General features: G+C 68.3%; 54 protein-coding genes and 1 tRNA gene (2 of these 55 only partly in view). 26 read left to right on the top strand and 29 right to left on the bottom strand.

The genetic code is table 11. The annotated features are described in order from the left end of the window. The 5 genes in view from VKV57_14275 to VKV57_14255 are tightly spaced (at most 5 nt apart) and all read right to left on the bottom strand, a layout consistent with a single transcriptional unit that may run on beyond the window. A protein-coding gene (locus VKV57_14275; protein HLW61069.1) for a uroporphyrinogen decarboxylase family protein crosses the window boundary here: on the bottom strand, window positions 1-341 show its beginning. Its footprint begins 640 nt before the window's first position; only the first 341 of its 981 coding nucleotides appear in the window; its start codon is at window positions 339-341; the stop codon falls past the left edge of the window. Continuing rightward, a complete protein-coding gene (locus VKV57_14270) occupies window positions 338-1,456 on the bottom strand; it encodes a threonine/serine dehydratase (GenBank protein ID HLW61068.1) in 1,119 nt (372 codons plus the stop codon). The genes VKV57_14275 and VKV57_14270 overlap by 4 nt, the downstream gene beginning before the upstream one ends. Next, a complete protein-coding gene (locus VKV57_14265; protein ID HLW61067.1) occupies window positions 1,449-2,327 on the bottom strand; it encodes a DUF1028 domain-containing protein in 879 nt (292 codons plus the stop codon). The genes VKV57_14270 and VKV57_14265 overlap by 8 nt, the downstream gene beginning before the upstream one ends. Window positions 2,328-2,332: 5 nt before the next feature. After that, entirely contained in the window at window positions 2,333-3,619 is a 1,287-nt protein-coding gene (locus VKV57_14260; protein HLW61066.1) for a divalent metal cation transporter, read from the bottom strand. Beyond that, a complete protein-coding gene (locus VKV57_14255) occupies window positions 3,616-4,899 on the bottom strand; it encodes a CBS domain-containing protein (protein HLW61065.1) in 1,284 nt (427 codons plus the stop codon). The genes VKV57_14260 and VKV57_14255 overlap by 4 nt, the downstream gene beginning before the upstream one ends. A gap of 184 nt (window positions 4,900-5,083) precedes the next feature. On the opposite strand from VKV57_14255, the gene VKV57_14250 reads away from it, so the two are divergent. Beyond that, entirely contained in the window at window positions 5,084-5,947 is an 864-nt protein-coding gene (locus tag VKV57_14250; protein HLW61064.1) for an inositol monophosphatase family protein, read from the top strand. A 40-nt stretch (window positions 5,948-5,987) separates the two neighbouring features. Here the strand turns inward: VKV57_14250 and VKV57_14245 are convergent, their stop codons facing one another. Further along, window positions 5,988-7,088: a Xaa-Pro peptidase family protein gene (locus VKV57_14245; GenBank protein HLW61063.1), complete on the bottom strand. Its 1,101-nt coding sequence runs from the start codon at window positions 7,086-7,088 to the stop codon at window positions 5,988-5,990. Window positions 7,089-7,256: 168 nt separating this feature from the next. Between VKV57_14245 and nth the strand changes: the two genes are divergently transcribed. Continuing rightward, entirely contained in the window at window positions 7,257-8,054 is a 798-nt protein-coding gene (gene nth, locus VKV57_14240; protein ID HLW61062.1) for an endonuclease III, read from the top strand. Next, on the top strand, window positions 8,051-8,821 hold the full coding sequence (locus tag VKV57_14235; protein ID HLW61061.1) for an enoyl-ACP reductase: 771 nt from the start codon (window positions 8,051-8,053) through the stop codon (window positions 8,819-8,821). The genes nth and VKV57_14235 overlap by 4 nt, the downstream gene beginning before the upstream one ends. A gap of 3 nt (window positions 8,822-8,824) precedes the next feature. Here VKV57_14235 and VKV57_14230 read toward each other — a convergent pair whose 3' ends face one another. After that, on the bottom strand, window positions 8,825-9,514 hold the full coding sequence (locus VKV57_14230; GenBank protein ID HLW61060.1) for an A/G-specific adenine glycosylase: 690 nt from the start codon (window positions 9,512-9,514) through the stop codon (window positions 8,825-8,827). Next, window positions 9,511-10,692, bottom strand: coding sequence for a sialidase family protein (locus VKV57_14225; protein HLW61059.1), 1,182 nt, complete (start codon window positions 10,690-10,692; stop codon window positions 9,511-9,513). The genes VKV57_14230 and VKV57_14225 overlap by 4 nt, the downstream gene beginning before the upstream one ends. Before the next feature lie 148 nt (window positions 10,693-10,840). Between VKV57_14225 and ggt the strand changes: the two genes are divergently transcribed. The 3 genes from ggt (at window position 10,841) to VKV57_14210 (ending at window position 13,756) form a co-directional block, all read left to right on the top strand. Continuing rightward, window positions 10,841-12,469: a gamma-glutamyltransferase gene (ggt, locus tag VKV57_14220; protein ID HLW61058.1), complete on the top strand. Its 1,629-nt coding sequence runs from the start codon at window positions 10,841-10,843 to the stop codon at window positions 12,467-12,469. 19 nt (window positions 12,470-12,488) lie between these two features. After that, complete coding sequence (locus VKV57_14215; GenBank protein HLW61057.1) at window positions 12,489-13,094, top strand: nucleoside-diphosphate kinase; 606 nt, start codon at window positions 12,489-12,491, stop codon at window positions 13,092-13,094. Between the two features lie 104 nt (window positions 13,095-13,198). Further along, window positions 13,199-13,756, top strand: a complete 558-nt coding sequence (locus tag VKV57_14210; protein ID HLW61056.1) for a hypothetical protein — start codon at window positions 13,199-13,201, stop codon at window positions 13,754-13,756. Window positions 13,757-13,815: 59 nt separating this feature from the next. Here VKV57_14210 and VKV57_14205 read toward each other — a convergent pair whose 3' ends face one another. Then, window positions 13,816-15,105 carry a M28 family metallopeptidase gene (locus VKV57_14205; protein ID HLW61055.1) on the bottom strand — a complete coding sequence of 430 codons (1,290 nt, stop codon included), beginning with the start codon at window positions 15,103-15,105 and terminating at the stop codon, window positions 13,816-13,818. Between the two features lie 96 nt (window positions 15,106-15,201). Further along, the gene (locus VKV57_14200; protein HLW61054.1) at window positions 15,202-15,912 is read right to left on the bottom strand and encodes an SDR family oxidoreductase; all 711 of its coding nucleotides are present in this window, start codon (window positions 15,910-15,912) and stop codon (window positions 15,202-15,204) included. Between the two features lie 90 nt (window positions 15,913-16,002). Here VKV57_14200 and VKV57_14195 point away from each other — a divergent pair, with 90 nt between their 5' ends. The 5 genes from VKV57_14195 (at window position 16,003) to VKV57_14175 (ending at window position 21,092) form a co-directional block, all read left to right on the top strand. Continuing rightward, complete coding sequence (locus tag VKV57_14195; protein ID HLW61053.1) at window positions 16,003-17,244, top strand: MFS transporter; 1,242 nt, start codon at window positions 16,003-16,005, stop codon at window positions 17,242-17,244. A gap of 22 nt (window positions 17,245-17,266) precedes the next feature. After that, window positions 17,267-18,208: a dienelactone hydrolase family protein gene (locus VKV57_14190; protein HLW61052.1), complete on the top strand. Its 942-nt coding sequence runs from the start codon at window positions 17,267-17,269 to the stop codon at window positions 18,206-18,208. Between the two features lie 97 nt (window positions 18,209-18,305). Then, window positions 18,306-19,463: a mandelate racemase/muconate lactonizing enzyme family protein gene (locus VKV57_14185; protein HLW61051.1), complete on the top strand. Its 1,158-nt coding sequence runs from the start codon at window positions 18,306-18,308 to the stop codon at window positions 19,461-19,463. Between the two features lie 7 nt (window positions 19,464-19,470). After that, complete coding sequence (locus VKV57_14180; GenBank protein ID HLW61050.1) at window positions 19,471-20,115, top strand: bifunctional 4-hydroxy-2-oxoglutarate aldolase/2-dehydro-3-deoxy-phosphogluconate aldolase; 645 nt, start codon at window positions 19,471-19,473, stop codon at window positions 20,113-20,115. A gap of 23 nt (window positions 20,116-20,138) precedes the next feature. Continuing rightward, window positions 20,139-21,092 (top strand): sugar kinase, encoded by a 954-nt coding sequence (locus VKV57_14175; protein ID HLW61049.1) that lies wholly within the window; start codon window positions 20,139-20,141, stop codon window positions 21,090-21,092. A gap of 7 nt (window positions 21,093-21,099) precedes the next feature. Here the strand turns inward: VKV57_14175 and VKV57_14170 are convergent, their stop codons facing one another. After that, window positions 21,100-21,750: a hypothetical protein gene (locus VKV57_14170; protein ID HLW61048.1), complete on the bottom strand. Its 651-nt coding sequence runs from the start codon at window positions 21,748-21,750 to the stop codon at window positions 21,100-21,102. A gap of 223 nt (window positions 21,751-21,973) precedes the next feature. On the opposite strand from VKV57_14170, the gene VKV57_14165 reads away from it, so the two are divergent. Next, entirely contained in the window at window positions 21,974-23,851 is a 1,878-nt protein-coding gene (locus VKV57_14165; GenBank protein HLW61047.1) for a heme o synthase, read from the top strand. Between the two features lie 73 nt (window positions 23,852-23,924). On the opposite strand, the gene VKV57_14160 is transcribed toward VKV57_14165, so the two are convergent. Beyond that, the gene (locus VKV57_14160) at window positions 23,925-25,151 is read right to left on the bottom strand and encodes an NAD(P)/FAD-dependent oxidoreductase (protein HLW61046.1); all 1,227 of its coding nucleotides are present in this window, start codon (window positions 25,149-25,151) and stop codon (window positions 23,925-23,927) included. A 139-nt stretch (window positions 25,152-25,290) separates the two neighbouring features. Then, a complete protein-coding gene (locus tag VKV57_14155) occupies window positions 25,291-25,506 on the bottom strand; it encodes a hypothetical protein (GenBank protein HLW61045.1) in 216 nt (71 codons plus the stop codon). A gap of 500 nt (window positions 25,507-26,006) precedes the next feature. On the opposite strand from VKV57_14155, the gene VKV57_14150 reads away from it, so the two are divergent. Beyond that, window positions 26,007-27,263, top strand: coding sequence for a DEAD/DEAH box helicase (locus tag VKV57_14150; GenBank protein HLW61044.1), 1,257 nt, complete (start codon window positions 26,007-26,009; stop codon window positions 27,261-27,263). A gap of 828 nt (window positions 27,264-28,091) precedes the next feature. On the opposite strand, the gene VKV57_14145 is transcribed toward VKV57_14150, so the two are convergent. Then, complete coding sequence (locus tag VKV57_14145; protein HLW61043.1) at window positions 28,092-28,388, bottom strand: hypothetical protein; 297 nt, start codon at window positions 28,386-28,388, stop codon at window positions 28,092-28,094. A gap of 696 nt (window positions 28,389-29,084) precedes the next feature. Between VKV57_14145 and VKV57_14140 the strand changes: the two genes are divergently transcribed. Continuing rightward, the gene (locus VKV57_14140) at window positions 29,085-29,444 is read left to right on the top strand and encodes a hypothetical protein (protein HLW61042.1); all 360 of its coding nucleotides are present in this window, start codon (window positions 29,085-29,087) and stop codon (window positions 29,442-29,444) included. 139 nt (window positions 29,445-29,583) lie between these two features. Here the strand turns inward: VKV57_14140 and VKV57_14135 are convergent, their stop codons facing one another. The 4 genes from VKV57_14135 to VKV57_14120 all read right to left on the bottom strand — a co-directional run bounded on the left by VKV57_14135 (window position 29,584) and on the right by VKV57_14120 (window position 32,003). Then, entirely contained in the window at window positions 29,584-29,907 is a 324-nt protein-coding gene (locus VKV57_14135; GenBank protein HLW61041.1) for a hypothetical protein, read from the bottom strand. Between the two features lie 130 nt (window positions 29,908-30,037). After that, on the bottom strand, window positions 30,038-30,289 hold the full coding sequence (locus VKV57_14130; GenBank protein ID HLW61040.1) for a hypothetical protein: 252 nt from the start codon (window positions 30,287-30,289) through the stop codon (window positions 30,038-30,040). Between the two features lie 114 nt (window positions 30,290-30,403). After that, window positions 30,404-31,063: a peroxiredoxin gene (locus VKV57_14125; GenBank protein ID HLW61039.1), complete on the bottom strand. Its 660-nt coding sequence runs from the start codon at window positions 31,061-31,063 to the stop codon at window positions 30,404-30,406. 865 nt (window positions 31,064-31,928) lie between these two features. After that, window positions 31,929-32,003 (bottom strand) — tRNA-Asn (locus tag VKV57_14120). Window positions 32,004-32,106: 103 nt separating this feature from the next. On the opposite strand from VKV57_14120, the gene VKV57_14115 reads away from it, so the two are divergent. From VKV57_14115 to VKV57_14075, 9 genes are all read left to right on the top strand, one after another. Next, window positions 32,107-33,294: an MFS transporter gene (locus tag VKV57_14115; GenBank protein ID HLW61038.1), complete on the top strand. Its 1,188-nt coding sequence runs from the start codon at window positions 32,107-32,109 to the stop codon at window positions 33,292-33,294. Window positions 33,295-33,299: 5 nt separating this feature from the next. After that, window positions 33,300-34,568, top strand: a complete 1,269-nt coding sequence (locus tag VKV57_14110; GenBank protein HLW61037.1) for an MgtC/SapB family protein — start codon at window positions 33,300-33,302, stop codon at window positions 34,566-34,568. Window positions 34,569-34,631: 63 nt separating this feature from the next. Next, the gene (locus VKV57_14105; protein HLW61036.1) at window positions 34,632-35,711 is read left to right on the top strand and encodes an AI-2E family transporter; all 1,080 of its coding nucleotides are present in this window, start codon (window positions 34,632-34,634) and stop codon (window positions 35,709-35,711) included. A gap of 80 nt (window positions 35,712-35,791) precedes the next feature. After that, a complete protein-coding gene (locus VKV57_14100; protein HLW61035.1) occupies window positions 35,792-36,547 on the top strand; it encodes an ABC transporter ATP-binding protein in 756 nt (251 codons plus the stop codon). Further along, window positions 36,548-37,240, top strand: a complete 693-nt coding sequence (locus VKV57_14095) for an ABC transporter ATP-binding protein (GenBank protein HLW61034.1) — start codon at window positions 36,548-36,550, stop codon at window positions 37,238-37,240. A 50-nt stretch (window positions 37,241-37,290) separates the two neighbouring features. After that, window positions 37,291-38,544 carry an ABC transporter substrate-binding protein gene (locus VKV57_14090; GenBank protein ID HLW61033.1) on the top strand — a complete coding sequence of 418 codons (1,254 nt, stop codon included), beginning with the start codon at window positions 37,291-37,293 and terminating at the stop codon, window positions 38,542-38,544. 77 nt (window positions 38,545-38,621) lie between these two features. Continuing rightward, window positions 38,622-39,491: a branched-chain amino acid ABC transporter permease gene (locus tag VKV57_14085; protein HLW61032.1), complete on the top strand. Its 870-nt coding sequence runs from the start codon at window positions 38,622-38,624 to the stop codon at window positions 39,489-39,491. Between the two features lies 1 nt (window position 39,492). After that, complete coding sequence (locus tag VKV57_14080) at window positions 39,493-40,467, top strand: branched-chain amino acid ABC transporter permease (GenBank protein HLW61031.1); 975 nt, start codon at window positions 39,493-39,495, stop codon at window positions 40,465-40,467. Between the two features lie 126 nt (window positions 40,468-40,593). Further along, the gene (locus tag VKV57_14075; protein HLW61030.1) at window positions 40,594-42,363 is read left to right on the top strand and encodes a M28 family metallopeptidase; all 1,770 of its coding nucleotides are present in this window, start codon (window positions 40,594-40,596) and stop codon (window positions 42,361-42,363) included. A gap of 46 nt (window positions 42,364-42,409) precedes the next feature. Here VKV57_14075 and VKV57_14070 read toward each other — a convergent pair whose 3' ends face one another. Both VKV57_14070 and guaB read right to left on the bottom strand, forming a co-directional pair. Beyond that, window positions 42,410-43,594: an MFS transporter gene (locus tag VKV57_14070; GenBank protein HLW61029.1), complete on the bottom strand. Its 1,185-nt coding sequence runs from the start codon at window positions 43,592-43,594 to the stop codon at window positions 42,410-42,412. An 81-nt stretch (window positions 43,595-43,675) separates the two neighbouring features. Next, entirely contained in the window at window positions 43,676-45,112 is a 1,437-nt protein-coding gene (gene guaB, locus VKV57_14065; GenBank protein HLW61028.1) for an IMP dehydrogenase, read from the bottom strand. Window positions 45,113-45,152: 40 nt separating this feature from the next. Here guaB and VKV57_14060 point away from each other — a divergent pair, with 40 nt between their 5' ends. Beyond that, the gene (locus VKV57_14060; protein ID HLW61027.1) at window positions 45,153-46,499 is read left to right on the top strand and encodes an MFS transporter; all 1,347 of its coding nucleotides are present in this window, start codon (window positions 45,153-45,155) and stop codon (window positions 46,497-46,499) included. A 22-nt stretch (window positions 46,500-46,521) separates the two neighbouring features. On the opposite strand, the gene VKV57_14055 is transcribed toward VKV57_14060, so the two are convergent. The 9 genes from VKV57_14055 to pyrB form a co-directional block, all read right to left on the bottom strand. Then, window positions 46,522-47,277, bottom strand: coding sequence for an MBL fold metallo-hydrolase (locus tag VKV57_14055; protein ID HLW61026.1), 756 nt, complete (start codon window positions 47,275-47,277; stop codon window positions 46,522-46,524). A gap of 67 nt (window positions 47,278-47,344) precedes the next feature. Then, window positions 47,345-48,898 (bottom strand): L-glutamate gamma-semialdehyde dehydrogenase, encoded by a 1,554-nt coding sequence (pruA, locus tag VKV57_14050; protein ID HLW61025.1) that lies wholly within the window; start codon window positions 48,896-48,898, stop codon window positions 47,345-47,347. Window positions 48,899-48,958: 60 nt separating this feature from the next. Then, window positions 48,959-50,140, bottom strand: coding sequence for a pyridoxal phosphate-dependent aminotransferase (locus tag VKV57_14045; GenBank protein ID HLW61024.1), 1,182 nt, complete (start codon window positions 50,138-50,140; stop codon window positions 48,959-48,961). Between the two features lie 118 nt (window positions 50,141-50,258). Continuing rightward, the gene (locus VKV57_14040; protein HLW61023.1) at window positions 50,259-51,191 is read right to left on the bottom strand and encodes a branched-chain amino acid ABC transporter permease; all 933 of its coding nucleotides are present in this window, start codon (window positions 51,189-51,191) and stop codon (window positions 50,259-50,261) included. A 96-nt stretch (window positions 51,192-51,287) separates the two neighbouring features. Beyond that, entirely contained in the window at window positions 51,288-52,178 is an 891-nt protein-coding gene (locus VKV57_14035) for a branched-chain amino acid ABC transporter permease (protein ID HLW61022.1), read from the bottom strand. A gap of 10 nt (window positions 52,179-52,188) precedes the next feature. Next, the gene (locus VKV57_14030) at window positions 52,189-53,433 is read right to left on the bottom strand and encodes an ABC transporter substrate-binding protein (protein HLW61021.1); all 1,245 of its coding nucleotides are present in this window, start codon (window positions 53,431-53,433) and stop codon (window positions 52,189-52,191) included. Between the two features lie 58 nt (window positions 53,434-53,491). Beyond that, entirely contained in the window at window positions 53,492-54,223 is a 732-nt protein-coding gene (locus VKV57_14025) for an ATP-binding cassette domain-containing protein (GenBank protein HLW61020.1), read from the bottom strand. A 15-nt stretch (window positions 54,224-54,238) separates the two neighbouring features. Next, window positions 54,239-55,000, bottom strand: coding sequence for an ABC transporter ATP-binding protein (locus VKV57_14020; GenBank protein HLW61019.1), 762 nt, complete (start codon window positions 54,998-55,000; stop codon window positions 54,239-54,241). Between the two features lie 192 nt (window positions 55,001-55,192). After that, the gene (gene pyrB / locus VKV57_14015) at window positions 55,193-56,212 is read right to left on the bottom strand and encodes an aspartate carbamoyltransferase (GenBank protein HLW61018.1); all 1,020 of its coding nucleotides are present in this window, start codon (window positions 56,210-56,212) and stop codon (window positions 55,193-55,195) included. A 124-nt stretch (window positions 56,213-56,336) separates the two neighbouring features. Between pyrB and VKV57_14010 the strand changes: the two genes are divergently transcribed. Together VKV57_14010 and VKV57_14005 are read left to right on the top strand one after the other, a co-directional pair. Continuing rightward, complete coding sequence (locus VKV57_14010; GenBank protein HLW61017.1) at window positions 56,337-56,726, top strand: nuclear transport factor 2 family protein; 390 nt, start codon at window positions 56,337-56,339, stop codon at window positions 56,724-56,726. Between the two features lie 44 nt (window positions 56,727-56,770). Further along, window positions 56,771-57,145: the start of an amidohydrolase family protein gene (locus VKV57_14005; GenBank protein ID HLW61016.1), read on the top strand. It continues 645 nt past the right edge of the window; only the first 375 of its 1,020 coding nucleotides appear in the window; its start codon is at window positions 56,771-56,773; its stop codon lies beyond the right edge, outside the window.

The raw sequence follows: 57,145 nt of genomic DNA, 5'->3' as shown, positions 1-57,145 counted from the left end.
CGGATCGCCTGCGCCTCGCGGCCGTAGGCGCCCTGGCTCACGTCAAGTCGGCGCAGCCGCTCCCAATCCGTGGCCTTCTTGATCGGGCGGTCCCCGTACGTGCGGACCCCCTCCCGGTTCGGCTTGTAGCCGGCGCGGAGCCCCCAGTCGTCGCCGTAGTACCCGCTCGCCGGGGTCACCTTGAGGATGTCGACGTCGTACTGTTTGTAAAACGCGAGGTGGGCCTGCGCCAGCTTCTCGGCCCGTTGGTCATCGCCGGGGAAATGACGCCACAGCGCGATGGGAATCCGTTCCGGCCGTTCACCGCGCACGGCGGATTCGACAATCTCGCGGTGGTTCATCGATCCGTCCTCCCAGCGGACGCCGGTCCCGGGACCCGCGTCGTCCGAAGTCGATCGTCCGGTGTCGACGGCGCATCGCCCCCCGGGCCGTCGGGGGTCGCGCGGCGCAGCCGCGCGGCGACGCGCCGGACACGGTCGGCATCGTACACTCCGCTCAGCGTCTCGAGGGGAATGTTCCCGCCGCTCAAGATGAGCACGACCGTCTTCCCCTGGAGGCGGACCCCCAGCCGGAGGGCGGCGGCCAGGCTGGCCGCGCCGGCCCCCTCGGCGGTCTGGCGCGCGGCCTCCGCCAGGAGGAGAATCGCATCCATCATCTCGTCGTCACTGACGAGCACGATGTCGTCCAGATGGCGTCGCAGGATCGTGATCGGCAAGGCGAACGGCACCCGGGTGGCGATCCCCTCGGCGAAGGTCTCCATGCGATCCAGGGAGACCATTCCCCCTTCTTTGAGGGACCGGTAGACGGGGTTGGCCAGTTCGGCCTGCACGCCGATCACCTCCACCTTCGGGCTGATCGCCTTCGCGGTAATGCAGTGGCCGCACGCGCCGCTCCCGGCGCCGATCGGAACCAGGATCGCGTCAACCTCGGGGAGCTCCTCCATCACCTCGAGGCTGGCGGTCCCCACCCCGGCGATGAGCAGCGGCTCGTTCGCGGAATGGACGTACCGGGACCCCTCGGCCTGCGCCGTCCGCTCCACCCACTCGCGTGCCTCGTCGAAGTCCCGCCCCTCGAGGACCACCCGCGCGCCCAGCGCGCGCATCGCGGCGATCTTGAGGGGGTTGCTCTCCAGAGGCGCGCCGATGGTGACCGGGATCCCCAGCATCCGTCCGGCGTAGGCGATCGACTGCCCGTGGTTCCCCGTGCTGGCGGTGATCACCCCCCGCCGGCGCTCCTCCGGCCCGAAGCTGCTCAGGAGGTTGATCCCGCCCCGCACCTTGAACGCGCCCGTCGGCAGGACGTTCTCGCACTTCACGTAGACCCGCGCGCCGAGCAGCCGATCGAGCGCGGGCGCGTGCAGGAGGGGCGTCCGAGGCAGGTGGGGCGCCAGGATCCGGCGCGCCCGAACGACGTCGTGCAGCGTGGGGATCGGTCCGGCCCAGCGGTCGTCAGGCATCGCCGTACCGGCCCCGCATAAAGGTCAGCACCTCGCGGTCCACAAACTCATCCTCCCGGTAGCGCGCTTCGAAGTTTTCCATGTGACAGAACTGCTTGAACGCGGCGCGGGTCGCCGCGTCGTACTCGGCGGAGATCGGACCGTGATAGTAGCCCTGCTTCGTCAAGATCTCCTGCATCTCCCGCACGACGTTGCCGGCCGCGCGCGTCAACTGGGCGGTGGCGGGCGAGAAGAACACCCGGTGGAGGGCGAGCAGGCGGTCGAGCTCGTCGATCGGCGACGCGTGGTCGTCGACCCGCAGGTCGACCGCCCGATCGGTCGACCCCCCGTACCCGCCTCCTTCGCGCACGACCAGCAGCGCCGCCGACTGCTGACCGCGGCTGTCGCCGCCCGCCTGCTGCCCGGCCCGCAGCGCGGCGACGAGCCGATGGGACAACGGGCCGCGCGACCCGAGAAACGAGTCCTCCATGGCGAGGATAACCGCCTCCCCGGCCAGGATGTTCCCCTGGCAAGTGTAGTTGACGCCGCTGCGGTGGCCGGCCCAACGGAAGCAGCGGGGACCGGTCCAGGCCGCCGACCCACCTTGGGCGTCCACCACGCCCAGTTGACGGTGATCCCGACCTTCGTCCGCGGCGACGAGGCGGTCGACCACATCCGCAGCGGAGAGGCCGTCGCGGAGCCACCTTAGGGCCGCCGGGCCGTACGCCACGTTGGCCCAGGCCTGGGTGGCCACGCCCCCCACCCCCGCCTGCGCCCAGGGGACCACGGCGCCGACGGCGAGGAATCGGCTCTGCACCGCGATCCCCCACTCGTCGACCGCGGGATCGCGCGCCACGATGCTGAACGTCGCTACCAGCCGGTCCGGTCGCATCCGCCTTACCCGGGTGCGGGGCCGCCGATCGGGAAGATCTGGGTGATGACCAAGGCCAGCGTCAGCGCGATCATGACGACGACGGTGATCCAGGCAATGACGTTGAACAGGCGCGAGTTCGTGAACTTCCCCATCAGCCGCTTCCGGTTCACCAGCAGCAGCATGAAGATGAGGATGAACGGCAGCAGCACCCCGTTCGCCACCTGTGAGAGGAAGAGAATCGCGAGCAGGGGCGCGTTCGGCAGCAGCACGACGATGCACGCGCCGACGATCAGCGCGGCGTAGAGGCCGTAGAAGACGGGGGCCTCCCGGGCCGTGCGGTCGACCCCGGCCTCGAAGCCGAGCGCCTCGCAGACGTAGTAGGAGGTGGCGAGCGGCAGGACGCTGGCCGAGAAGAGCGACGCGTTGATCAGCCCGAAGGCAAACAGATCGGACGCGTACCGCCCCGCCAGCGGGCCGAGCGCCCGCGCGGCGTCCCCCACCGTCTCCACATGCAGGTGGTGCGCGAAGATCGTGGCACCGCACGCCACGATGATGAACCAGGCCACCACGTCCGTCATGATCGACCCGATCAGCACGTCGGCCCGGGTATAGCCGTACTCCTTGACGGTGATCCGCTTCTCCACCACGGCCGACTGGAGGTAGAACTGCATCCAGGGCGCGATCGTCGTGCCCACGACGCCGACCAGCAGGATGATGTAGTCGGTCCGGATTTGGAACGACGGGACGACCGTGGCCCGAAGCACCTGCCCCCAGTCGGGATGCGCCAGCACCCCGGAGACGATATACGAGATGTAGAACGCGCTGGCGATGAGAAACACCCGCTCAACCGAGCGGAACGTCCCCTTCAGCACGAGCCACCACACCGCCAGGGCGCCAATGGGGACCAGGATGTACTTGGACACGCCGAAGATCTCCCCGCCCGCGGCCAGCCCCGAAAACTCCGCCATCGTGTTCCCGAAGTCGGCAAGGAGCAAGGCCAGCATGACGAGGGTAGTTATCCGCACCCCGTACCGCTCGCGGATCAGGTCCGCCAGGCCGTGTCCGGTCACGGCCCCGAGCCGCGCCGCCATCTCCTGGACGACGTAGAGCGCGATGGTGATCGGGATCATGGTCCAGAGCATGGCGTAGCCGAACCCCGCCCCGGCGAGCGAGTAGGTGGTGATCCCCCCGGCATCGTTGTCGACGTTTTGGGTGATGATGCCGGGCCCCATGATGGCGAAAAAGATCATGAGCCGGCTGATCGCCGCACTCTGGGTGGCGCGGCGGAGGAGCGGCGGCGTAAAGCTCATCGGACCCCCGGCCCCTCCCTGGCCGCCTTGCGGCGGAGCAGGTCGAACCCGCCCCCGAGCTTCCGGGGACCGTACTTTTCCAGCAAGATGTCGATGAGGTGGTCGATCGTGACGATGCCGATGAGCCGGCCGTCCTCCTCGACCACGGGCACCGCCAGCAGGTCGTACTTCACCAGAGCCCCCGCGACGTCCTCGACGCTGGCGTCGACGCGGACGTAGATCACGTCCGCCCGCATCAACTGGGAGATGGGCGTGCCCGACGCCGCGGTGACCAAGCTGCGGATCGAGAGGACGCCGGCGAGGCGCCCGCCGTCGTCGACGACGTAGAGGTAGTAGATCGTTTCAGAGTCCGGCTTGGTTTCCCGCAGCCGCGCGATGACCTGGTCCACCGTCATCGACACGGACAGGGCGATGAACTCGGTCGTCATCTTGCCCGCGGCGGTCTCGGGCTCGTACTGGAGCAGCCGGGTGACCTCCTCGGCCTTATCGTCCTCCATGCGGGCGATCAGGTCTTCGGCCTGGGCCTCGGGGAGCTCCCCGAGGACGTCCGCCGCCTCATCGGGCTTCATCTCCTCGAGGATATCGGCGGCCCGCTCACTCGGCAGTTCCTGGATGACCGTCGTTTGCACGTCCGGCTCGGCTTCCTCGAGCACGTCGGCGGCGTGCTCGTCGGCGAGCGCGGTCATCACTTCGACCCGCTCGTCCCGATCGAGATCCTCGAGCAGATCCGCCAGGTCCGCCGGGTGGATATTCTTGAGCTTCTCCCGCGAGATGCTCAATCGCAGGGGGGTCATCGTCCCGCCGAGCACGGCGACGAGGTTCCAAGGGATGATCCGGTTCTGCAACGGCCGCCCCACCCGCTCAAACGCGCGGCAGACGACCGGCTCGAGCCCCAGCCGCCGGAGGAGCGAGCGCGTGCCGACATCCGCCCCGGCCACGCGCACCTCGTTGCCGACCTGCCGCAACTCGAGGTCGTTGACCCGGACGACCTTGATGTCGTCGGTGTCGACCACCTGCGTGTCGAGGATATCTTCGCGAAGGAGAATCTCGTCGGGCTGCAGCGGCCGGGGGGCGAGTCGGCGGCGCTCCACGCGGAGCCGGATGCCGCCGGGCGAAAACTCGGCGACCGCATCCCACGGGATGACGGCGACGCGGCTGCGGTCGCCGTTCAGCAGGACCCCCGAGATCCGCGGGAACTTCTCGGTCCCATGATAAATCACCAGGTCGGAGACGGTGTCGAACGCCTCTCCGGCCGCGTCGTAGACCGGCTTACCGATCATCCCGCTGAGGTACAGCGTGGCGGAATCCCTCCAATATCACGGCGATTCGCCATTCTGATCTAAATTTACCCTCTTGCCGCCGTTCCACTGGTCGGTGTACCATTCCGGTTCTCCGCACGCTCTCCTGCACCCTGGGGCGGGCAGCGCGCAGCGGGTCGCCTGCCGCTCGACACCGCGGGCGCCGATGCGTATAGTGGCCTTTGGTATGCACGCCCTCTCACCGTTCAGCGTCGCCGCGCTGCGTGCCGCCCGTGCGGCCGGGGAAATTCACCGCGCCTCTTTCCGGCGGGGGATCCGGGTCGACTTCAAGGGTCGAAACGATCCGGTCACCGAGGCGGACCGTGCGTCCGAGGCGGCGATCGTCGAGATGCTCAGATCGACGTTCCCAGACCACGCCTTTCTCGGAGAAGAGGGCGGTCCCCAGGGGAAGGGCGAGTACACCTGGTTGATCGATCCGCTCGACGGGACGTTCAATTTCGCCCGTGCGATCCCGTGGTTCGCGGTGAGCATCGCGCTCGAGCGGAACGGCCGGCCGATCGCCGGGGTGATCCTAAACACCATCTTCGGCGAAGTCTACGCGGCGGAGGCGGATCGCGGCGCCTTCGCCGCCGAACTGGCCGACCTCCCCGCCGACCCCGGAGGGTGGGGAGACCTGTCGCACTGGCGGCGGCTCAGGGTCCCGGGGACGACCCGCCTCGATCAGGCCGTGCTCTCGACTGGTTTCCCGCACGACGTCGCCGAGACGCGGATCAACCTCGACCATTTCACCAACCTCGTGCTCGGCGCCGGAAAGATCCGCAACATGGGATCGGCCGCCTTGAGCCTCGCCGCGATCGCGCTCGGCCAGTTCGAAGGCTATTGGGAAATCGGCCCGCACGCCTGGGACTTCGCCGCGGGCGCGCTGCTCGTCGAGGAAGCCGGAGGCCGGGTGACCGATCTGCGCGGCCGGCGGCTGGACCTGCACGGCCGGCAGATCCTCGCCACGAACGGCGGGATCCACGACGCGGTTGTCGCCGTTCTCGCCAAGGGGCGGAGCGGGCTCGACTAGCTCAGGCGCCGCTCCCGCGCCTCGGCCGGGGGGAGGATCCTCACCCGGCGGGAACTTGGTGCACGTCCCGGGGGAGCAGGCTGATCCGGTGCGCGCCATCCCGGGCGATGTACACGATCTCTTCCAGGCGCACGCCGAACTCCCCGGGAATGTAGATCCCCGGCTCAACCGAGAACACCATGCCCTCCGCAATCGGCTGCGCGTTCAGGTGCGTGACGCTCGGCAGTTCGTGGCCGGTGAGGCCCAGCCCGTGCCCGATGCGGTGGATGAAGTACTCACCGAACCCCGCGCGGGCGATTTCGCCCCTCCCTGCCAGGTCCACGTCCTTGAGAAGGGCGCCGGGCCGCGCGGCCGCCATGCCCGCCACGACCGCCGCCTCGACCGCTCGGTGCGCCTCAAGATACCGCGGCGGGGGCGTGCCCAGGAACGCCGCCCGGGTCAGGTCGGACGCGTAGCCGTCGAGGCGGCCCCCCAGGTCGAGTGTCACCGCGTCGCCGGGACGCAGCGCACGGCTGCCGGAGTGGTGATGTGGAAACGCGCCGTTCGGACCGGACGCCACTTGGGCAAAGAGCACTTCCTCCGATCCGGACCGGCGAAACGATGCCGCCGCGGCCTCGGAGATTTCCCGCTCGGTAGCGCCGACCCGGCAGGCCCCCCACGCGTCGCGCATCGCCTGATCGGCGTGCAGGCCGCTCCGTTTGATCAGCTCGATCTCCTCGGCCGACTTTCGCATACGCAGCGGGGCGAGGACCAGCGACCCAAGGGCGAGCCCGGCATCGGGGTAGGCGGCCCGCAGCGTCAGGACGAAGTCCGCGCGCATCGTGTCGGACACGGCGATCCGACTCGGCGTCCGCCCACCGAGGGCACGCCGGGCCGCGGCCAGCGCCGCGGCGGGGCCGTCGGCGTCGCTGTACGCGAAGCTCGGCAGCGTCACGTGCTGCGCGGCCTCGGTGGCGTTGAGGGACGGGACGACAAACGCGCTCCCCACGGAGTCCACCAGCAGGTAGCACGGGCGCTCGTCGGGGTGCGGCACGTATCCCAACAGATAGCGCATGTCGTCGTTTGGCGCCAGGGCAAGCAGGTCGATCTGCTGCTCGCCCATCAACCGCCGCGCCGACTGCACCCGCGCTGCGTAATCCATTGCGTCACCTCCCCAGTCCCCCTCGGCTATTCTCGCCCGCGCCCCCGTCTCCTGGAGACGCACCGCCGACATCGCCCCATCGCGCCTCGGGCGTCGCGCAGATCCTCCTTACGCTTCGCCGCGCATCCCAAATTGACACTCACAGACGCCCACGATAGAGTGAAGCACGTGGGGGGCGCGGGCGCACGACTGGGAACGACTGCCGGGCGGACCGGCGCCGGCCTGCCCCGCGAGACCCCGGCCGCGCGCACGCGCCGCGCCGGGGCGATCGTGCGACGGCTCGCCCTCCGATACCCGCGCGCCGCCATCCCGCTCCGGCACTCCTCCCCGTTCGAGCTGTTGGTCGCCACCATCCTCTCCGCGCAGTGCACCGACGCGGTGGTCAATGCGGTGACGGAGGCGCTTTTCCAGCGCTACCGCACCCCCGCCGACTTCGCCGGCGCCCAGCGGGAGGCGCTTGAACGGGCGATCCACAGCACCGGGTTCTTCCGCGCGAAAGCGCGAGCCATCCAGAGCACCGCCCGACTGCTCCTCGAGCGCCACAACGGAGAGGTCCCGCGGACGATGGAGGCCCTGGTCCGCTTGGACGGCGTGGGACGGAAGACGGCAAACGTCGTGCTCAGCGTCTTCGGGGTCCCCGGCATCGTCGTCGACACGCACGTCCGGCGCCTCTCGCGCCGGCTGGCCCTCACCGCGCACAACGATCCGGACAAGATAGAGCAGGATCTCATGGCCGTGATTCCCCGGGGGGCGTGGAGCCAGTTCTCGCTCAGGCTCATCTACTTCGGTCGCGAGATTTGCGACGCGCGCCGGCCCCTGTGCGCCTCGTGCCCGCTCCGCGACCTGTGTCCGTCCGCGAAGTACGGGGGATTCCCCCCGTGGATGGCGTCCGGCGGGAAAGGTACCGGCCGGGCCGCCGGGGGACGGGGAGTCCGGTCCAAGACGCCAGGGAGGCGCACGCGATGAGTGGACTGCTCGCCGGCAAGACCGCGCTGGTCATGGGGGTGGCCAACCGATGGAGCATCGCCTGGGCCATCGCCCAGGCGTTTGCACGCGAGGGCGCCCGCCTCGTCTTCACCTTCCAGGGCGAACGGCAGGAAAAGGACGTGCGCGAGCTCTCCAGCGCCCTCGCCGACCCGGTGATCCTTCCCTGCGACGTCACCCGGGACGAGGACCTCGCGAAGCTGGCGGGGTCGATTCAGGCTCAGGTCGGGAGTCTGGACGCCCTCGTCCACAGCATCGCATTCGCCAACCGGGAGGACCTGGCGGGGGCCTACGTCGATACCTCGCGAGCGGGATTCGCCCTGGCCCTGGAGGTCAGCGCGTTTTCCCTCGCCGCGACGGCCCGCCACCTCCTCCCCGTGCTGCGGCCCGGGGCGGGCATCGTGACTCTGACCTACCTGGGGTCGGACCGGGTGATGCCCAACTACAACGTGATGGGGGTGGCCAAGGCCGCGCTCGAGGCGTCCGTCCGGTATCTGGCCAGCGACCTCGGCCCGCGCGGAATTCGAGTCAACGCCATCTCCGCGGGCCCGATCAAGACCACCTCGGCGCGGGCGATCCAGGGGTTCAGCCGGATCCTCGGCATCATGGAAGAGCGCTCCCCGCTCCGCCGGAACACCGACCCCGCGGAGGTCGCGGATGCCGCGGCGTTCCTGGTGAGCCCGCTCGCCCGAGGCGTCACGGGCGCGGTGCTCTTCGTTGACAACGGCTTCCACGTCATGGGACTGTGAGCCTCAGCCCGCACCGGCGGGCTCATCCCCGGTGAGGGGGAACGAGGCGCAGAGCCGGGAGAGCGGGCAGGCCGGGCAGCGGGGCCGGCGGGCGCGGCAGACGGTCGCCCCGAAATCCATCAGGGCTTGATTGAAATGGTACACCTGCCCGTGCGGCAGGAGGGCTTCCGACAACCCCCAGAGCAACCGGTCCGGCGCCGCCGCCCGATCCCCCAGGAACACCCGCCGCAGCACGCGCCGCACGTTTGTGTCCAGGATGGGCGCGTCCTGGCGGTACGCGAAGCTGAGCACCGCGCCGGCGGTATAGGGGCCGATTCCCTTCAACGCAAGCAGCTCCTCGCGGGTGCGAGGGATTTTGCCATGGTGGCGCCGGAGGGCCGCGCGCGCGATGTCGCGTAGCCGGACCGGCCGGATATTATAGCCGAGCGGATACCACGCCTCCCGCACCTCCCGGTTGCCGGCCTCGGCAAGCGACTCCAGCGACGGGTACCGCATCAGCCACTCCCGGTATTTGGGGACGACACGATCCACTTGAGTCTGCTGAAGCATGATTTCGGAGACGAGGATGTGGTAGGGATCGCGGGTGCGCCGCCAGGGCAGATCGCGGTGGTGCCGGCGGTACCAGCCCAGGAGCCGGCGCTGAAACGCCCGGCGCCGAGCCGCCGGCACGCTGGGCGGTTCGGCGCGTTTCACCTGGCGCCGAGCCGCGCGTAGCGGACCTGCGACCGCCCCTGGGCGGTGTGGGTCCACACGACATCGACGCCCTGGTCCGAGGCCAGCACGCTCGGAAAACTGTTGCCCCCGTCCACCGCCGCCCGCGCCGCCGGCTCCCACCGCGCGTCGAAGCGCCGCACGAGAATCTGCCCGTCGTCGCGATCCCAGGCGACCCAGATCGCTCCCGACGGGGCGACGCTGACCGAGGGGTGGTGCGCCGGGAGCCGACTGTCCGAGAGGGCCGCGGGAGCCTCCCACCGACCCCCGACGCGCCGCGTGAAGCGGATCGTCGACGCGAGGCCGTCGTGCTGCTCCCAGGCGAGCACGGCCTGCCCTTTCGCGTCAACGGCGATGTCAGGGTTGAAGGCGTCCGAGCGGGTGGCCAGTACGGTCTCCGGCTCGCCCCAAACGGCCGTGCGCTCCGCGTAGCGGACCTGGTAGACTCGGCCGTCGGACTGGTACCAGGCGGCGCGAAGCCGGCCGGTCCGATCGGCGGCGAGCGCCGGGTTCACCGAATCGGGGAGGCCGGCGGAGATCAACCGCGGCGGCGACCACGCCCGGCCGTCAAACCCCGTGTAGAAGATTTCGTAAATCGATCCGTGCCGGGTCGAGGCGGGCGTCGAGCTTCCGCGGATCCCGTACCAGACGACCTGGGGCCGGCCCTGGCCGTCGAGCGCGAGCGAAGGGAACCCCGCGTACCCGGGGGCGGGGGAAATCCGCGCCTGCGGCGCGACCCACCCGCCCTGCCAGACGCGGTAGTAGATCTTGCCGACTCCGTCGTCGTAGCGGGTCCAGATCACGTGCAGCCGCCCGGCCCGGTCGAGCCCCAGCGCGGGGAGCCGCGACGGCACCGCCCCTCCGCTCGCCCGCGCCAGGAGCGACCAGCGCCTCCCCCCGTCGTGCGAAACCGCCAGCACGACCTGGGCGGTGCCCCCCGCGTTCTCGGCGTAGGCGACCACCAGCCCGACCGCGGGGTCGCGCACCATCTTCACCTCGTTGTTGGACGAGGTGGCGTCCTCGGTCACCCCCTCGGCGACGACCACGGCGGAGGGGACGCCGGACGCCGCCTCCGCCGACCGCGGCTGCCAGGAGACGTGGCCGAACGCGGGCAGCAGAGCGGAGACGCACAGGATGGAGAGACGGGCAAGCGATCGCACGGCGTGAGGATTGGCGATTGCCGGAATCCATCCCTGCTCCCGTCGTGTGGACGACTCGCCGCCGGACGTTCCCGTTTCTTCCCATTCCGCCGCGGATCAGTATAATAAACGGAGTGGGCGCGCGGATCCCAATGCTGGAGGTCTCTTCATGACGCACCGCACGCAGGGACGGAGCGTCGTCCTGGCCCAGCGCGGCTTGGTGGGCACCGACCACCCCCTCGCGTCGGCCGCCGGGCTGCGCGTGCTCGAGGAAGGCGGCAACGCGATCGACGCCGCCGTGTGCGCCGCGGCCGTCCTCGGCGTGGTCATGCCGATGATGACCGGCATCGGGGGCGACACCTTCCTCCTGTACTACGAGGCGGCTCTGAGCCGGGTGGTCGCCCTGAACGGCAGCGGCGCGGCACCCCAAGGGGCGACGCCGGAATTCTTCGCGGGGCGCGGATACGACACGATGCCGCTTCGCGGGATGCTGGCCCCCTCGGTTCCGGGGGCGATCGACGCGATGGCCACCGCGCTCGCGCAGTGGGGGAGCGGCCGCTTTACGCTGGCACGGCTGCTGGAGCCGGCGATCCACTACGCCGCGTCCGGCTTCCCGATCAGCGAAAAAGTGGCGGCGTGGTTCGGGGAGGTTGCCCCCGTCCTCTCCCGCTATCCCTCCTCCGCGCAGATCTACCTTCCCCACGGCCGTCCGCCCCGTGCCGGAGAGGTCTTCGTTCAGCTCGACCTGGCCGGGTCGCTCCGCGCGATCGCCGAGCAGGGGGCGCGGACGTTCTACGAGGGACCGCTGGCCGAGGCCGTCGCAACCTACGCGCGTGCGCACGGCGGGCTGCTCGGAGCCGCGGACCTGGCCGCACACCACAGCGAGGTGTGCGCACCGGTGACGACCGTCCATCGAGACCTGGTGATCCACAGCACCCCTCCACCCTCCCAGGGTTTCGTGCTCCTCGAGATGCTGAACCTCCTCGAAGAAGATAGCCTGGGCGAGCTGCCGTGGGGGTCGGCCGAGGCGGTCCACCTCGCGGTCGAGGCGAAGAAGCTGGCCTTTGCCGACCGCCTCGCGTACGTGGGGGATCCTCGGTTCGTGTCCAACCCGCTCGACCGCCTGCTGAGTAAGGCGTACGCCCGCGAGCGCCGACGGGCGATCGACCCTCGGCGGGCCCAGGCGGTGGTCGCCGCGGGCGTGCTCCAAGAACGGGTCGGCGAGACGACGGCGTTCGTGGTCGCGGACCGGGATGGGAACGTCGTGAGCTACATCACGAGTCTGTCCGCCGCCTTCGGGTGCGGGGAGGTCGTGGAGGGCACGGGCATCCTCTTGAACAACCGCGGCGGGCGAGGGTTCAGCCTCGAACCCGGTCACCCCAACCGCATCGCGCCGGGCAAGCGGACGATGCACACGCTCATGGCGTTCCTGGCGACCCGGCAGGGACGCCCGCATCTCGCCTGGGCGACCCGGGGGGGAGACGCGCAGGCCCCGTGGGACTTTCAGGTCTTCAGCAACATCGTGCATCACCAGATGAATGTCCAGGAGGCTGTGGAGCAACCGCGCTGGTTCAGCTTCCCGGCCACGGATCCGGCCACCATCCGGTCGCCGTTCGAGTTGCGGATGGAAGGCGGATTCCCACCCGCGACCTACGAGCAGCTGGGCACACTGGGCCACCGCGTGGTCGTCCCCAGGCCCTCGAGCGGAGGGGTCCAGGTGATCCTCGTGAATCCGGACGACCACGTTTACGCGGGTGGATCCGATCCCAGACCCGACGGGTGCGCGATCGGATACTAGAGCGAAGGACAGTGGGGGGATGGGAGTGGCAGACGTCCGTCATGAGCGCACGTTGATCCTGATCAAACCCGACGGGGTCCAGCGCGCATTATCCGGGACCATCCTGGCCCGGCTGGAGCGGGTCGGGCTGAAGATCGTGGGGCTGAAGATGGTGCGGGCGACTCGGGAGGTGCTGGAGCGGCACTATCCCGATGACGACGCGTGGATCCGCGTGATCGGCGGCAAGACGCTCGAGGCGTTCGAGAGCTATGGACTCGACGTCCGGGTAATGATGGGGACGGATGACGCCGGGGAAATCGGGCGCCAGGTCCGCCAGTGGCTGATCGACTTCATGCAGACCACGCCGGTGATCGCCGCGGTCCTGGAAGGCGTGCACGCGGTCAGCGTCACCCGAAAGATCGTCGGGAAGACCCTACCGGTCTTCGCCGAACCGGGCACGATCCGCGGCGACTTCTCGATCGACGCGCCGACGGTCGCCAATGCCGGCCGCCGACCGGTCCGCAACCTGATCCACGCCTCGGGGACCGTGGACGAGGCGGCCCACGAGGTGCCGCTGTGGTTCACGGCTGACGAGGTGCACACGTACCGCCGGAACGATGAGGGTGCGATGTTCGGCGACGGTTAGACTCGGCGTCCGTGGGGCATCATCCGAAGGGAACTTTTCCCCAACCGGGTCCGTCGAGGTCACGTGGGACCCACGATGACGGTCCCACGACGGGAGATGACGCGATGCAGACTCAACGAACGCACGCCGGAAGCTCGCTGGCCATCGCCGCGGCGATGGCGCTGACAGTCAGCCTCAGCGGTGCGCCGGCGGCGGCCGCGACGATGGTGTGGGTTCCGGCGGGGACTCCGATCGGACTGCAGTTCGTCACCGGGGTCGATTCCCGGAAGACGACCGCGGGCAACCGGGTGCACTTCAAGGTGACGGGCAACGTGATCGTGAACCGGCACGTGATCCTCCGGGCGGGCGCGCCGGCGTCGGGAACCGTCACCCAGGTCGGCAAACCGGGCGTCTTCGGCAAGAGCGCGAAGGTGGTCGTCGGATTCATCTCCGCGACCGGGGTGGACGGCAAACCGATCAAGCTCACCGACGTGGTGGTCTCGAAGGACATGATTAACAAGAGCCGTGCGGGGGCGGCCGGTGCCACCGTCGCCGGCGCGATCGTCCTCGGCCCGGTGGGACTGCTGGCCGGGGCGCTGGTGAGAGGGAACGACGTCGAGGTTCCGGCCGGCACCTTTGTCACCGACACCACGAAAGTGGGGGCCAACGTCAAGGCGTCCTAGATCGCGTCCGAAAACGCTGGTGTCCCCGCGGTGATCGTGCGGCCGGTGATCTGCGTTCCTTACCGCCCGGCGCCGGCGACGTCCAGCACCACCGCCGTCGCCAGCCGGGCGGACACCGCCAGCAGATTCGGGTCCACCCGATCCACCGTATCCTTCGGGGTGTCGTAGTACGGATCATCGGGCCGCAAGATGAAGACGGTGGGGACGCCCACCGCCTCGAAGCTCTGGTGGTCGCTGCCGCCGGAGGGCTGGACGGTCACCTTGATACCGAGGCGCTCGGCGACCGCGGCCGCGGTGTGGACGAGCTCGTCGCTGCCCTTGTCCCTGGCCAGTTGCAGTTTCTCGCCCACCCCTTCCATGTCGAGATCCACCATGCCGACCACGGGATCGGCGCCCATGTGGTGGACGTAGTACTCGGAGCCATAGAGCCCGTACTCCTCTTCGCCGAAGAACACGAACCGGACGGTCAGCGCCAGCGGCACGCCGCGGAGCACCTCCGCCACCTCGAGGGCGGTGGCGACGCCGGAGGTGTTGTCGTTGGCCCCCGGGGCCCCCTCCACCGTGTCGCGGTGCGCCCCCACCACCACGACGCGGTGCGCGTCCCGGGTGCCGGGCTTGGTGGCGATGATGTTCCACGTGGTGCGCTGCTCGTCGACGGTCTGCACGTTAAGGTGCACGGTCAGGGGGCCCGCGCGAACGAGGGTGAGCAGGCGTTCACCGTCGACACCGGACAAGCTGACCGCGGGGATCTTCGCGCCCCGGCCGACGACACCGCGCAGGTCGCCCGCCTGAGCATTATAAATGATGGCGGCCAGCGCTCCGGCATCGCCCGCGTTCTTGACCTTCTCGGCAAACGTCATCCCGCCGCGCAGGATCAGCGCGATCTTCCCCACGGGTGGCTTCGCGCGAACGTCGTCGAGTCCCCCCAGCCCGATGTCGACCACCTGCGCGGTGATCCCCCCATCGACCGTCGAGGGCGAATACACCATGACGTTTGGATGGAGCACCACGGCGGGGGCCGACGGCACACTCAATGCGATCGCGCGCACCCCGAAGAACGGAAACTGAAACGGCTGCCACTCCACCCCGTACCCATCCTTTTCCAGCTGACCGGCGATGTACGCCCCGGCCGGCCGGTCCTGGCGGCTCCCGGCCACGTGGGGGCCGATCTTCTGGGACAGCTCCAGGACGTGCCCGTACGCCCGCGGGCCCGACACCTGCGACAGGACTTCCTCGACCGCCGCCGGCGTCGGAACCGCCCCCGGCGAGGCGAGCGGGAGGGCGAGCACCGCGGCCAGCGCGCCCGCCGCCGCTCGCCCGAAGCCGATCCGTGAACACCTGCGCATCATGCTCCGCACCCCGCGGATGGTGTGTCTTGGGGCCCGACGCCGCAGCACGCCCCCACAGGGATTAGTGCCCCCGCCGGGGCGTACGCAGCCGAGGCTTCATGCTTTGGGAACCGCCAACGGCGTGACGAACGCCTCTCGGATCCAGACGTTCGGCCCGGTGGCGAGGACCACCCGGACGACCCGGGCGACGTCATCCGGATCCAGCGCCCAACTCCGGCGCGCGGCGCTTTCGGAGAAGTCGGTGCGCACCGCGCCCGGCTCGACCACGCTCACCTTCACCCCGGTGCCTCGGACCTCCAGCCCCACCGCTTCGGTGAACCCGACGACCCCATACTTCGATGCGCAATAGGCCGCGTTCCCCGGCGAGCCGGCGCGTCCGGCGCCCGAGGCGATGTTCACGATGTGCCCGCGCCGCTGCGCCAGCATTGGCGGGAGCGCGGCGCGGGTGAAGAGGAACACCCCCGTCAGGTTGACATCGAGCAGCCGGCGCCATTCCGCCGCCGGCATTTCGTGGGTGGCTCCGCGCCACCCTACCCCGGCATTGTTCACGACGGCATCGAGGCGACCTCCCCACTCCCGCGCCCGAGCCACCGCCGCGGCGGCGGTGGCTTCATCGGTGACGTCGCCCGGGACCGCCGTGGCCCGCGGCTCTCCGATCGCTTCTACCGCGCGCACCAGGTCGTCGTTCGTTCGCGCCACCAGCACCACCCGCGCGCCGGCCTCCGCCAGATCGGCGGCCACCGCCCGCCCGATCCCACGGCCCGCGCCCGTCACGATGATCACCTGCCCAGAGAGCTCCGCGGCCATCCTCCGCCTCCTCCGATCCCACCCGCCGGCGCGTGCACCGGCGATGCGCGCAGTCAAGGTCCCGTCCCGTGCACCGTCGAATCGGTTCCCGTGAACCGCCGCATCCTCGCCGCCCTCAGCTACGGGCACTTCGCTACCGATCTGTCGCAGGGCGCGATCCCGGCACTCCTCCCGGTCTTCAAGGCCTTGTTCCACCTCTCCTACGCGGGGGTGGGCTTCATCGTGCTGATGGCCAACATCAGCTCCTCGGTGATCCAGCCGGCGTTCGGCGTGCTGAGCGACCGGATCGGGATGCGGTGGCTGATGCCGGTCGGCGCGCTCCTGGCGGGCGTGGGGATGACCCTCGCCGTCCTATCGCCCCACTATGCCCTCACGATCTTCCTGATCTTAATCTCGGGCCTGGGGGTCGCCGCGTTCCACCCGGAGGGGTACCGATACGCCGGGCTGGCCGCGGGTCAGCGGCGCGCCACGGGCATGTCCTATTTCTCCGTGGGGGGGAACATCGGCTATGGCTTCGGACCGGCTGCGGCGAGCCTCGCGCTCGGAAGCGCGGGGGTCCACGGGATAGGCTATCTCCTCATCTTCAGTATCCCCGCGGCGATCCTGCTGTGGCAGGTCATCAGCCCGCGCCAGCGTCAGAACCTGGAAGCGGAGTGGGCAACCCCGGCGGGACCCCCTGCCCATGGGACGGCGGCGAACCCGCGTATGCGCCGCGGCGCGACGGGGGTGCTCATCCTGCTCATCGTGTTCGTCATCCTCCGATCCTGGGTTTCCGTGGGAACGGCCAGCTTCATTCCCCTCTACTTTACGGACATTCGCCACCTGGACCCGCGGTACGGCGGCGCGCTCGTGAGCCTGTTCCTCGGCGCGGGGGCGATCGGAACGCTGATCGGCGGCATCGCCGCGGACCGGTGGGGCCGTCGGGCCGCGCTCATCTTCTCGATGACGATCCTCCCCCCCCTGCTGCTGATGCTGACGCGCACGAGCGGAATACTAACGCTGCTTGCCGCGACGATTTCCGGCATGGCGGTGGTGAGCACGTTCGCGGTGGTGATGGTCATGGCGCAGGAACTGGTCCCCGACCGAATCGGCATGATCTCCGGGCTGATCATCGGGTTCGCCGTCGGAATGGGCGGGGTGGGGGTTGCGGTCCTGGGGGCCGTCGCCGACCGCTGGGGCCTGAGGACGGCGATGGACCTGACCGCGCTGATCCCGACCGCGGCGCTGGCCATCGCGCTTGTGCTGCCGTCCGACCCCCGGGCCTGGGATCCCCCCGATCCGCTCATCGAGCAGGAACCTCAGGCGGCAGGAGAAACGTTGGATCATAGATAACGCGAGGCGGGGGAGTCGTGACATGAGACCAGTGGGCGATCCACGGCATCGGCTTGGACGCAGGCAGCTCCTTCGGATGCTCCTGCGCGGGGGGGAGCGAATCGGCCTCACCGCCGCCTTCCTCTACGGAGGGCAGGCGCTCGGAGGGGGCATCGGGATGTTGCCCGGGCCGGCGCAGGCGGCGACCGCTCAACCGGCGACCCCGCCGAGACCGGGCGACCCCCCCGACAAGGAGGCCGCCTCGGGCGTCACGGTCAAACCGGATGACCCCGCCATCACCGCCGGCATGGTGCAGTATCCGGGCGTCACCGGCACGCTGCTGGGGTACCTATCCGGCCCTCGGGCCGAGGACGTCTATCCGGGCCTTCTGGTGATCCACGACAGCCAGGGGCTGACCGAGCACTTCAAGGACATCACCCGCCGACTCGCCAAAGCCGGGTACGTGGCACTGGCCCCGGACATGACCTCGCGAAGCGGGGGGGTGGAGAAGCTCGGCGATCCCGCGAAGATTACCGCAGCCCTTCAGGCCATGGGGCCGCCACAGATCCTCCAGGACCTCAACTCCGCCGTGCGGTACCTGGAGACGCGGCCGTCGGTGGCGAAGTCCCGGGTCGGCGCGATGGGCGTGGGGATCGGGGGCAATCTCATCTGGCTGCTCCTGACCTCAAACCCGGACGTGCGATCCGCGGTCGCCATCTCGGGTGCCGTCCCCTCGCCCCGCGTGGTGTCGACGCTGAGCGCGGGGGTGCTGGAAATCTACGGCGAGGACGAGCGGCGCGACGAAGAGGGCATCACGCAGTTCGACACCGCAATGAAGAAGGCCGGGCTGCCGTTCATCGTCAAGCTGGAGCCGAAGGCCGGCGCCAACTTCTTCGACGACACGAACCTCCGCTACGTGCCGGCCGCGGCGAAGGACGCGTGGGGAATGACCCTCGACTGGTTCTCCAAGCATCTGGCCGGATGAGCCGTGCGATGATCGAACAGACAACCCGCCTGGGCAACGCCGCCCGGCACGCCCCACGGTCACGCGGCCGCGCAGGGATCGGCGCGGGTCGCCGCCGGTGAGGATCGCGGAGGTCAGAGTCTACACCATGGGCTCGGCGTGGCGGAATTTCGTATTCGCCCGGATACGCACCGACGACGGCCTCGAAGGGATCGGGGAGGCGCGGCCGGTCAACCGCGAGGAGCCCGTCGCCGCGTACCTCGAGGCGATCGCGCACCGGTACGTCCTGGGGAGCGATCCGTTCAACATCGAGGCCCTGGTGGCGCGGATCACTCGGGACGACTTCGAACTCCCCGGCGCGACCGAGATGACGGCCATCGCGATCGTGGAAATGGCCTGCTGGGACATCGTCGGCAAAGCCCTCGACCAACCCGTCTACCGGCTTCTGGGCGGGGCGTGCCGCCCCCGGATCAAGGCCTATGCCAACGGGTGGTATACCGGGGAACGCACCCCGGAGGCGTTCGCGCAGGCGGCCCGCAAGGTGGTGGCGAGGGGGTACCGCGCCCTCAAATTTGACCCCTTCGGCGCCGGCGTCGCCGAACTCGAACGCGCCGAGCACGCGCGGAGCGTCGAGATGGTGGAGGCCGTTCGGGATGCGGTCGGGCCCGACGTGGAGATCCTTATCGAGATGCACGGGCGATTCACCGCCGCCCAGGCGATCGGCCTCGCCCGCGACCTGGAGCGGGTTGCGCCGAGCTGGATCGAGGAGCCGGTCCCGCCCGACCAACTCGGGGCGCTCGTCCAGGTGGCACGCAGCACCAGGATCCCGGTCGCCACGGGCGAACGGCTGCATCTCCGGACGCAGTTCCGGGATCTGTTCGCGTCGGGGGCGGCGCAGATCTGTCAGGCCGACATCACCCACTGCGGGGGGCTGCTCGAGACGAAGAAAATCGCAGCGATGGCGGAGACGCACGGGCTGTTGGTGGCCCCCCACAACGTCAGCGCCTCCGTGGGAACCGCGGCGGCGCTGCACATCGCGGCCTCAACCCCCAACTTCAAGATCCAGGAATACTTCAACGACTTCGCCGAGCCATTTGTCGAGCAGGCGGCGCCGGGGGTCCCCAAGGTGGAGGATGGTTACTTCCCGCTCCCCCAGGGACCCGGGCTCGGTGTGACCTTTAATGAAGACGTCGTGACGGCCCACCCGTACCGGCGCCAGCACTTCAATCTCTTCGCCGAGGACTGGCACCGCCGCCAGGCCAGAACGGTCCCGTGAGGCCGCCGTGACGACCGCCACCGGAACGGCCGAGGTGCTCCAGGCGATCCTTCGCGCGCGGGTCGTCCCCATCATCCGCACCGCGTCTGCGGAGTGGGCCGCGGAGGCCGCGGAGGTGCTGGCCGGCTCCGGCCTCCCGGTGATCGAGGTCACCTTTACGGTCCCGGATGCGCCCGCGGTCATCCGGGGGCTGCGGGCAAAGTTTCCCCAGGTGCTCGTGGGCGCGGGAACGGTCACCCATGGCGAGACGGCCGAGCAGGCGGTCGCTGCGGGGGCGCAGTTCCTGCTGAGCCCGTCCCTCTCTCCGGAAATGGGGGCGGTGGCGCGGCGGCGCGGCGTGCTGGCGGTCCCGGGCGCGTTCACCCCCAGCGAGGTCGTCCAGGCGCTCGACTCCGGCGCCGAGCTGGTCAAGATCTTCCCGGCGGAGACCGGCGGCCCGCGCCACATCCGGGCGATTCTGGCCCCTCTCCCCCAGGCGCGCCTCCTGCCCACCGGAGGGGTGACCCCCGAGAACGTCGGCGAGTGGTTCAAAGCGGGCGCCGCCGCCTTGGGGATCGGCTCGGCGCTGGTGGGTCCCGGGAACGCCCGGGTGGACACCCGCGCCCTCCGCGCCCGGATCGAGATCCTTCGCCGGTCGCTCGCCGCCCTCTGAGTCCGCCCTTCGGAGACGCGGCCATGGCCACGGTCGTCGGCATCGGAGAAACGTTGATCCGGCTCACTCCCAGGGGGAACGACACCCTGGAGGGAGCCGCGTCGCTTGCCGTCCACGTCGGCGGCGCGGAGGCCAACGTGTGTGCCGGCCTCGCCCACCTGGGTGTCTCCACCGCGTGGATCTCTCAGCTGCCGGCGAACCCTCTGGGGCGGCGGGTCGCGACCGCCATCCGCGGGTTTGGGGTCGACGTCAGCGGGGTGTTGTGGGCGCTCGAAGGCCGCGTCGGGTTGATGCTGGTGCAGCCCGGGGCCGCCCCTCGGGCAGGGGAAGTCCACTACTACCGCCATGACTCCGCGTTCGCCTCGATCGATCCGGACGCGGTGGCGTGGGCGCTGCTCGACGGAGCGCGGATGGTTCACCTCACGGGGATCACCCCGGCGCTCGGCCCGAACGCCGCCCGCCTCGTCGAGCGGGCGCTCGCCGAGGCCAGGAGCCGCCACATCGGGGTCTCCTTCGACGCCAACTACCGGGCGACGCTCTGGGACCCTGCGGCCGCGTGCCGCCGGCTGGAACCGCTTCTGCACGGTCTCGACATCGTGCTCCTGAGCCACCGAGACGCCGGCACGGTCTTCGGCGAGCGGGGGGGCCCCGACGCGGCGGTGCGCAGGCTGCGGGCGCGCTTCGGGTGCCGAGCGTTGGTGCTCACGCTCGCGGGCGACGGCGCCCTGGCCGAGGACGACACGGGCACGTACCGGCAACCCGCCTACCCCACAGAAATCGTCGATCGGATCGGACGGGGCGATGCGTTCGCCGCGGGGTTCCTCTACGGCTACCTGGCGACCGGATGCGCCGAGGGGCTGCGGTACGGCGCGGCGATGGCCGCCCTCAAGCAGACCTATCCCGGCGATGTGTGCCTGGCCACGCTCGACGAAGTCGACGCGGTCCTGCGCGGCGAGTCCGGGACATTCAGACGATAATTTGGGCTTACTGCGCGAAGCGAAAGTTGCTGTAGAAGATTTCCAGGTTGGCGTCGAACCGAGGAGCGTAGAGGTATTGGTAGGTCAGCACCCACGCGCCGTTGACGCGCCCGTACCGTTGTTCGGAATCGACGCTGCCCCAGGTGAAGATCACGGTCCCCTCGGACACCAGCCCCCGGTCGTAGTCAACCCAGCCGTTCAACCCCGTCGGGTTGTTCTTCGGGTTTCGCGCCCGCCCTTGCAGCAGGAAGAAATGGTCGGTGCCGACCAGTTTCTCCCCCAGGACCTGGAAGGTGAATCGCGAGAAAAAGTTCTGCAGCGGCTCGCTGGCTTCGAAGAGACGGCCGAGCACATACCTGTCAACGGCCCAGCACACCAGCCCCGCGGTGTGCCGACCGATCTTGACCGTCTGGCGGCCGCCGACGAGCTCCATGGTTCCGCTGAACTCGCAGTCCGGAGGATCGCTGAGGGGCTTCTTGATCCGCAGTTTGAAGAGCACGTCCGCCGACGCGAGATCTGGGGTATCCGCGTTCGCCCTCAGCACCCGGAGGAGAATCTCCTGGGCGGACGGCGTCCCGGTCGCGGAAATCGGGATCAATGACAACCCGAGCCCGATCGCCGCGGCGGCAAGCACACGGCCCAACCGTTCCACGCTCATCTCCCGCCCCTGAATTGTCGAACCCGCCCCTCACAAGAAGTATTCCCCAGAATTCCGCCGGAAGATGCGCTCCACCCTTCTGGGGCGTTGCCGCCGCCCGGAACAGGAGGGATGCACGAGACGCGTCGAATAGGCCAGAGGACCCGGGCAGGGAGTACCAGGCCCTGTGCCGGGCTACGAATCTGTGCGTCGCCCAACACGCCAGCCTATCCGAGGAGGCGGGATGATCCGAACGACCGGCGCCGCGATGCGGGCCTACCGGACGCTCGCCGTGGCGACCGCGGTCGCTGCGTACTTGCTGATCCTGCTCGGGGGGCTGGTTCGGATCTCAGGATCCGGGCTGGCGTGTCCGGATTGGCCGACGTGTCACGGACGCCTCATCCCGCCGCTGCAGGGACCGGTACTCATCGAGTATTCGCACCGGTTGGTGGCGGCGCTGGTCAGCGTGCTCGTCGTGGCGACGGTGCTCGCGGCATATCGGGTTCGCCGGGCCGTCCCCGGGGCCGCCTCCACGGCCCTGTGGATGCTGGCCATCGTCGTCGTCCAAATCATCCTTGGTGCGCTGACCGTCAAGCTGGCCCTCACCCCCGCGCTCGTCGTGATGCACCTCGGCGTGGCGACGCTCTTCCTGGCCGGCCTGGTGATCCAGGCGGCGGGAGCCGTGCGGGGGACGGCCGGTGCCCCTCCCCCGCCGGGCTCGTTCCACCGTCTTGTCCAGGCCGCGGTGGCGGCGACGTATGTGATGATCCTGATCGGCGGGTATGTCGCCGCGAGCGGCGCCGGGCTCGCGTGCCCCGACCTACCGCTGTGCCGCGGGCCGGTCCTCCTGCCCGCCGACCCGGGAACCCACATCCACATGCTGCACCGCGCATGGGCCCTGCTCGTGCTGGGGCTCGTCCTGGCCACCGCCGCGTCGGCCTCGCGGGTGGGCGGACGCGCGATCGCGGCCGCGGCGCACCTCGCCGCGGCGCTCGTGGTGATCCAAGTTGGCCTGGGCATCCTGAACATCGTCACGGGGCTCACCCCGGTCGTCCGCGGCGCGCACCTCGGGACGGCGGCGCTCCTGTTCGGCACGCTCGTGGTCCTGAGCACGCTGGGGAAGCCGTCCCCGGCCCCGGCACCAAGCGGCGCCCTCGACCGACCCGGGCGCAAAGCGATGCCCACGATCGCCGGGGGATCTATCGATGAATCGACCGGCGCGATCGGTTGGGAGACCACAGCGCCGGCGGGGACGCTGCGGGTAATCCGGGACTACGCGGCGCTGATGAAGCCGCGGATCATCATGCTGCTGCTCATCACTACGGCGACGTCGATGGTGGTGGCCGCACCGCACCACGTCGGGCTCGGCGTCGTGCTGCTCACGCTGTTCGGCGGGACGCTCGCGGCCGGGTCCGCCAATGCCTTCAACATGTACGTCGATCGCGACATCGATGCGCTGATGCAGCGAACGTGCCTGCGCCCCGTTCCCGCGGGGCGGCTGCGCCCACCGCAGGCGCTGGGATTTGGAGTCGCCACCGGACTCCTCTCCATCGTCGTGATGGCCTGGGGAGTCAATCCGCTGAGCGCCGTCCTGTCAACGATGGGGATCCTTTTCTATGTCGGCGTTTACACGCTTTGGCTCAAACGAACGACCCCGCAGAACATCGTCATCGGCGGCGCCGCGGGCGCCGTCCCTCCTCTGGTCGGCTGGGCGGCCGCCACCGGGCACGTGGGACTGCCGGCGGTGGTCCTGTTTGCCATCGTGTTCCTCTGGACACCGCCGCACTTCTGGGCGCTGGCGCTGGGAAAAACGGATGACTACCGGGCGGCAGGCGTTCCGATGCTGCCGGTGGTGCGTGGCGAAGGAGTGACCCGCAGGCAGATTCTCCTCTACTCGATCGTCCTGTCGGCGGCGACCCTGCTCCTGTATTATCCCCTGCACGCGCTGGGCGGTCTCTACCTCACCGCGGCGCTCGGGCTCAACGCGGTCTTCGTCGCTCTGGCGGTTCTCGTCGCGCTCGGCCGGGTGCCCCGCGCCGCGCCCGCGCTGTTCGGCTACTCGATCGTGTATCTCGCGCTGCTGTTCGGCGCCATGGTCGTCGATCGCTTGATGCTCGGCTGATTGACCTCGCGAGAGGATTTCACCGATCCGGCGAACGGTCCCACCGGCACCGTCGCGTGCGTCGGGGGCGGCTTCACGATCTGGCGAGCGCGAAGGCCTTCCTGAGCACGGCCTTGACGGTCAGCGTCTCCGAGGTCCGGCGGTTGCCCAACACGATGTCGATCAGCAACGTCTTGAGATCGTCGCGTCGCGCGGCGAGGCGCACCAGCCGGTTCAGCAGCAGAGGGTGCAGCGCAGCGTCGCGCAGGCGCCCGCAGAACACAAACAAACGCTCGAACCGCGCGCGTAGAATCCGCTCGTACTCCTCGAGACCCCCGGGCGACACTCCGCCGGCGCCCAGCATCCTCCCGATCTGCTCCGCCGCGATCTGGGCCGACTCGAGGGCGTAATCGATGCCCTCGCCCGTCAGCGGATTGACGAGCCCCGCCGCCTCGCCCACCAACAGGACGCCGTCGCCAAACACGGGCGATCGGGGAAAGTCGACCCGGAGGGGATATCCGCGAGTTGGGCCCGCCTGGCGGGCGCCGCCGAGCAGGGAGGCCATCAGCCGACTCCGCACAAAGCGGTCGAACGCCGCCCGCGGATTGGGCGGAAGGCGCGAAAATCTTCGGGACGACGGGAAAAATCCCGCCCCGAGGTTGACCGTGGTGGGCGACACCGGGAACACCCACCCGTACCCGGGGAGAGGCACACCATCAAACCGGATGTGGACGCGGTCGGCCAGGCCGGTGACCCCCTCGAAGTAGGCGCGGGCGGCCAGCATCATCGGCGGCGGCCGCCTGAGGATCCCCAGCCGCATCAGCAGCGGGGCCGAGGCGCCCGTCGCGATCACCGCGCAGCGGGCGCTGAAGCGGACCCGTCGCGTGCCCTGCTCGCCGAGAACGATCACCCCGTGAGCTGTCCGCTCGACTCCGGTGACGAGCACGCCCCCCTCAAACCGTGCCCCGCTTCGGCGCGCGCGCTCCCGAATCGCATCGTCGAGGATCACCCGGGGGACCACCAGCATTGGACCCGGCACGCCCGGGAGCGGCGGGATCGTGGCTCCGGTTGAGGATCCGTCGGGGGAGACGATCTCCACCCCGGTGATGCGTTTCCCCGCCCGAAGCAGGTCGGGGAGGAGGTCCATATCGTGCAACACCCCCATCGCCCGAGGCGTGAGGCCGTCCCCGCAGGTCTTGTCGCGCGGGAAACCGGACCGGTCGACGAAGAGGACATCCAGCCCCAGCTTCGCCAAATAGTGCGCCGTCGCCGACCCGCCCGGGCCGGCCCCCACCACCACGACGTCCCGTCCACGGCTCATCGACGGCGGTGTTTCGCCGCAGACGCGCGGCGACCCTATCGGCGCGAGGTCGAGAGCGGCACGCATGCACCGGAGGGGGTCGACAAAACCGCGTCAGCCGTCCGGCGGAAGTGCCCGGACGGCTGACGCAACCTGTTGCCTAACGCTCGCGATTATCTTCGCGAGAGACGGCGTAGACCGACTGGGGGGCGGCGACGCCCGCAACCACGGCCGACCCGGAGTCGATGGGATTCACGACCACCTCGCTCTGCCGGAACTGGATCGGTGTGTGGTCCGTGTTTTCATCCGCCAGCGCCGCGGAAGCGGTCAACGCCAAGCTTGCGCCCAACACTGCCACTGCTAACACATGCCGCATCGTCTTCCCTCCTTCTTGCGATTTTTGGGTGGAGCCAAAATCGTACTGCTCTGTCCCAGCTGTTATGAACTCTTCTGGGGGAGCGCGCATTCCCGCAAAGCCACATCGTCACGAAGTTGTTACACCGAAGCACATTCCGCGGGAATCACATCGGACCAAAAAAGATACTGAGGCTCGGATATCCTCAACAGACTTGCGCCCCTCAGCGCAGAACGACCAACGTCCCTCCGCGTGCAAAAATCCGGTGATGCCCCCCAACCAGCCGCGCTCAATGCCGCCGGCGGTCGGTCCATCGAGATCCTGTCCTGGCCCTCACCCTCGTCGGACAGGTTGCGCTCGCTCCCGGCCCCGTCGGGAACCCCACACCTCTTGCGCTTGCGTCGGGCTCGGCGAATTTGACGTCGCGCAGGGAAACTGGTATACTTTCTATTGTCGTCATATATGCGTTCTGAGAGGGATGCCGCGACGGCGTCCCTCCTTGTGTGTCGCAGGCCTTCTTCATGGGGAGCAGGTTCCGGCGAGACACGCGCAGATGCCGGCACCGAATCCCGCGGCCATTGCCGCACCCGGCGAACAGCCGGAGCATGAAGGAGGCGATTGGTATTCTTACAGCCCCTGTAGAGGCAACACCTAAGCTAGCCCCCGCGACGTTTGGGGGAATCTCGCTCCGCCCGGAGATCCTGCGCGCCATTCACCGGTTGGGCTGGGACGAGCCAACCCCGATCCAGCGGCAGAGCATTCCGATCATGGGCAGCGGAAAGGACATGATCGGACAGGCGGAAACCGGATCGGGAAAGACCGGCGCGTACGGCATCCCGATCATCGAGCGGCTCGACCCCGGCTCCAGAACCCTTCAAGCGCTGATCCTCGTCCCCACCCGTGAACTTGCGGTTCAAGTTGCGGAAGACCTCCAGGTCCTGGCACGCGAGCGGCAGCTCCGCGTGGTCGCGTTGTTCGGCGGGCACTCCATCGTCCGGCAAATAGACGCGCTCCGCCGGCACCCCCACATTGCGGTGGCGACCCCCGGGCGCCTGCTGGATCACCTCCAGCGAGGGACGGTTCGACTGGGATCGGTCACCGTGGCTGTGCTCGACGAGGCTGACCGAATGCTGGACATGGGCTTCCTCCCGGATGTATCGAAGATCCTCTCGCAGACCCCGGCATCCCGCCAGACGGCACTGTTCTCCGCCACCATCCCGCCGGAGATTCGCACGATCGCCGAACAGCGCATGCGCACCCCCACCTGGGTGCGGCTTGCGGCGGCGCTTCCGACCGTGGACTCGATCGAACAATTTTATCTGGAGGTCGCGGAGCAGGATAAGGTCAAAGCCCTGCGGCGCCTTCTGCGGAACGACGATATATCCTCGGGGTTGGTCTTCCGCCGGACCCGGTTCCGGGTCGACCGGCTGGCTCGGACGCTCGGGCAGGATGGATCGATCGGCGTGATCCACGGGGGGCTCCGGGAGGGAGCTCGCCTTCAAGCGCTCCGGGCGTTCGCCGAGAAGCGGACGCGGTTGTTGATCGCTACGAACGTCGCCTCCCGCGGCTTGGATCTGTCGGCGATCTCCCACGTGATCAACTTCGACATCCCGGAAGATGTCGAAACGTACATCCACCGGGTTGGGCGCACCGCTCGCGCCGGGCGCGCCGGGACGGCGATCACCTTCGTGAGCCAGTACGACATCGAGATGTTCGATCAACTGCGCAAAAGGTTCGGGGAAACGCTCAAGCGGCATCCGTTGAACGTCTACGCCTGACGCCCCGGCGGGCGCCGGGAGCCTCTCGCTGCTCGATCAGGTCGCGCTGCATCGGGTCCGGCGGTGCTGGCCGGGAACGGACCCCGCACCCCGACTGGCGGTGCGCGACTGCGGTCTCGTGTGTACTATGCCGCCGATCGCCTCGGGCGTCACCTGGAGATTGACAGGACCTCGACTCAAGCGAGAGACGGCTCAAGTGGTTTACTTATCATGAGGGGAAATCTCTCGGCGCTGGAGTCCGGACCGCACCTATCACGACACGGCGGGCTTTGACTGCCTCACCTCTAGCCACGCCTTGACCGCCTGAAGGCTTAAGCCCTGCTCTTTCACGAGCCGGTGTATCTCCCGGACCAACTGCACATCCCGGCTGGAGTAGAACCGGTGCCCTCCCTTCGTCCTCGCGGGGCGCAGTAGGTCGTACTCATCTTCCCAACTGCGAATTCGCCCCGCCGGGATGCCGGTGAGAGCCGAGACAGTGCGTATCCGGTAGATTGGCACATCGTCTGCTGGGTGCATGCAACAGCCCTCGCTGCGGACTTGACTTCGCCCTCCAGTGAGACCCTCATCAAAGATTGATGCCCAGCACGAGGGATGCTTAGTCACCATTAGGCCACCGGGGGAGCCGCCAGGACTGGATCTCGACCAGACGGTTTGACGAAGCCGATCAGAACGAGAAAGGGCGCCCGGCGTTCCTTCGTCGCATCCAGAGGAACACTGGGTCCAAATCTCTGAGGAAATCTAGGATCCCTTGCGGATTTCGGAGGCCCGAACGAGATTCCATTGTCGAGGAACAATCCCGCCCGCTTCCTAATTTCTATCGGCGCACCGTCACGGCATCAGGCTCGGAACGTCATAGAGGCGTTTCACGTTCTCGGTCGTGATGAGCCTGACCACCTCAGGCGGAAGCGCATCAACGAGGCGGCGTGCCGCGGCGATGCGCCGCGGGGCTTCATCGAAAAACTGATCGCTCCCGATGACAAACCGATCGGGGAAGTCCTGCAGCAATGCCGCCCAGCCCGGCTTGAGGTCCCCGCTCGGCGCAAACGGCGACGTGTCCGGCGCGCCGCCCTTATCAACTTTCAGGCTCATGTAGAGATTGGGATGTCGGCTCAGTAGTGAACGCATGAGGGGCACGGTCCGGTAGCCGGACAGGTCCCAGCCGGCGTGCAGCCAGATTACACGCGTCTTGGGTTGTGCTCCAGCAGTCGCTCCAGGGCCGAAATGTTTCGTGGACGGCCGGCGGGTTCGGCGGTCCCATCAACGCGGGATTGGGGAAGGGCAGGTCACGTGGTACCGCCTCCATGTGGAGCTCGATCGGCACGTCGGCGCGCGCCGCGATGTCGGCCAGCGCGAGGAACAGCGGGTGATCGGCAGGCGCGCTTTCATAGGGATGCGACCCGATGCGGGACGAGAAGTGCTCCGCGGCCAGTTCGCCGAATCCCGCGGCTCCGCCCCGGAGGATCGCCTCTGCGGCTTGCTCAAAACGGCGAAGCACATCGGGGGTAACCTGGTCCGACGGTGTTTATTGAATGATCGGATTGAGAGAATCTCCTCCCGCGGTGAAGGCGAAGCGCGTCGGCCGCGGCAGCCCCAAGGCTCTTGCCGCGACGCAAGTTTCTCACGATGTGGGTGTGGGCGTCCACGAACGGCGCTGCGCTCGCCGCCTGGGCGATCCCGACGGTCGGGACGGGAAGGCAGGGCGCCAAGCACAACAGAACAATGGGCAGCAGGAGGATCCGCGCCTGGGTCACGCCAATGACGTTCTCGGTTCCCCCCAGGGTCCTCTGGGAAACTGAGGTGATGCGAGGGGGCGATGAGAAGATGGGCGGCAGACGGGCCACGTTCGCGATTACTCTAGTCGTGCTGGTCGCGATCCCCGCGTCCGCATTAGAGACGCATCCGGGCTCCTGTATTGCGATTTACAATCAAACGAGATCCACCATCCAGGTGCGCGTGATCAAACCGGAGGGCTATTCGGACGTGGTCTGGAAGATCGCGCCTAGTAATTCTTCCTCGCTGGGCGTGACCCTGAAGACATTGGGTGGACCCATCGCATCACCCAACGGCGATTGGGATATCAGCGCGGATCCGCCTGGTAAAGAAGGTTGGCACTATGTTCCAACGAAAGCGGATTCGTGCATCGGCACATGGTATGTCTCCGTAGGCGCCCCTGCAAGATAAGGCATCGCGGTTCAGAATGAATTCTTACCATGACGCGCTTTTTCCCTCATGCAGCGCGCCCCTGGTATGGTACGCTCGGCCTATAATGAAGGGCACGGATCCGGGGTCTTCGGGTTGACGGGGATCCAGCCGTTCTCGGTCATGCCGCTCGCCGCAACCACGCCGGGAGCGCGGTGCTTCGGAATCCCGCAGAATAGATCGTAGGGCATCTCACTCGCATCGTCAAGAACGGCGACGCGCCGCGCCGAGTCGAGCGCGCGCACGAGACGCTTGGGACGAAGGCGATACCGCGCTCGGCGAACGCGGTGGGCAACGCCTGCGAGGTTGCGGGCGACCGGGGGATCGGGACGCCGAGCGGCATGACGAGGCTGATCTCGCCGGCATCGCGCACGCTGCGCGTGGTGAGGTAGTGATCCAGCAACAACGCGGCTTCGCTCGACGCCGGCGGGCACTTGAACGGCACCGAGGCGACACCGACAATCGCGTGGCCCCTCGAGAAGGTCGGAAGGACCTCGCGCAGGCGAGCGGCACCGGCGACAGAGTAGAACTCGTTCCCGCTTTCGGCGAGCCCCGGTGTGGCATTCAGATCGTAATCAGCGCCGCGCTTCGGGGTCGATCACGATGATCGTTTCCCGACGGAAGCGCACGCCAGGCTTCACGATGTGACGGTACGTGAGGCGCGCGGTGTCGAGTCTTTGACGACCGAACATCACGTCGAGTTTCGAATAGCCGAACACAAAGGAGTCGTTCTTGTCGATCAGGGTAAGGTCGAGGTGATCGCCGAGCGCCTCGGACAGCATCGTGCTGAGCTCGAGTCCGCCGAACCCTGCGCCGAGAACGCCCACACGCAGATTCATGGCCTACGGCTCAAACCGCGAGGTGCGGCGCAATCCAGATGGGCGTGTTGCATGATGCGCCTTGCCTGCACCTGAAATCCATTCAGACTCCGCCCATACCCATCATCGCGGCTGCGGCACGATCCGGATGTAGGGCCGCGGTGCCTTCCAGCCGCCCGGGTACGTCTTCTTGGCTTCCTCGTCGGATACCGACCCAGCGATGATCACGTCGTCGCCGCGCTTCCAGTTTACCGGCGTCGAGACCTTGTGCTTCGCCGTCAGCTGCAGCGAGTCGATGACACGCAACACCTCGTCGAAGTTGCGCCCCGTCGTCATGGGGTACGCGATGGTGAGCTTGATCTTCTTGTCGGGACCGATGACGAAGATGGTGCGGACGGTCTGGTTGTCCGCCGGCGTACGCCCCTTTGCGGTGCCGGTCGTGGCGGCCGGCAGCATCCCGTACAGCTTGGCGACCTTGAGCTCCGTGTCGCCGATCATCGGGTAGTTGGGCGCCGCCCCCTGCGTCTCTTTGATGTCGTTCGCCCACCGGGCGTGATCGTCGACTGGGTCGACGCTGAGCCCGATGATCTTGGTGTTGCGCCGGTCGAACTCGGGCTTGAGCTTGGCCATGTAACCGAGCTCGGTCGTGCAGACCGGCGTGAAGTCCTTCGGGTGCGAGAACAACACCGCCCATGAGTCGCCAATCCACTCGTGGAAACGGATTTGGCCTTCGGTCGTATCCGCCACAAAATCCGGTGCCACGTCACCCAGTTGAAGCGCCATCGCACACCTCCCTTGTGCCATTTGTCGGACCCTGGCCGTCGCTTGCCGTTGCGCAATTGAATCTGTACGTCGTGGTTTCCTCCTTGGTAGCCTGGCCATGCTCGACGACACCACCGGCCGATGCCACGGGGTATCCTAATTGCCGCGGGCAGGCCGAGTGACATCCTCCGGCGCTCCCCTAACCACGTCGTGAAGTCGACGACAGGATCGGGAAAACCGAAGATTTGCGTCCCAGCACTGCGCCCCTCCTGTCAAGGTACGCGGGGAGTAAAACTCGCGCGGTCGACTGTAAGTGATTCATCCACTCCCCGCTCGGCCAGACAGAGCAGTGGGTCGCGGACGTGGAGGGCCGGAAGTAGATCCCGAGCGACGATGAGCGGGATGCTGTCCTGAAAGCGACTGGTATCAGGTTGATTGACTGGCGTGTATCGTACCTGCACATGGAGTGGGCGAGGGCAGAGCCGCCTAAGCGATAGAGGGCGCGATCGCAGTTGGACTAGAGCACACGCCCCTATGCTAGACCTTCGCTGAGACCGATCTACGTGGGTGGGGGAGACGTCTTTTTGGAGAGCCGACGTCAGATCCCGGATGAGAGTTTGACTGTTGGGGACGAACCCCGCGTTCTTCGAGAAAACGCGGATTTGGTCGCTCCTCCGGTACCCGGAAGTCCAACCGATAGAAGTCTGCCTGTGCAGCCTCAACCCACTGTTGCCGCCGGTCCAGGGCCACGGAAGCAGCATATTGGTCCAGAAGCAACAGGATGGGGGAGTAATCGACGTACGAAAGTTTGTTGGGCACGACCGCTCCTCGTCTGGGGGCCTCTCTGCGAGCAGCAAGCGGAAGGACCTTCGCGGAACGTCTTGATTGGCTCCTCGGGTAGGACTCGAACCTACAACCCTCCGGTTAACAGCCGGATGCTCTACCATTGAGCTACCGAGGAACGCCTTTTCTGATTCTACGGATGGCTCTCACCCCTGTCAAGCGATCCTTGACAATCCCGACACCCCGTGCGGATAATGAATCCGTTTCGGAAGGAGGTCTCCATGCCCCCAGTTGGTCGTCGCGGCCTAATGGTGCTCTTTCTGGCCATTTTCATCGTCATGATGGGCTTTGGAATCGTCCTTCCGGTTCTGCAGTTTTACGCCCGGGAGGTGGGGGCGACCCCGTTACAGATCGGCCTCCTCGCCACCTCGTATGCCTTTATGCAGTTTCTCTTCGCCCCGGCATGGGGTGCCCTGAGCGACCGGGTCGGCCGCAAGCCGATCTTCTCCCTGGGACTCGTTGGCTACGCGGTCTCGTTCATCATCTTCGGCCTCTCCCACCAGGTCTGGGAGTTGTTTCTTGCCCGGATCCTGGGGGGAATTCTCAGCGCCGCTACCCTGCCCACAGCCATGGCCTACATCGGTGACACGACCCCGGAGGAGCGCCGCGGCGGGAGCATGGGGATGATGGGCGCGGCGATGGGACTTGGGTTTACGATCGGCCCGGGAATCGGGGGTCTTCTCGGCCACCACAACCTTGCCCTCCCCTTCTTCGTCGGCGCGGGCCTCGCGTTGCTCACTCTGGCGCTCAGTTGGGGCGCGCTGCCTGAGCCGGTACGGCGCGACACCCCCGCCGACCGCCCGTCCCGGATGGGAGCGATTCGGCTCGCGTTGAGCGGGCCGTTGGCGCTCTTCTACCTCATCACCTTCGCGGGGGCATTCGCCCTGGCCGGACTCGAGGCCACCTATGCGCTATTTGCCCAGGACCGCCTGCACCTCACCGCGGCGAGCGGGGCCGGCGCGATCGGCATCGTGTTCGTGGTCGTCGGGCTGGTGCAGGCGGTAATCCTCGGCGGCTTGATCGGGCGCCTCATCGATCGGTGGGGCGAGAACCGACTGGTCCGAGGAGGACTACTCCTCGCCGCGGTTGGGTACCTCCTCATCATGAGCACCCACAACCTGGTGACGCTCGCGCTGTACGCGGCGATCGCCGGGGCCGGCCATTCGCTGATGCGCCCCTCGATTGCCGCGCTGATCTCGAAGCGGACGCGGGCCGGACAGGGGCTCTCCGTGGGCATCATGGACTCGTTCGACAGCCTCGGACGGATCATCGGCCCGGCGTGGGGCGGGGCCGTCTACCACGTCGGCGCGCATACGCTCCCGTACCTGAGCGCCGCGCTGGTCTTGTTGGTGACCGCTGGGGTGTCGTTCCTGGCGGCCGGGCGCGGACTCCCCGTTCAGGCGCACTGAGCCGGATGCCGACCTCCTTCAATCACGTAAACGTTGAGTTCCTGCTCTTCATGGAGCGGGTGGCCATCTCGTTGGGAATCGGGATGATGATCGGGCTTGAGCGCGAGTGGGCCCACAAGGATATCGGGGTCCGCACCTTCTCCATCGTGTCCTTGGCCTTCACGCTGGCGTGGGGGGTCTCACCGACGGCGAGCTACATCTTGATGATCGGGATCTTTCCCCTGATCACGCTGGTGAACTGGCGCAGCTTCGTCCGGGATCGCTCGCTCGAAATGACCACCTCGGTGGCCCTGCTTGCCACGGGGATCCTCGGGATCCTCGTCGGCGAGGGCCAGCTGCTGGTGGCGACGGCGTGCGGCGTGGTCATGACGGCGCTGCTGGCGTGGAAGTCCGAGGTGGTCAGGTTCGCCGGAAAGGTAACCATCGACGAGATTCGGGGCGCCATCATCCTCGGATTGATGGCGGTGGTCGTGTATCAACTGCTCCCGGCCGGCCCGATCGACCCCTGGCGCCTGATCGACCTGCGGGCGGCCTGGACCGTCGTGCTGGTGATCTCAGCGATCGCCTTCGCCAACTACATCCTGCTGCGGATTTACGGCACGCGTGGGATCCGGTGGACGGGGCTCCTCGGAGGCCTCGTCAACAGCACCGCCACCGTGGCCGAGCTGGCCAGCCGGGCACGGACCGACCCGGCGCGGCTGTCGCCCTTCGCCCTCATGGGGATGCTCACCGCGAACAGCGCGATGCTCATCCGCAATGGCCTGATCCTCGGCATCTTCGCCAGCCAGGCCCTGGCCTACGGATGGATCTCCGTGGTGCTGATGCTGCTGACGAGCCTGGCGGCCAGCAGCCACATCAACCTCAAAGATGCTGAGACCGCGCCGCTTCATATCAAATCGCCGATCTCGATCCGCTACGCGCTGACGTTCGGCGCACTGTTTGTGATAATCACGCTGGCCGGCGAACTGGCGAACCGGGCCTTCCCCCAGACCGGCTTCCTGATCGTCTCCGTGCTGGGGGGCCTGGTGAGCAGCGCGTCGACGTCCGCGGCCGCCGGCATTCTGGCAGCCAAGGGGACGCTCCCGCCGGAGCTGGCGGGGTACGGCGTAGTGCTCACGTCCATGGCGAGCTTGGCGTTTCACATTCCAATGGCCCAGATAGCCGGCCGCGACCGCTCGATCACCCGCCGGCTGGCCCGGCTCTCGGTGCTGATCCTCGCGGCGGGGCTGGTTGGGCTCGCGGCCCAGGTGCTCCTCCTGCCACATCACGTCTAAGGCGACGGCTCGTTCGTCCGAGAGATATCACCGCCCGTTGACGATGCTCACAGGGGTGACGCGGTGACGCAGAGGGAACTGGTCGGCCGGACCGTCACGGTTCTCGCGTTGATCATCGTCGCCTGGTTCCTCGTCTGGGTCATCAGCCAAATCACCGAGGTCCTCGTCGTCTTGCTCATCTCGGCGATCCTTGCTGCCGGGTTCGGGCCGCTGGTGAGCCTGGTGGAACGCTGGCGAATCCCGGGCGGAGTGCGCCTCTCGCGCGGCGTGGCCATCTTCGTCCTGTACCTGGCGATGTTCGCGGCGATCTTGATGATCCTGGCGATCATCCTCATCCCCGCGGTGAACGAGACGAGCCGGTTCGTCCAGCAACTGCCGCAGTTCACGGCGCGCAGCGAGCGCTGGCTGGCCGACGTTCGGAGCCGCTGGCCGTGGGTACCAGATCTAACCGGCGAGATCAACCGCCTCCCCTCGCACGTTGCCGGCCTGACGAAGTTCGGCCCGGAGGCCGCGGGGGTGGCGTTCCGGCTCCTCGGGGGCTTCGCCGCGGTGATCACGGTGCTAGTCTTCACCTTCTATATGCTGCTGGAAGGCGTGTCAATCAAGCGCGGGTTCCTCGCCCTCTTTCCCCCAAGCGAACGGCCCCGGGTGGATCGGGTGCTTGCCCGCATCGGCAAGAAATTCGGCGGGTGGCTGCGGGCGCAACTCCTGCTGTCGTTCTCGGTCGCCGCCCCGGTCGTGATCGGCCTTTCCCTCCTCAGGATGCCGTACCCGCTGCTCCTCGGCATCGTCGCCGGGATCGGCGAGTTGATCCCGATGGTCGGTCCGACCCTGGGCGCCGTCGTGGCCATTCTGATCGCGCTGTCGCAGCAACCCTGGCAGCTGATCGGCGTGGTCATCTTCTACGTGGTCATCCTCAATGTCGAGCCCCACATCCTCGTTCCGAATATCATGGGGCACGTCGTCGGGCTCTCCCCCATCCTCACCCTCGTCGCCCTGTTGACCGGGATCAAACTGTTGGGAATCCTCGGCGGCCTCCTGGCCGTACCGGTGGCGGCGGCGCTGCAGGTCATCGTCGCCGAAACCGTGATGGAAATCCTTCCCGACGCTGCCCCCGCCCCCGACGACCCGCCCGGCCCGTAAGGACGGGAGGGCCTCCCGCCGGCTGAAGGGATTGCCGCGGACGACTGCTAATTCTCCGTGCACGGGTTTGGGATCCGTCCATGGCGACCGCTGCGGCGATCCTGGAAACCAAGAATCTCACGATGGATTTTCGGGGGTTCCGCGCCCTGGACGGCCTCGATCTGCGGGTCCAGGAAGGGACGATCCACGCCGTCATCGGCCCCAACGGCGCCGGCAAAACCACCCTCTTCAACCTGCTCAGCGGCCTGCTCGTCCCGACCCGAGGCCAGATCCTGTTCGCGGGCCAGGAGATCACCGGGGCCCCTCCGTATCGGATCGCCCGCCTCGGCGTCGCCCGGTCGTTCCAGATCTCGAGCGTCTTCCCGCACCTCACCCTCCTCGACAACGTCCGGCTGGCCCTCCAGGCCGGCACCTCGCTCGGGTACGCGTTCTGGAGGTCTGACCGGATCCTCGACCAGTTTTCCGATGAAGCCAGGGAGATCCTCGGGTCGGTCGGCCTCGCCGAACTCGCGACCCGCCAGGTCCTCGCCCTTTCCTACGGCCAGAAACGGGTCCTGGAAATCGGCTTGACTTTGGCCCTCCGCCCCAAGCTCCTTCTCCTCGACGAGCCCACGGCCGGCCTGAGCCTTGAGGATGTCTCGCGGGTGGTGGATCCGATCCGCCGGATCGCCAAGGACCGCACGGTCGTGCTGGTCGAGCACAACATGGGGGTCGTCGCCGCCGTGTCCCAGCGCATCACGGTCCTGCAGCACGGCCGAGTGCTGGCCGAAGGGACGTACGAGGAGCTGAGGACCAACCGGCACGTGATCGAAGCCTACCTGGGGGGCGCGGCGTAGATGCTCGCCGTGGAAGGCCTCCAGGCCTGGTACGGGGAGAGCCAAGTCCTCCAGGGCGTCGACCTGGAGGTCCGGGACGGCGAGGTCGCCACGCTGGTGGGCCGCAACGGCATGGGGAAGACCACGACGCTTAAGTGTGTGATGGGAATTCATCGGCAGAAGCGCGGCCGGATCATGCTGGACGGGCACGACATCAGTCACCTCCCGCCCCAACAGATCGCACGGTTGGGAATCGGATGGGTGCAGGACGATCGCGGTATCTACAGCACGCTCTCTGTGATGGAGAACCTCCTCCTCCCTCCGATCGTCTCAGCGGCCTCGTGGAGCTTGGACAAGATTTTCTCGGTCTTTCCGCTCCTGAAGGCGCGGGCGGCCTACGCCGGCACAAAGCTCTCCGGGGGCGAGCAACAGATGCTCGCCATCGCACGGGTCCTGCGGATGGGCGCACGGATCCTCCTGCTGGACGAGCCCACCGAGGGATTGGCTCCGCTTTTGGTGGAGCGAGTCGGCGAGGTCCTCAAGGAGATCAAGGCAAACGGCCTGACCATCCTGCTGGTCGAGCAAAACCTCCGCTTCGCGACGACCGTGGCCGATTCGCACCACTTGATCGTCAACGGCAGAACGGTGAGGAACCTCTCCAACCAGGAAGTGGTGCGGCAAGAGCGAGAACTACTCGAATACCTCGGCGTGTGAGCGCCGAGCGCGGCAGTAGGGGGGGCGCGCCCCCAAACGGAGGTGGGAGAATGAAACGGTGGGGAGCGGTGGTCTGCGCACTCGCGATCGGCCTCGGGCTGTCGGGCTGGCAGCCGGCGGCCGGCCAGGGGGCGGTCCAGTTGACGCACGGCAAGATTGTGCTGGCGGTCATCAACGACCAGTCGGGGGTCTACGCGGATATCTCCGGCAAGAACGGCGTCGAGGCGGTCAAGATGGCCACCGAAGACTACGTGAAAAAGTACGGGCAGAACGCGATCGGCGGCGCGATCGAGGTGCTGTCCGCGGACCATCAGAATAAACCCGACGTGGGCGCTTCCAAGGCGGCGGAGTTCTACGACCGCGACAACGCCAACGCGGTGATCGACGTGCCGACCTCCTCGGTCGGCATCGCCATCGCCCACGTCGCGGCGCAGAAGCACCGGCTGTTCTTCGGGATCGGCCCGGCGACGACGGCGCTCTCGAACGAAGACTGCAACAAGTACACCTTCCACTACGGGTACGACACCTACATGCTGGCGAACGGCACCGCGAACCCGGTCACCCAGAAAATCGGGAAGCAGTGGTATATCCTCTACCCCAACTACGCCTTCGGTCAGGATATGAACAAGTCGTTCACCGCCGCGATCCAAAAGGCGGGCGGCAAGGTCATGCTCAGCGATCCCACCCCCTTCCCGAACGAGACGGAGGATTTCTCCACCTTCCTGATCAAGGCACGAACGTTGGCGCCACAGCTCCAGGTGATCGGTGCGATGCAGGCCGGCCAGGATCTCGTCAACCTGGTCAAGCAGTATAACGAGTTCGGGCTCAGCAAGCAGGGGATTCACCTGGCGATCGGCCTGCTCTTCGACTCCGATATCACCTCGCTCACCCCGGCGGCGCTCCAGGGGACCCTGTACACGACTGCGTGGGCCTGGAACATGGATCCGCAGGCGCGAACCTGGGCCGACGAGTTCTTCGCCCGGACGAAGGTCCGTCCGACCTTTGCGATGGCGGGGGATTACTCCGCCACCTGGCAGTACCTGGAAGCGGTTCGGCGGGCCGGTACCGATGACCCGGACAAGGTCGTCGCCAAGCTGGAAGGGTACAAGTTCAACGATTTCTTTGCCCGCCACGCCGAGATCCGCAAGCAGGATCACGTCTTGCTCCACGATGTGTACCTGGCGCAGGTCAGGGCCCCGAGCGAGATCAAGGAACCCGGGGACTACGCAAAGATCGTCCAGACGATTCCAGCGGGTCAAGCGTTCCAGCCGCTGAGCCAGAACCACTGCAACATGGCGCGATGAGCGGTCGCGCGCGCTGAGGGGCGCGGGGGAGGGCGCCAGCACGGCGCCTTCCCCCCACCCCACGAACCGGGGATCCGATGGGAACGGTCCTCGTCCAGGTCTTCAACGGGCTGATCAACGGCGCGTTCTACGCGCTGTTGAGCCTAGGGCTCGCGGTCATTTTCGGCATGCTCCGCGTCGTCAACTTCATGCACGGCGCGCTTTACATGCTCGGGGCATTCGGGGCCTACCTGCTGGGGGTCCAGCTGGGGGTTTCGTTTTGGTGGGCCCTGATTATCTCCCCCATCGCCGTCGCCGCGGTGGGGTACGTGCTCGAGCGCACCCTGCTCCGGCGGCTGTACGACCTCGACCTGCTCTACAACCTGCTGCTCACCTTCGGGCTGACCCTCGCCATCCAGGACGCGATGCGGCTGCGCTTCGGGGTGCAGGGAGTCCCCTACGGCATCCCCGATCAGCTGGGAGGGGTGGTCTTGATCGGCTTCATGTTCTTCCCGATCTACCGCCTGTTCGTCCTGGGGTTCTCGATCGCGATCTGCCTGGGCACGTGGTGGCTGATCGAGCGCACCCGCGTCGGGATGATCATCCGGGCGTCGACGGAGAACCCTATTCTTACTCGGGCGCTCGGGGTCGATGTCGACCGCTGGATCCCGCTGGTCTTCGCCTTCGGGGTGGCGCTGGCCGGGCTAGCCGGTGTGCTGGCCGCCCCGATGCGGAACATCTCCCCCCTGATGGGGGCGGATCTGATCATCACCACGTTTGCGATCGTGGTGATCGGCGGGATGGGCTCGATCCTCGGATCGGTGGTCACGGGGTTCCTGGTGGGGGTCATCTCCGCCCTGGGCGCTGTGTACTACCCGCCGGCTGCCAACTTGCTCGTCTTCGTCCTGATGGCGTTCGTCCTGCTGCTGCGACCCTCCGGCCTGTTCGGCAGCCTGGAGGCCGGGTAAGATGATCCGCAAGATCGGCTGGGCGCTGGTGCTGGCGGTGGGGTTCCTATTGCCGATGCGGGTTTACCCGGTGCTGGCCACCGACATCCTGGCGTGGGCGCTGTTCGCCGCGTCCTTCGACATCCTCACCGGTTATACGGGCCTGCTGTCGTTCGGGCACGCCGCCTACTTCGGCGTGGGGGCGTACACGGCGGGGATCCTCGCACTGCGCGCGGGCATACCCTACCCGCTGAACGCCCTGGCCGGAGCGCTCGCCGGGGGAGCGCTGGGGCTCCCGTTGATGGCGCTGGCGATCCGGCGCCGGGGGATCTATTTCGCGATGATCACGCTGGCGTTCGGCCAGATGGTGTTTTACGTCGTCAACGAGTGGCGCTCGCTGACGGGCGGCGAAAACGGCGTGCAGGGAATCCCGAGGATCGGGATCGGGGGGCTGCCCATCGCGTCGTCCACCGCCTACTACTACGCGGCCCTTCCCCTCGCGGCGCTCGGCCTGCTGCTCTGCTGGCGGATCGTCCGTTCGCCGTTCGGCCGCGTCCTCGTCGCCATCCGCGAAAACGACGTGCGGACGCAGACGCTCGGGTACGCGGTGAGCCGCTTCAAATTGCTGGCCGCGGTGCTCTCCTGCACGCTCTCCGGCTTGGCCGGCGGGATCTGGGTGATCAACCACGGGTTTGTCGCGCTGGACGCCGTGCATTGGTCAACATCGGGTACCGTCGTCGTGATGGTCCTCCTCGGCGGCATGGCGACCCGGCTCGGCCCGCTCGTGGGCGCAGCGCTGGTGCTGCTGCTGCGGGACTTCCTCTCGACCTGGACCGATGCCTGGGGAGTGGTGACCGGTGCCATCTTCATCGTGGTCATCCTCATCTTTCGCCAGGGGATCGTGGGCACGATCGAACGCCTCCTGCAATCCCGGAGCGTGGCGACGCCCGGACCGGCTCCCTCGATCGAGGAGGCCGCCTCCACCCACGGGAGCTAGCGCGGTGCCCCGCAGGCCTTCGGCGGGGGCGCGGCGGCCACCGCTCTCGCCCGGCCCGGCGCCAGGAGCGATCGCCGTCGGGTGAGAATGGATCGAGGGTCCGCATTTCGCACCAGGAGGGGAGCCATGCCGAGAGATCCCGAGCAGTCGATCAAAGACGCGGTATCCGCATCGAAGCTGATGACCTACACCCGTGAGATCTCCCGGTGGATCCGACTTTCCGGAAGCGACGAAGAACGTCTCGCCTTCGACTATCTCGAGGCGACCCTCAAAAGCTTCGGGCTGGCGGTCCACCGGTTTCAGCACGATGCGCTCGTGTCGTGGCCGGGGAACGCCTCAGTGGAGATCGCCGCCCCGGCCCCCCGGCGGGTGGATTGCATCACCCACGCCTTCTCAGCCTCTACCCCCTCAGGCGGCCTCGAGGGGGCGGTGGTGGACGCCGGCGGCGCCATCGGCCCTCAGGTTCGGGGCAAGATCGTCCTTATCGACGGCCTGGCGATGCCCGTGCGGGCCCGCGCCGCGGAGCAGGCCGGGGCGATCGGGGTGATCTTCATCAATCCCCCCGAGCTGCACGAGATGATCATCTCGACCGTCTGGGGCTCCCCCACCCCCGAGAACGTCGGGGCGCTGCCAAAAATCGTCGCCGTCTCGGTGCGCAGGGAGGACGGGGACGCCCTGCGCACCCAAGCCCGCGCCGGGGATCTTCGCGTCCGCCTGCACGCGGCGGTTGACACCCGCTGGCGGAAGACGCCGCTGCTCGTCGCCGATCTCCCGGGGCAGGAAGAGGCCGATCGCTTCGTCCTGTTCAGCGGCCACGTTGACTCCTGGCATTACGGGGCGATGGACAACGGAAGCGCCAACGCGGTGATGGTGGAGATGGCGCGGATCTTCAGCAAAAAGCAGAAGCGGCTTCGGCGGGGCATCCGGTTCGCCTTCTGGTCCGGCCACTCGCACGGCCGGTACTCGGGGTCGACCTGGTACGCGGACAACCACTGGGAGGACCTCTACCGCCACGCCGTGCTGCATCTCAACGTGGATTCCGCCGGGGGCAAGGGCGCGACGGTGCTCAGCGAGGCGCAGACCATGGCTGAGACGTGGGCGCTCGCCGCCCGGTGCGTCAAGCAGGTCAGCGGCCAGGATTTGCAGCGGCGGCGGATCAGCCGGATGGGGGATCAGTCGTTCTGGGGGATCGGCCTGCCGTCAATGTTCGTCGACATCTCCGCTCAGCCCCCGAAAGAGTCCGAAACCGGCGCCGCGCTCGCCACGCTCACGGGAGGCGCATCGCACCACGGCGGGCTGGGATGGTGGTGGCATACCACCGAAGATACGATGGACAAGATCGACAAGGCCAACCTCGAGCGCGACGCGCAGGTCTACGCGCTGGCCCTGTGGGCGTGGTGCACCGCGCCGGTTCTCCCGCTCAACTACGAGGACACCGCGGTCGAGCTTCGGGACACCCTGCGCGGGATCCAGGAGGCGGCCGGCGACGCGTTCGACATGAAACCTCCCCTGGAAGCCCTGGATCGCTTCACCGCGGCGGCGGCGCGATTGCAGGCCGCCGCGGCCCGCATCGGGGGGGAGCTTCGGGGGCGGGGATCGCGGAAACAGCGCGACGCCGCCGCGGCCGTGAACGCCGCGCTTGTCCGGATCGGCCGTGCCCTGATCCCGATCAATTATACAGCCGCCGGGCCGTTCGACCATGACCCGGCGGTCCCGGTCGCGCCGATCCCGGTCCTGCAACCGGCGGAGCAGCTGCGCAAGCTCCCGCAGGGGACCGATCCCCATCTGACGCTGCTGACCCGGCTGACCCGGGACCGCAATCGGGTGACCCTTGCGATCAACACCGCCACCGACGCGGCCGAACGGGCACTGGAGAAAGTCGACGAACGGGCATAGCGCCTTCGCTTCGAACTGCGGGAAGCGGTAGCGGGAGCCGGATTCGTTAAGACCCCGGCTCCCGCTGCAGGCGCAGAACCGGCGAGGACGTCTCCCGAGGGATCAACCGCCAGAAGACCGCACACCCGGCGAGGGCGAGCAGGGCGTAGGCGATCCCGACGGCGCGAAACCCCGAGAGCTCGAGCAGCACCCCTCCCAGGATCGCCCCGGCCATCCCTCCCGTGGTGATGGTGAGGCCTCGGGCGGCCATCATTGTGCCCGGGGCGGCCGGCAGCAGCGAGAGCGCGATCGTGCCCGAGGTCGGAAAGCGGATGCTGTTGGTAAAGTAGTACGGGAGGATCAGCATCAGGCTGCCGAGCGGAGAGAGGCGCAGGCCGAGCGCCGGCACGATCAGCACCGCGGCCAGCAGCGTGCTCGCGAGGAGCACCGGACGCCGTCCCCACCGATTCCCCACCCATCCGGACGACATCGTGCCCACCACGCTCGAGAGCGCTGCGGCGGACACCACGAGGCCGATCCTCCCCGGCGCGAGCCCGTAGGTGAGCGCGAAGAACGCCCCGACGTACACGAGAAACCCCGACCAGGCGGTGGTGGAGAGCAGCTCCCCCAGCACCCAGCCTCTCGCCGTCGGCTGAGCCAGCAGCACCCGCCACCCGGCCACGTGGTGCACGAGCGACGCGGAATGGTGGCGGGGGGCGGGGAGGCCGATCAGGACGCTGAGAAACGCCGCCGCGGCGAGCCCACCACCGGCGACAAGATAGCTGGCGCGCCACCCCCATCCATCCGCGATCCACCCGATGAGCGGCAGCCCGATGATCCACGCGATCGGATAGCCGGTCGTGATCCACCCCATCGCCACCCCTCGCGTCGGTTCGTCGAAGTAGTCCCCCGCCGACGCGGTTCCGGCGAGCCCGACGATCGCGGACCCGATCCCGGCAAGAGCCTGGAGGATCAGCCACAGGACAAACGTGTGCGTCAACCCCATCCCAACGTGCGCGAGCCCCAACGCGCCGACGCCGAAAAGCAGCTGGCGGCGCCGCGGGATCCGATCGGCCAGAAACGTGGCCGCGAACGCGGCCAGGGCCCCGGCAGCGCTGAGCACCGTCCGACCCTGGCCCGCCACCCCCACGGGGACGTGAAAGGTGCGGGCCACCTCAACGAGGATCGGGTTGATGAAGGAGTTCGTCAGGGAGTAAGCGACCGCGGTGAGGATCAGGATGGGAACAATCACGTCGGGGATGATATCGCCCGGTGGGGGGCGATCCTCCCGGCGCGCCGAACCGGCGGCGCGGACCCGGACAGCCGGGCGCGGTCAGGACAGGGAGTCGACGTCGTGGGGCATGCCCTCGCGCACCCCCGCCTCGGTCACCCGGATGAAGCGAGCGTTGGCGCGCAGTTCGCCAAGCGTCGTCGCGCCGCAGTAGCTCATGCCGGAGCGGAGGCCGCCGACGAGCTGGGCGAGGACCGCAGCCAGCCGGCCGCGATGCGGGACCATCGCCTCGATCCCCTCGGGGACGATCTCGGTGAGCAGATCGTCCTCCTGCGGCATGTCGCGGCGCTCCGCAGAAGTCCACAGGCTGGCCATCCCGCGGTAGACCTTATACTGCCGCCCGTTCCGAGTGACGGAGGCGCCCGGGCTCTCCTCGGTCCCTGCCAGCAGGTTCCCGAGCATCGCGGTCTCGGCGCCGGCGGCCAAGGCTTTCACGAGATCCCCCGAGCCCCGAATCCCGCCGTCGGCGATGATCGGGATGCCGCCCGCCGAGGCGGCCTCGGCACACTCGAGGATCGCGGTCAGCTGCGGGACCCCCGAGCCGGTGACCACCCGGGTGGTGCAGGTCGAGCCAGGCCCGACGCCGACCTTCACGCCGTCCACCCCGCAAGCGATGAGGTCGCGGGTGCCCTCCGCCGTGGCCACGTTTCCGGCGATCAGCGGAATCTCGGGACACCGCGCGCGCACGGCCTCCACCGTGCGAAACGCCAGGTCCGAATGGCCGTGGGCGATGTCGATGACGAGCACATCGACCTCCTCCGCCGCCAGCGCTTCGGCGCGCTCGAGAAAGTCGCCGCGCACGCCGATCGCGGCGCCGACCCGCAGCCGTCCCTTCTGATCCTTCGTCGCGTTGGGGTACCGCAGCCGGCTTCGAATGTCACGGCTGGTCACGAGCCCCGCCAGCCGCCCCTCGGCGTCGACCAGCGGAAGCTTCTCAATCCGATGTCGGTGGAGGATCTGCTTGGCTTCCTCCACCGGGGTCCCGACCGGTGCCGTGATCAGTCGCTCCCGCGGGGTCATGGCCGTGGTAATCGGACGGTCGAGGTGCTCCTCGAACAGAACGTCCCGGGCGGTCACGATGCCGAGCAGCCGGCGGTCGCGGTCGATCACCAGGATGCCGGCCGAGCCGTGCTCCTGCATGAACGCGGCGGCTTGCCGGACCGGTGCCTCCGGCCCGAGCGTGTACGGGGTCTCGATGACCACGCTTTCGGCGCGCTTGACCCTCCGGACCTCAGCGACGTGGTCGGCGATGGGGAGGAACCGGTGAATGACCCCCAGGCCGCCCTCGCGAGCGATGGCGCTCGCCATCGCCGACTCGGTCACGGTGTCCATGCTGGCGCTCACGATGGGAATCGCGAGTTCGATCCCGCGGCACACCCGCGTCCGGGTCTCCACCTGCCGCCGCGTGCTGACGGCACTCCGCCGCGGCACCAGCAGGACGTCGTCAAATGTCAGCCCGATCGGAATCAAGTCAGCCATGCCACAGCCAAGATACCATGTCGAGTGATAAGATGAAAGGGTGGTACCCGACCCGTGGTTTCCCGCGGATGCGCCTCCCGAAGCGGTGGGGCGACGGCCCGGCTTGTTTGCCGCCCTCCGCCACCGGAACTACCGCCTCTTCTTCATCGGCCAGCTGATCTCGCTCATCGGCACCTGGATGCAGCGGATCGCCCAGGCCTGGCTCGTACTCCAGATCACCAACTCCCCGTTCCTGCTGGGTGTCATCGGCGCCCTGCAGTGGCTGCCGGTGCTCTGCCTGGCGCTGATCGGCGGCGTCGTCGCCGATCGGGTCCGCAAGCGAAACCTCATCGTCGTGACCCAGACGGTCCAGATGATCCAGGCGTTCATCCTCGGCGCGCTCATCGTCACGGGCGTGGTGCGGTTCTGGCACGTGGCGATCCTCGCCACGATCCTCGGCACCTCGCAGGCGTTTGACATGCCCAGCCGTCAGGCGTTCATCTTCGAGATGGTCGAGGGCACGGACATGATGAACGCCGTTGCGCTGAACTCCACGATCGTCAACGTCGCCCGGCTGATCGGCCCGGCGATCGCCGGGGCGGCGATCGCCTGGGTGGGGATGTCGTGGGCGTTCTTCGTAAACGGCCTGAGCTTCATCCCGGTGATCCTTGCCCTGCTCATGATGCGGGTGCGCCCCTCTCAGACCGTCAGCGTAACCGCGGGCGTGATGGCGCACCTGCGCGAGGGGATCGACTATCTCATCCGCACCCCGGTTGCCCTGCAGGTGATCGTCCTGCTGGCCTTCGAGAGCGTCTTCGTGATGAACTTCACGATCCTCACCACGGTATTCGCGAAGAACGTCCTGAACATGCAGGCGGCGGCGTTCGGGTTGTTGATGTCCGCGCAGGGGGCGGGGGCACTCGTCGGGGCGATCACCATCGCGTCGCTCGCCTACCTCGGGCCGCGCCCCGCGATGTTGTTTGGGGGAGCCCTGGCGCTCACGGTGTCCTCGATCGTGCTGTCGACGATCCGTCACTTTGCGCCCGCGGCCGTCGTGCTGGGCGTCGCCGGGGCGAGCATGGTCATGTTCACCGCCACCGTCAACACGACGCTCCAACTGAACACTCCCGACCGCCTGCGCGGGCGGGTGATGGCGATCTACTCGCTGATGATGGGCGGCATGACACCGGTGGGCTCGCTCGTCACCGGCGCGCTGGCGGAGATCTGGGGGGCGCCCGGCGCGTTCGGCGTCGGCGGGACCGTCGGGTTGGTGGCGCTCGCGGGTGTCTTCCGCTGGCACCTGCGTGCGGCCTCGGCGGCGGAGGCGGCATCCGCCGCCGGCCACCTCGGAGCCGTAGGCGAGGTCGTCGGCGCGGCGGGCGGCGACGCTGAGGAAGGCGGTCGCTAGCCGCAGCTCGTGGGGGACGCCGCTAGATCCGGAGGGTCTCACCATCGCCGAGGATCCGGACGCGATCGGCGACCCCGCCGGCCCGGACCCGTTCGCGCAGCTCCGCGCGCGTGAGGAGACAGTGGTTGATCGCCTCCATGTGCACGGCTACGATCTGGGCGGCCGGGGCACTGCGCGCCGTCGCGATCACATCCTCGGCGGTCATCGTGATCGGATCGCCCTCCAGAAACTGCGCGGCCCCGGCGTTGACGACGGCCGCGGAGGGAGCGTACTCTCGAAGCGCGCTCTCGACCTCCGCACACCAAATGGTGTCGCCGGCGATATAGAGCGTGGGCTCCCCCGGTGCGCTCAGCACGAACCCGGACACGGGGGCCATGCGGCGGCCGATCTCCCCCGTCCCGTGCCGCCCCCCCGTGCGGTGGAACTCGATCCCGTTCCAGCGCGCCGTTCCCTCCACGGCCCTGACGTCGGAGAAGCCCATCCCAGCGAACTTCGTCTCGTCCTCCGGCTGCCCGAACAGGGGCAGCGACTTCGGCACGAACCGCGCCGCCGCCTCGTCGAAATGGTCCCGGTGGGTGTGGGTGACGAGGACCGCGGCCACGTCCGTGAGGATCGTCGACGCGGGCAGGGGCAGCGGGGTGAGCGGGTTCGGGCGCGGGTGTGGGGAATTCGCCACCGCCGGGGCCGCGCCGACCTCGCCGAGCATGGGATCAACGAGGATCCGGACACCGGACATCGTCACCAAGAGCGTCGCGTGACGCACCAGCTGCACTTCCATCGCTCACCCCGCGTCCTGGGGCGCGGGCCCGCCCCTCACTCCCGGGTCGGCCCCGCCGCCCTGCTCCCTACCAGTATCGGTGCGCGACCACCTTGGGCTGCAGGAAGTTGAGCAGGTAATCGGGGCCGCCGGCCTTGCTGTCGGTCCCCGACATGTTGAAGCCGCCGAAGGGGTGCGTACCGACCACCGCGCCGGTCGACTTCCTGTTCAGGTAAAGGTTGCCGCACAACAGCTCGCGCCGGCCCTTGGCGAGCTTCTCCGGGTTGAGCGTGTACACGGATCCCGTGAGGCCGAACGCCGTCCCGTTGGCGATTCGGATCGCCTCATCGAAGTCACGCGCAGGCACCGCCGCGAGGACGGGGCCGAAGATTTCCTCCTGCGCGATCCGGGCGTCGGGCCGAACATCGATAAACACCGTCGGCGCCACGTAGTAGCCGCCCTCCCGCGCCCGAGTCCCGCCGGCGACGAGGCGTCCCTCCCGCTTCCCCAGCTCGATGTATTCGAGCACCTTCTGCTCGGCCCGGGCATTGATCACCGGCCCGGCCGGGAAATTTTCGGCCGCCGGCCCGACGGTGAGCTGGCGGACCCGGTCGGCGACCCTCTCCACGACCTCACCGTACACCTTGGGGGTCACAATCAGCCGCGATCCCGCGGAACACTTCTGCCCCTGGTATCCGTACCCCGAAGCCACGACCCCGGCCACCGCTTGGTCCAGGGCCGCGTCGTCATCGACGATGAGGGCGTTCTTCCCCCCCATCTCGGCGATGATCCGCTTGAGCCAGATCTGCCCCGGGGGCGTCTGCGCGGCGAGGGCAAACAGGTGCGTCCCGACCTCGCGGGATCCGGTGAACGCGATCATCCGCACCTTGGGATGCGTGACCAGGGCCTCTCCCACGACCCCGCCGGGCCCGGCGATCAGGTTCAGCACGCCCGGCGGCAGGCCGGCCTCGGTAAGCGCCTCCGCGATGACATAGGTCGTCGCCGCCGAGTCGCTTGCCGGCTTCATCACGACCGTGTTGCCGCAGACAATCGCGCCGAGCGCCATCCCCGCGGGGATGGCGACGGGAAAGTTCCAAGGCGAGATCACCGCCACCACGCCGAGAGGAAGATACTGGTACTCGCTCATCTCCCCCGGCGTCGCCGGAAGCGCCGGCCCCGACGCATAGCGCAGGATCTCGCGGGCATAGTACTCGGCGAAGTCGATCGCCTCCGCGACGTCGCCATCGGCCTCCGCCCAGTTCTTCCCGACCTCGTAAATCATCCAAGCGGCGGCCTCCATGCGCCGGCGCCTGAGCAGGTTGGCGGCGCGCATCAGGAGGGCGGCGCGCTCCTCGGCGGGCACCCATCGCCACGACTCGAATGCGGCAGAGGCCGCGTCGACCGCCGCGTTCACCTCGCCCGGCCCCGCCTGGTGGACGACCGCCACCACCCGGTCGGCCTGGGACGGGTTCAGCGACCGAAACGTGTCGGCGGTCTTCAGGGCCCTCCCGCCGATCAGCAGCGGAAACTCGCGGCCCAGCTGATCCCCCACGGCCCGAAGCGCCCCCTCCATCGCCTGCCGCGCCGGCGCATCCGTAAAATCCGCCAACGGTTCGTTGTGAAACTCGGGAAGCGTCATCATCTCTGGTTCCTCCTCGCGGTCTCCGACGCGGGCGCACGCGCTGCGGCGCCGTCGCGCGGCCTACCCGAACGTCTCGAGCGCCCGGGCGATCCGGTCGAGCCCTTCTTCGATGCGGGGGAACGCGGTCGCGTACGACATGCGAATGAATCCCGGGGCCTCGAACGCCTCGCCTGGGACGGCGGCCACGTGCGCCCGATCGAGGAGGTGCTCGCACAGGGCGGCCGACGTGGCGGGGGCGCCGAGTCGGCCGAGGATGCCCCGCACGTCCGGAAAGGCGTAAAACGCGCCGCGGGGGGTGGCGCACCGAACCCCGGGGAGGGCGTTGAGCCGGGAAACGATGTAGCGGCGACGCCGGTCGTACTCGGCCACCATCTCGCCCGGGTCGACCCGCTGCTCCAGGGCGGCCAGGGCCGCGCGCTGGGCGATCGAGTTCGGGTTGCCGGCAAGATGCCCTTGGACGTCGGTGATGGCCGTCGCGACCTCCCGTGGGGCGGCGGCATATCCGATCCGCCATCCGGTCATCGCGTAGGTCTTGGACATCGAGTTGAGCAACACGGTCCCCTCGCGCGCCTCGGGCCAAGCCGCGGGGACACAGTGATGGGTGGCCCCGTCATAGACCATGCTTTCGTAGATCTCGTCGCTCAACAGCGTGAACTCGCGGCGACGGCTGAGCTCCACAAGTCCCGCCAGCGTCTCGCGGGCGTAGACCGCGCCGGTGGGGTTATGCGGGGAGCAGATCAGCAGCGCGCGGGTCCGTGAGGTCAAGAGCGGCGCCACCCGCTCGGGGAGCGGCTGAAAATCCTCCGCCGCCTCGGTGGGGACCGGCACCGGGCGGCCGCCGGCGAGCTTTACCTGCTCCATGTACGAAACCCAGGCGGGAATCGGGATCAGCACCTCGTCCCCCGGCTCGCAGAGGGCGCGCAGGGCGAAATAGAGAGCGGGCTTCCCGCCGGCCGTCACAACGATCTCTTCCGGCGCGTACTGGACCCCGTACGCGGCGCGCAGCCGCGTGGCGATCGCCTGCCGCAGCTCGATGATGCCGGCCGGGCTCGTGTACTTGGTAAACCCCTCCTGGATCGCTTTGATCGCTGCCTGTTTAATGACCTCGGGCGTGTCGAAATCGGGCTCGCCCGCGGCAAAGCTGATGACGTCGACCCCGTCCCGCCGCAACCGGCGGGCGCGGTCGTCCATCCCGATCGTCATCGAGGGGGTGATCGCGCGCACGCTCTTCGAGAGAAACATCGGTTCGCCTCCTGGAGTGGACCCGCCGCCGCCCGCCCGGGGCAGGCGCGAGATGCTGTATTCGCCGGAAGGAGCCCCCTCCCCCGCGCGGGGGACCGAGCGTTCTCCTCTCCCCGCGTCAGGCATCGGCCCCCCCGCGGGCTGAGCGGGGCGCGAGGCGGGCCCAGGCAGCCCGAGCCAGCCCGACCAATCCCGGAGGATAGAGGCGCATTAACCCCAGGACCACGAGCGCGAACAGGACCATCCGGAGCTGACCGTACGCGCGGAGCGACTCCGAGGCCCCCTCCACGACGATCGCGCCGATCACGGGGCCGGCGAGCGTCCGCTGGCCGCCGAGGATCACCATGATAATAATCAGGGCCATCTCGTCGAACTGCATCCCGGCGGGGCTCAGCAGGCCGATGTAGTGACCGTACAGCGCCCCCGCCAGCCCGGCCACCCCGGAGCTCAGCGCGAACACGAAGCGCTTCCACCGCACGGTGTTGATCCCGGCGGCCCGCGCCGCGCCTTCGTCGTCCCGAATCGCACGCAGCCGGTAGCCGATCTTCGATCGCAGGAGCAACGCAAGCCCGGCCACGGTGGCCGCGGCCAGAAGCAGGAACACCTCGTAGTAGACCCGTGGGGACGCCGTCCCGAACAGCGTGGGGACGGGAAGCCCAAGGTCGCCACGGGTGATCCCGTATTCCATCGAGACGACCACGCGCATCGACTCGGCGAACGCCCAGGTCGCCAGCGCGAGATACAGCGCGCGCAAACGCAACGTCAACGCCCCGATGACGTACCCGACCGCCCCCGCCAGGATCGCTCCGGCCGCGATCCCTATCGGAACCGGTGCTCCGGCGCGGACCACCAGCAGCGCCGACGCGTACCCGCCGATCGCCGCGAAGACGTGGTGGGCGAGCGAGAACAGCCCCGTATACCCCGCGATCAGGTTCCACGTGGACGCCAGGATGACATAGTAACAGGCGACCGTGAGCACGTGCACCGGATAGTCGCCGAGGACCGCCGGGAGGAACCCCGCGAGCACGAGCCCGGCGAGCGTGAGCCCCATCCCCCCGCCGATCCGCGGGGGTCCACGCCTCTCAAGGTGGTCCCTCACCGCCGCGGAGACGGCCCCCAGCCGCTCCGCTCCCCCGCCCGCCGTTGCCTATGCCTCGCGGGTCCGCTCGCCCCAGAGCCCGGTCGGTCGCAGCACGAGGATGAGCAGCAGGAGCCCGAACCCGTACACGTCGCGGAACGAAGGCGAGACGAACACCGAGCCCAGGCTCTCGACCAGTCCGAGGAGCAGCCCCCCGACGATGCTCCCGGGGAGCGAGCCGAGGCCCCCGATGACGATGATCTCGAACCCCTTGACGGTGCTGAGGGCGCCGCTCTGTGGAAACACCAAGAACACCGGCGCCAGCAAAGCGCCCGCGGCCCCCGCCAGCCCCACGCCGATGCCGAAGGCCAGCATATCGAGTCGCGGCAGGTTGATCCCGGCGCACAGGGCGCCCAGGCGGTTCTGCGCCGCCGCGCGCAGCGCGCGGCCGAACCACGTCCAGCGCATCACCATCGCGAACACCCCGAGGAGGACGATCGTCCCAACGAACGCGGCGAACCGACTCCCGTTGAGCGGCAGCGGACCCAGCATGACCGGCGGGGCGTAGTCGGCGGGGGAGAACTGGTACGGCCCGAAGACCACGACCGCCAGGTTTCGCAGCAGCACGGTCAAGCTGATCGTGACGATTGTCGCATACTCGTCCAACCGCTCGACCTGCCCCACGAACATCGGCCGGAGGAGCACCCGCTGCACCAGCATGCCCAGGAGGCCGGCCCCGACCGCGGCCAACGGGAGGGCAAGGTACCAGCGGGATGATCCCAGCCACCCCGTGATCAGCAGATACTGCAGGTATCCGCCGATCATGAAGAACTCGCCCATCGCCCAGTTGATCATCTTCATGATGCTGTAAATGAAGGTGATCCCGACCGCCATCAGGCAATAGATCACTCCGATGACGAGCCCGGCGAGCCCGTACTGGACGAGGAGGGTGACGTCCACGCCCCGGCGCTCAGTGCGGGCCGGTGTACGTGCCGGTCTTCATCGCCGTAGGATAGAGGATCGGGGCCTGATCGTACGTCTCGTCGGTCTGGGTGAACTGCAAAATCACCATCGGCGGAGACCACTGGTGCCAGTAAACCCCCGCCCCCCGAGGAAAGGTCGCCCCGGAGCCGATCCAGGTATCGAAGCGCCCCCGCTCCAGGGCGGCAATGATCTTCGTCGGGTCGCTGCTGCAGGCCTGATTCATCGCCTCCGCCAGGATCACCGCGTCGCCGAACGAGTTGAGGTTGGAATAGATCGCCACGTCCTTGTACCGCTTCGCGTACTCGATGGCCGCCCACTTTCCGAGCGGGGACAGGGCCATCCGAGGGTGATAGTAGGAGATGAACGCGAGGTAGTTCCCCGCTGCGCCGAGGTTCTTCCAGTACTCCGGCCGCACCGGGAAATCGTACGATCCCAGCATCGGCACCTGCGGGAACAGCCCGATGTCGTGGGCCTGCTTGATGATCAGGTAGGCCGGCGTCCCGACCCCGACGTTGAGCAGCACATCGGGCTTCTCCGCCTTGAACTTCAGGAGCTGCGGGGTGAGGTCGGAGGAGGTTCGGTCGAAGATCACGGCGTCGAGGGTGACGTTCATCTTCTTTGCCGCGATCAGTGACTTGGTCGCCTCCGCCAGGCCGATCCCGTAATCCGTGTTCTCCGCCAGCATCGCGACCTTGTGCCAGCCCTGCGCCTGAATCCAGCCGAGCCACGCCGCGGCGCGGTCGGGGTCGATGGGGTGGGTGCGAAAGACGGCTTTAAAGTGCTTCGCGGTGATGTCCGCCGCCGACGCCTGCGTGCTGATGAAGGGCACCCCCAACTGATCCGCGAGGGGGGCCGCGGCGAGCATCGCCGAACTGTGAAACTGACCCCACACCGCCACCGCGTGATCTTCCGAAACCAGGCGCCGGAAGCCGGCGATCGCCTTCTCCGGAAGTCCGCTGTCGTCCTCGACCGCCAACCGGACCTGGGTTGCGGGCAGCGCGCACCCCCCCTTGCCCCCGAACAACCCGCCCATCACGGTATTGATGTACTGGATCCCCAGTTCGGCCCCCCGCTCGATCAGCTGCCCGGCCGCCGGATCGCCGGGAGGGGAAAGCGGGGTGAGCACTCCGAGCGTGACCGGAGCGGGCGCCGCCGAACCGACAGCGCCGCCCGCCGCCAGCGCGGCGATCAGCATCCCCCCCACCACGGTCACAACCAACCTCTGACCCATCTCAGTTCCCCCCTTCATCACGTGCGTGCTCCGAGGAGCGCGCCGCCCGGCCGCCGACTCACGACGCCGGTGCCGGTCCCCCCACCAGTGTCTCTCGGATGATCGCGCGCAGATCCCGGGCGAAGACTTCCCGCGGCCCCTCCCGCTCAACCCGCCCCATGACGATGAGGTAGACGTCGTCCGCGACCGCGACGGCCTCGGAGATGTTCTGATCCACCAAGACAACCGTCACCCCGAGGTGCCGACTGCGGACGAGCAGATCGTAGACCCCGTCCGCCACCCGCGGCGCCAGCCCCGCCGTCGGCTCATCGACCAGCAGCAGCGTGGGCGAGGCCACCAGCTCCTTCGCGATCGAAAGCATCCGCAGCTGCCCCCCGCTCAACGCCGTCGCCCGCGATCCCCGGATGGCGGCCAGCGTCGGGAACAAGTCGTACAAGTGCGCGAGGCGCTGGTGGAGCAGCGGCCGGTCCCGCCTGATCGTCCAGCCCCCGACCAGGAGGTTCTCCTCAACCGTCATCTGGGGGAAGGTGCTGGGACCCTGAGGCACATAACCGATCCCCAACCGCTTGCGCGCGTAGGCGGTCGTTTGCTGGATCTCGCGATCCCCGAACACGACGCGGCCCGCACGCGGCCGGACCAGCCCAAACACCACACGCAGAAGGGTGGATTTGCCCGCCCCATTCGGACCGATGACTGCGGTGATCCGGCCCGACGCCGCCCGCAGCGTCAAATCGCTCAGGATGTCGATGCCCGGATGATACCCTGCGACGACGCGATCGATCCGCAGCATGTCACCGCCTCCGGCTTACGGGCGCGCCGCGTCGGGGGGGAGCGCCTGACGGCCCCCGAGGTAGGCTTCGATGACCCGAGCATCGTGGGCGACGGCCTCGAGGGTTCCCTCGGCGATCACCTCGCCGTTGTGCATCACCGAGACCCCGCCGGCCAGCCGCCGCAGCGTGGTCATTTCATGGCTGACGACGAGGAAGGTGACGCCCAGGCGCCGATTCATGTCCAGGATCGCCTCAACCATCCGGTCTTTGATCGCCGGATGGACCCCGGCGAACGGTTCATCGAGAAGGCACAGCCGCAGCGGCTGCTGGATGAGACCGCGGGCCAGCTGCAGCAGCATCGCCTGCCCCCCGGACAGGACCCGCGCGTCGGCGTGGGCGAAACGCTCCAGCCCAACGAACCGGAGGGACCGCCACGCCTCCTCGACCCCGGTGGCCCACGGGACGCGTCGATGATCGGCGCAGGCGGGCAGGAGCAGATTGTCGAGAACCGTCATGTGCCGGAAGACGCGCGGCAGCTGAAACGTTCGCGCCACCCCCAGCGAGGCCGCGCGATCGGGCGGGAAGCCGTGAATCGGCCGGCCATCGAGGAAGATCTCGCCGGCGTCCGGAGTCAGCTGACCGCCGATGAGGTTCAATAACGTGGTCTTGCCGGATCCGTTCGGCCCGATCAGCCCGCGGATCTCGCCTGGGGCCAGCGCGGTGCTGACCCCCCCGACCGCCGCAACGCCGCCGAAGGCCTTGCTGAGGTTTCGCAGGGTGAGCAACGGGGCCGCCACGCCGGAGAGTTCGCCGGGGCACCCGCCTCGCCCTGGCAAGGGGCCGGGGCCCGCGCGGCGGGGGAAACGAGGCCGGCCGCAGGCGTGGGGCGCTCGCGCGGCGGGGGAGCCCCGCGACCGCCCGGCCGTCTTCAGGCAATCATTTATATGGTATGAACCCGAAGGAAAGAAGGTTTCCAGCCGGAGCGGAAGTCAGCGGCCGACCCGGCTGGTGACCCGATCCACCGCGCAGGTGAGCTTCAACAGAGCCATCCGGACGTACATGCCGGCCTCGGTCTGATCGAAAATGATCACCCTGGGATCCGCCTCCACCGACGTCGGCAACTCGCTGTATGGCCCTTCGACTCGCGGCAGAGGGTGCATGACGATCGCGTTGGGGGGAAGGTGGGCGAGGATGTCCGCGGTGACGCAGAACGTGTTCCGGATCCGCTCGTACGCGTCCTGCTCTTCTTCCGCGAACCGCTCCTTCTGAATCCGGGTGACGTAGAGGACATCGGCCTCGCGGACGCCTTCCCCCAAATCCTCTGTCTGGATGAACGGCACCTTGTGGCGGCGCAGGTACGCCAGGATGTCGTCCTTCATCTGCACCGGCCGGGGGGCGATCAACCGGAACGAGACCCCCCGGTACTTTGCCAGAAGGTAGCACAGCGATCGAGCCGTGCGGCCGTTGAGGAGATCGCCCGCCGCCGCCACGGTCACCCCCTCCAGCGTGCCGCGGGAGCGCCAGATCGTGTAGGCGTCGAGCAGGGCCTGGGTCGGGTGCTGGCCGGGCCCGTCGCCGGCGTTGAAGACCGGGATCGGGCGCCCGTTCCGTGGATCGGCGGCCGCGGCGGCCGCCCGCTCCGCCGCCCCCTCCTGATAGTGGCGCAGCACGATCGCGGCGGGTCGGTATCGGGAGACGACCCGAATCGTGTCCTCGATCGACTCGCCCTTGGCCGCGGAAGAGAACTCCCGCGCCGCTTCCGAGGACAAGACCCGCCCGCCGAGATGATAGGTGGCAAACTCGAAGGAAAGGCGGGTGCGGGTGCTGGGCTCGTAGAAGAGCGTCAGGACGATCTTACCCTTGAGGAGGTTGCTGCCCCCGCTGTTGGTGATCTCCTCGGCGAGGCGCGCCTCCCGGAAGATGCGGTCCAACGACGCGGGATCAAACTGCTGGGCGCGAAGAACGTGGGGCCATCCGGTCCACAGGTGGAGGATAGCGGGCGCGACCATACCGGCATCCCTTTCGCGCCCGGACGCGGCCAGCCCTGCCCGAAGCGACGAGGGGTCGTTGCCGTCGGGGAGAATCTCTCCCGCCGGGGCCCGCCTCACCCCGCGGGCAGGAGGACTCACACCCATGGCATCCGGCGGAATCACCGCCTTTCGGGACCTGCTCGTCGCGTATGCCGCGGCGTGGGACCGGCACGATCTCGACGCGATCATGGGCATGATGACCCCCGATTGCATCTTCGAGACCTCGGGGGGGGCCGAGCCGTGGGGGCGGCGCTACGATGGACAGCGCGCCGTGCGCGAGGCGATCGTCGAGATCTTCGAGAGCCTCCCGGACGTTCGATTCGTGAACCCCCGGCACGCGGTCTCCGGCGCCCGAGGGCTCTCGGAGTGGACGATGATCGCGACCCGCCCCGACGGCCGCCGGATCGAGGCGCGCGGCTGCGATCTCTTCGAGTTTCGAGACGGCAAGATTCACCGGAAGGATTCGTACCGCAAGCGCTACCTGCCGCGGTAGGGCACGGCAGGGGTTTCCCGGGGCCCCGCCGTAGACCAGCCTTCGTGCGGATCGATGTTGCCGCCCACATTCTCCCCGATGGGTACTTTGCCCGGCTCCAACACTTCCCGGGATTCTACATGTCCCGGCGCGTCAAGGGGATCCCCTGTCTGTGGAATCTCGATACACGGTTCCGGATCATGGACGGATTCCCCGAGTACCAGCAGGTGCTGTCGCTCGCCATTCCGCCCATCGACCGGCTGGGCCCGGCCGACGCCACCCCGGACCTCGCGCGGGCGGCCAATGACGAACTCGCCGACCTCGTCGCCTCGCACCCTGACCGCTTTGCCGGCGCGTTCGGCGGGCTCCCGCTCAACAATCCGGACGCCAGCCTTCGCGAGCTCGATCGGGTCGACCGCGACCTGAGGCTCATCGGGGTG

Source organism: bacterium (assembly GCA_035307765.1).
In the GTDB taxonomy this organism is placed as follows: domain Bacteria; phylum Sysuimicrobiota; class Sysuimicrobiia; order Sysuimicrobiales; family Segetimicrobiaceae; genus Segetimicrobium.
Note: the sequence above shows the minus strand (reverse complement) of the source record. Positions and strands in the feature narration are given on the sequence as shown.

Excerpts from the sequence above, each read along its gene's own strand:
- VKV57_14270 (HLW61068.1), bottom strand. The coding sequence starts at position 1,456 with ATGCCTGACGACCGCTGGGCCGGACCGATCCCCACGCTGCACGACGTC.
- VKV57_14265 (HLW61067.1), bottom strand. The coding sequence starts at position 2,327 with ATGCGACCGGACCGGCTGGTAGCGACGTTCAGCATCGTGGCGCGCGAT.
- VKV57_14260 (HLW61066.1), bottom strand. The coding sequence starts at position 3,619 with ATGAGCTTTACGCCGCCGCTCCTCCGCCGCGCCACCCAGAGTGCGGCG.
- VKV57_14255 (HLW61065.1), bottom strand. The coding sequence starts at position 4,899 with ATGATCGGTAAGCCGGTCTACGACGCGGCCGGAGAGGCGTTCGACACC.
- VKV57_14250 (HLW61064.1), top strand. The coding sequence starts at position 5,084 with ATGCGTATAGTGGCCTTTGGTATGCACGCCCTCTCACCGTTCAGCGTC.
- VKV57_14245 (HLW61063.1), bottom strand. The coding sequence starts at position 7,088 with ATGGATTACGCAGCGCGGGTGCAGTCGGCGCGGCGGTTGATGGGCGAG.
- VKV57_14235 (HLW61061.1), top strand. The coding sequence starts at position 8,051 with ATGAGTGGACTGCTCGCCGGCAAGACCGCGCTGGTCATGGGGGTGGCC.
- ggt (HLW61058.1), top strand. The coding sequence starts at position 10,841 with ATGACGCACCGCACGCAGGGACGGAGCGTCGTCCTGGCCCAGCGCGGC.
- VKV57_14215 (HLW61057.1), top strand. The coding sequence starts at position 12,489 with ATGGGAGTGGCAGACGTCCGTCATGAGCGCACGTTGATCCTGATCAAA.
- VKV57_14210 (HLW61056.1), top strand. The coding sequence starts at position 13,199 with ATGCAGACTCAACGAACGCACGCCGGAAGCTCGCTGGCCATCGCCGCG.
- VKV57_14205 (HLW61055.1), bottom strand. The coding sequence starts at position 15,105 with ATGATGCGCAGGTGTTCACGGATCGGCTTCGGGCGAGCGGCGGCGGGC.
- VKV57_14200 (HLW61054.1), bottom strand. The coding sequence starts at position 15,912 with ATGGCCGCGGAGCTCTCTGGGCAGGTGATCATCGTGACGGGCGCGGGC.
- VKV57_14190 (HLW61052.1), top strand. The coding sequence starts at position 17,267 with ATGAGACCAGTGGGCGATCCACGGCATCGGCTTGGACGCAGGCAGCTC.
- VKV57_14175 (HLW61049.1), top strand. The coding sequence starts at position 20,139 with ATGGCCACGGTCGTCGGCATCGGAGAAACGTTGATCCGGCTCACTCCC.
- VKV57_14170 (HLW61048.1), bottom strand. The coding sequence starts at position 21,750 with ATGAGCGTGGAACGGTTGGGCCGTGTGCTTGCCGCCGCGGCGATCGGG.
- VKV57_14165 (HLW61047.1), top strand. The coding sequence starts at position 21,974 with ATGATCCGAACGACCGGCGCCGCGATGCGGGCCTACCGGACGCTCGCC.
- VKV57_14160 (HLW61046.1), bottom strand. The coding sequence starts at position 25,151 with ATGAGCCGTGGACGGGACGTCGTGGTGGTGGGGGCCGGCCCGGGCGGG.
- VKV57_14155 (HLW61045.1), bottom strand. The coding sequence starts at position 25,506 with ATGCGGCATGTGTTAGCAGTGGCAGTGTTGGGCGCAAGCTTGGCGTTG.
- VKV57_14150 (HLW61044.1), top strand. The coding sequence starts at position 26,007 with ATGGGGAGCAGGTTCCGGCGAGACACGCGCAGATGCCGGCACCGAATC.
- VKV57_14145 (HLW61043.1), bottom strand. The coding sequence starts at position 28,388 with ATGCGTTCACTACTGAGCCGACATCCCAATCTCTACATGAGCCTGAAA.
- VKV57_14140 (HLW61042.1), top strand. The coding sequence starts at position 29,085 with ATGGGCGGCAGACGGGCCACGTTCGCGATTACTCTAGTCGTGCTGGTC.
- VKV57_14125 (HLW61039.1), bottom strand. The coding sequence starts at position 31,063 with ATGGCGCTTCAACTGGGTGACGTGGCACCGGATTTTGTGGCGGATACG.
- VKV57_14115 (HLW61038.1), top strand. The coding sequence starts at position 32,107 with ATGCCCCCAGTTGGTCGTCGCGGCCTAATGGTGCTCTTTCTGGCCATT.
- VKV57_14110 (HLW61037.1), top strand. The coding sequence starts at position 33,300 with ATGCCGACCTCCTTCAATCACGTAAACGTTGAGTTCCTGCTCTTCATG.
- VKV57_14100 (HLW61035.1), top strand. The coding sequence starts at position 35,792 with ATGGCGACCGCTGCGGCGATCCTGGAAACCAAGAATCTCACGATGGAT.
- VKV57_14095 (HLW61034.1), top strand. The coding sequence starts at position 36,548 with ATGCTCGCCGTGGAAGGCCTCCAGGCCTGGTACGGGGAGAGCCAAGTC.
- VKV57_14090 (HLW61033.1), top strand. The coding sequence starts at position 37,291 with ATGAAACGGTGGGGAGCGGTGGTCTGCGCACTCGCGATCGGCCTCGGG.
- VKV57_14085 (HLW61032.1), top strand. The coding sequence starts at position 38,622 with ATGGGAACGGTCCTCGTCCAGGTCTTCAACGGGCTGATCAACGGCGCG.
- VKV57_14080 (HLW61031.1), top strand. The coding sequence starts at position 39,493 with ATGATCCGCAAGATCGGCTGGGCGCTGGTGCTGGCGGTGGGGTTCCTA.
- VKV57_14075 (HLW61030.1), top strand. The coding sequence starts at position 40,594 with ATGCCGAGAGATCCCGAGCAGTCGATCAAAGACGCGGTATCCGCATCG.
- guaB (HLW61028.1), bottom strand. The coding sequence starts at position 45,112 with ATGGCTGACTTGATTCCGATCGGGCTGACATTTGACGACGTCCTGCTG.
- VKV57_14055 (HLW61026.1), bottom strand. The coding sequence starts at position 47,277 with ATGGAAGTGCAGCTGGTGCGTCACGCGACGCTCTTGGTGACGATGTCC.
- pruA (HLW61025.1), bottom strand. The coding sequence starts at position 48,898 with ATGATGACGCTTCCCGAGTTTCACAACGAACCGTTGGCGGATTTTACG.
- VKV57_14045 (HLW61024.1), bottom strand. The coding sequence starts at position 50,140 with ATGTTTCTCTCGAAGAGCGTGCGCGCGATCACCCCCTCGATGACGATC.
- VKV57_14040 (HLW61023.1), bottom strand. The coding sequence starts at position 51,191 with ATGGGGCTCACGCTCGCCGGGCTCGTGCTCGCGGGGTTCCTCCCGGCG.
- VKV57_14030 (HLW61021.1), bottom strand. The coding sequence starts at position 53,433 with ATGGGTCAGAGGTTGGTTGTGACCGTGGTGGGGGGGATGCTGATCGCC.
- VKV57_14025 (HLW61020.1), bottom strand. The coding sequence starts at position 54,223 with ATGCTGCGGATCGATCGCGTCGTCGCAGGGTATCATCCGGGCATCGAC.
- pyrB (HLW61018.1), bottom strand. The coding sequence starts at position 56,212 with ATGGTCGCGCCCGCTATCCTCCACCTGTGGACCGGATGGCCCCACGTT.
- VKV57_14010 (HLW61017.1), top strand. The coding sequence starts at position 56,337 with ATGGCATCCGGCGGAATCACCGCCTTTCGGGACCTGCTCGTCGCGTAT.